53 protein-coding genes and 1 tRNA gene (1 of these 54 running past the window's edge) are annotated in these 57,671 nt (G+C 44.0%); 25 read left to right on the forward strand and 29 right to left on the reverse strand.

The features are described 5' to 3' along the window. Nucleotides 1-593: 593 nt before the first annotated feature. The 7 genes from R7Z41_RS15995 to R7Z41_RS16025 form a co-directional block, all read right to left on the reverse strand. Entirely contained in the window at nt 594-1,847 is a 1,254-nt protein-coding gene (locus R7Z41_RS15995; protein ID WP_005381029.1) for an HD-GYP domain-containing protein, read from the reverse strand. 130 nt (nt 1,848-1,977) lie between these two features. Continuing rightward, nucleotides 1,978-2,976 (reverse strand): LacI family DNA-binding transcriptional regulator, encoded by a 999-nt coding sequence (locus R7Z41_RS16000; protein WP_005381031.1) that lies wholly within the window; start codon nt 2,974-2,976, stop codon nt 1,978-1,980. A gap of 104 nt (nt 2,977-3,080) precedes the next feature. Continuing rightward, nucleotides 3,081-3,836: a chitin disaccharide deacetylase gene (gene chbG / locus R7Z41_RS16005; RefSeq protein ID WP_005385547.1), complete on the reverse strand. Its 756-nt coding sequence runs from the start codon at nt 3,834-3,836 to the stop codon at nt 3,081-3,083. Nucleotides 3,837-3,854: 18 nt separating this feature from the next. Then, entirely contained in the window at nt 3,855-5,177 is a 1,323-nt protein-coding gene (locus R7Z41_RS16010) for a 6-phospho-beta-glucosidase (RefSeq protein ID WP_151514325.1), read from the reverse strand. Between the two features lie 12 nt (nt 5,178-5,189). Further along, on the reverse strand, nt 5,190-5,501 hold the full coding sequence (locus tag R7Z41_RS16015) for a PTS lactose/cellobiose transporter subunit IIA (protein ID WP_031777269.1): 312 nt from the start codon (nt 5,499-5,501) through the stop codon (nt 5,190-5,192). Nucleotides 5,502-5,552: 51 nt separating this feature from the next. Further along, nucleotides 5,553-6,887 (reverse strand): PTS sugar transporter subunit IIC, encoded by a 1,335-nt coding sequence (locus R7Z41_RS16020; protein ID WP_206971005.1) that lies wholly within the window; start codon nt 6,885-6,887, stop codon nt 5,553-5,555. Between the two features lie 87 nt (nt 6,888-6,974). Beyond that, nucleotides 6,975-7,280 (reverse strand): PTS sugar transporter subunit IIB, encoded by a 306-nt coding sequence (locus tag R7Z41_RS16025; RefSeq protein ID WP_065274866.1) that lies wholly within the window; start codon nt 7,278-7,280, stop codon nt 6,975-6,977. 247 nt (nt 7,281-7,527) lie between these two features. On the opposite strand from R7Z41_RS16025, the gene R7Z41_RS16030 reads away from it, so the two are divergent. Further along, nucleotides 7,528-8,811 (forward strand): carbohydrate-binding protein, encoded by a 1,284-nt coding sequence (locus R7Z41_RS16030; RefSeq protein ID WP_005381066.1) that lies wholly within the window; start codon nt 7,528-7,530, stop codon nt 8,809-8,811. Nucleotides 8,812-9,057: 246 nt separating this feature from the next. On the opposite strand, the gene R7Z41_RS16035 is transcribed toward R7Z41_RS16030, so the two are convergent. After that, nucleotides 9,058-9,142: transfer RNA gene (locus tag R7Z41_RS16035), tRNA-Leu, on the reverse strand. Between the two features lie 190 nt (nt 9,143-9,332). Beyond that, nucleotides 9,333-9,998, reverse strand: a complete 666-nt coding sequence (locus tag R7Z41_RS16040) for an SDR family NAD(P)-dependent oxidoreductase (RefSeq protein ID WP_213973526.1) — start codon at nt 9,996-9,998, stop codon at nt 9,333-9,335. 227 nt (nt 9,999-10,225) lie between these two features. On the opposite strand from R7Z41_RS16040, the gene R7Z41_RS16045 reads away from it, so the two are divergent. Further along, complete coding sequence (locus R7Z41_RS16045) at nt 10,226-11,494, forward strand: DUF2254 domain-containing protein (RefSeq protein WP_017636178.1); 1,269 nt, start codon at nt 10,226-10,228, stop codon at nt 11,492-11,494. A gap of 184 nt (nt 11,495-11,678) precedes the next feature. Beyond that, on the forward strand, nt 11,679-12,158 hold the full coding sequence (locus R7Z41_RS16050) for an RDD family protein (protein WP_005381070.1): 480 nt from the start codon (nt 11,679-11,681) through the stop codon (nt 12,156-12,158). Nucleotides 12,159-12,245: 87 nt separating this feature from the next. Here R7Z41_RS16050 and lptG read toward each other — a convergent pair whose 3' ends face one another. Further along, nucleotides 12,246-13,316: an LPS export ABC transporter permease LptG gene (gene lptG / locus R7Z41_RS16055; RefSeq protein WP_005381071.1), complete on the reverse strand. Its 1,071-nt coding sequence runs from the start codon at nt 13,314-13,316 to the stop codon at nt 12,246-12,248. 3 nt (nt 13,317-13,319) lie between these two features. Then, nucleotides 13,320-14,420 carry an LPS export ABC transporter permease LptF gene (gene lptF / locus R7Z41_RS16060; protein WP_225478034.1) on the reverse strand — a complete coding sequence of 367 codons (1,101 nt, stop codon included), beginning with the start codon at nt 14,418-14,420 and terminating at the stop codon, nt 13,320-13,322. A 200-nt stretch (nt 14,421-14,620) separates the two neighbouring features. On the opposite strand from lptF, the gene pepA reads away from it, so the two are divergent. The 5 genes from pepA to R7Z41_RS16085 all read left to right on the forward strand — a co-directional run bounded on the left by pepA (nt 14,621) and on the right by R7Z41_RS16085 (nt 21,277). After that, nucleotides 14,621-16,129, forward strand: a complete 1,509-nt coding sequence (gene pepA / locus R7Z41_RS16065) for a leucyl aminopeptidase (protein WP_005381073.1) — start codon at nt 14,621-14,623, stop codon at nt 16,127-16,129. A gap of 115 nt (nt 16,130-16,244) precedes the next feature. Beyond that, entirely contained in the window at nt 16,245-16,694 is a 450-nt protein-coding gene (locus tag R7Z41_RS16070) for a DNA polymerase III subunit chi (RefSeq protein WP_031777270.1), read from the forward strand. 96 nt (nt 16,695-16,790) lie between these two features. Next, nucleotides 16,791-19,649, forward strand: a complete 2,859-nt coding sequence (locus tag R7Z41_RS16075; protein WP_167415468.1) for a valine--tRNA ligase — start codon at nt 16,791-16,793, stop codon at nt 19,647-19,649. A 202-nt stretch (nt 19,650-19,851) separates the two neighbouring features. Continuing rightward, nucleotides 19,852-20,256, forward strand: a complete 405-nt coding sequence (locus R7Z41_RS16080) for a DUF2061 domain-containing protein (protein ID WP_225478035.1) — start codon at nt 19,852-19,854, stop codon at nt 20,254-20,256. Nucleotides 20,257-20,371: 115 nt separating this feature from the next. Further along, nucleotides 20,372-21,277, forward strand: a complete 906-nt coding sequence (locus R7Z41_RS16085; RefSeq protein WP_017636182.1) for a bifunctional helix-turn-helix transcriptional regulator/GNAT family N-acetyltransferase — start codon at nt 20,372-20,374, stop codon at nt 21,275-21,277. 19 nt (nt 21,278-21,296) lie between these two features. Here R7Z41_RS16085 and R7Z41_RS16090 read toward each other — a convergent pair whose 3' ends face one another. From R7Z41_RS16090 to ltrA, 3 genes are all read right to left on the reverse strand, one after another. Beyond that, on the reverse strand, nt 21,297-22,097 hold the full coding sequence (locus R7Z41_RS16090) for a glycosyl hydrolase 2 galactose-binding domain-containing protein (protein WP_225478036.1): 801 nt from the start codon (nt 22,095-22,097) through the stop codon (nt 21,297-21,299). 474 nt (nt 22,098-22,571) lie between these two features. Further along, nucleotides 22,572-24,794 carry a hypothetical protein gene (locus R7Z41_RS16095; RefSeq protein WP_318136378.1) on the reverse strand — a complete coding sequence of 741 codons (2,223 nt, stop codon included), beginning with the start codon at nt 24,792-24,794 and terminating at the stop codon, nt 22,572-22,574. A gap of 317 nt (nt 24,795-25,111) precedes the next feature. Then, the gene (ltrA, locus tag R7Z41_RS16100) at nt 25,112-26,584 is read right to left on the reverse strand and encodes a group II intron reverse transcriptase/maturase (protein ID WP_110410654.1); all 1,473 of its coding nucleotides are present in this window, start codon (nt 26,582-26,584) and stop codon (nt 25,112-25,114) included. Between the two features lie 798 nt (nt 26,585-27,382). Between ltrA and R7Z41_RS16105 the strand changes: the two genes are divergently transcribed. Beyond that, a complete protein-coding gene (locus R7Z41_RS16105; RefSeq protein WP_012774820.1) occupies nt 27,383-28,231 on the forward strand; it encodes a GMA family class A beta-lactamase GMA-1 in 849 nt (282 codons plus the stop codon). A 189-nt stretch (nt 28,232-28,420) separates the two neighbouring features. On the opposite strand, the gene R7Z41_RS16110 is transcribed toward R7Z41_RS16105, so the two are convergent. From R7Z41_RS16110 to rraB, 6 genes are all read right to left on the reverse strand, one after another. Beyond that, entirely contained in the window at nt 28,421-30,202 is a 1,782-nt protein-coding gene (locus R7Z41_RS16110) for a DUF262 domain-containing protein (protein WP_014386725.1), read from the reverse strand. Between the two features lie 365 nt (nt 30,203-30,567). Then, nucleotides 30,568-31,053 carry a hypothetical protein gene (locus R7Z41_RS16115; RefSeq protein ID WP_014386726.1) on the reverse strand — a complete coding sequence of 162 codons (486 nt, stop codon included), beginning with the start codon at nt 31,051-31,053 and terminating at the stop codon, nt 30,568-30,570. 9 nt (nt 31,054-31,062) lie between these two features. Beyond that, nucleotides 31,063-33,078 (reverse strand): hypothetical protein, encoded by a 2,016-nt coding sequence (locus R7Z41_RS16120; RefSeq protein WP_014386727.1) that lies wholly within the window; start codon nt 33,076-33,078, stop codon nt 31,063-31,065. A 2-nt stretch (nt 33,079-33,080) separates the two neighbouring features. After that, entirely contained in the window at nt 33,081-34,925 is a 1,845-nt protein-coding gene (locus tag R7Z41_RS16125) for a hypothetical protein (RefSeq protein ID WP_014386728.1), read from the reverse strand. Next, complete coding sequence (locus R7Z41_RS16130) at nt 34,922-36,559, reverse strand: site-specific integrase (RefSeq protein WP_014386729.1); 1,638 nt, start codon at nt 36,557-36,559, stop codon at nt 34,922-34,924. Before R7Z41_RS16130 ends, R7Z41_RS16125 begins: the two co-directional genes overlap by 4 nt. A gap of 140 nt (nt 36,560-36,699) precedes the next feature. After that, entirely contained in the window at nt 36,700-37,122 is a 423-nt protein-coding gene (gene rraB, locus R7Z41_RS16135) for a ribonuclease E inhibitor RraB (protein WP_318079098.1), read from the reverse strand. A 583-nt stretch (nt 37,123-37,705) separates the two neighbouring features. Between rraB and arcA the strand changes: the two genes are divergently transcribed. The 5 genes from arcA (at nt 37,706) to R7Z41_RS16160 (ending at nt 42,295) form a co-directional block, all read left to right on the forward strand. Further along, a complete protein-coding gene (gene arcA / locus R7Z41_RS16140) occupies nt 37,706-38,926 on the forward strand; it encodes an arginine deiminase (RefSeq protein ID WP_005381082.1) in 1,221 nt (406 codons plus the stop codon). 156 nt (nt 38,927-39,082) lie between these two features. Beyond that, on the forward strand, nt 39,083-40,087 hold the full coding sequence (locus R7Z41_RS16145; protein WP_225478037.1) for an ornithine carbamoyltransferase: 1,005 nt from the start codon (nt 39,083-39,085) through the stop codon (nt 40,085-40,087). A gap of 281 nt (nt 40,088-40,368) precedes the next feature. Further along, the gene (gene pyrB, locus R7Z41_RS16150; protein WP_005381085.1) at nt 40,369-41,298 is read left to right on the forward strand and encodes an aspartate carbamoyltransferase; all 930 of its coding nucleotides are present in this window, start codon (nt 40,369-40,371) and stop codon (nt 41,296-41,298) included. Between the two features lie 15 nt (nt 41,299-41,313). Next, on the forward strand, nt 41,314-41,775 hold the full coding sequence (gene pyrI, locus R7Z41_RS16155) for an aspartate carbamoyltransferase regulatory subunit (RefSeq protein ID WP_005381086.1): 462 nt from the start codon (nt 41,314-41,316) through the stop codon (nt 41,773-41,775). A gap of 130 nt (nt 41,776-41,905) precedes the next feature. After that, nucleotides 41,906-42,295, forward strand: coding sequence for a RidA family protein (locus R7Z41_RS16160; RefSeq protein WP_005381087.1), 390 nt, complete (start codon nt 41,906-41,908; stop codon nt 42,293-42,295). An 84-nt stretch (nt 42,296-42,379) separates the two neighbouring features. On the opposite strand, the gene R7Z41_RS16165 is transcribed toward R7Z41_RS16160, so the two are convergent. The 8 genes from R7Z41_RS16165 to mlaF all read right to left on the reverse strand — a co-directional run bounded on the left by R7Z41_RS16165 (nt 42,380) and on the right by mlaF (nt 47,821). Continuing rightward, nucleotides 42,380-43,105 carry a 1-acylglycerol-3-phosphate O-acyltransferase gene (locus tag R7Z41_RS16165; RefSeq protein ID WP_005381088.1) on the reverse strand — a complete coding sequence of 242 codons (726 nt, stop codon included), beginning with the start codon at nt 43,103-43,105 and terminating at the stop codon, nt 42,380-42,382. 155 nt (nt 43,106-43,260) lie between these two features. After that, nucleotides 43,261-44,517 carry a UDP-N-acetylglucosamine 1-carboxyvinyltransferase gene (gene murA, locus R7Z41_RS16170; RefSeq protein WP_005388419.1) on the reverse strand — a complete coding sequence of 419 codons (1,257 nt, stop codon included), beginning with the start codon at nt 44,515-44,517 and terminating at the stop codon, nt 43,261-43,263. 9 nt (nt 44,518-44,526) lie between these two features. After that, on the reverse strand, nt 44,527-44,781 hold the full coding sequence (gene ibaG / locus R7Z41_RS16175) for a BolA family iron metabolism protein IbaG (RefSeq protein WP_005381092.1): 255 nt from the start codon (nt 44,779-44,781) through the stop codon (nt 44,527-44,529). Between the two features lie 3 nt (nt 44,782-44,784). Continuing rightward, on the reverse strand, nt 44,785-45,105 hold the full coding sequence (locus R7Z41_RS16180; protein WP_005381093.1) for a lipid asymmetry maintenance protein MlaB: 321 nt from the start codon (nt 45,103-45,105) through the stop codon (nt 44,785-44,787). Next, entirely contained in the window at nt 45,105-45,743 is a 639-nt protein-coding gene (mlaC, locus tag R7Z41_RS16185; protein WP_206970992.1) for a phospholipid-binding protein MlaC, read from the reverse strand. Before mlaC ends, R7Z41_RS16180 begins: the two co-directional genes overlap by 1 nt. 2 nt (nt 45,744-45,745) lie before the next feature. Continuing rightward, nucleotides 45,746-46,234: an outer membrane lipid asymmetry maintenance protein MlaD gene (gene mlaD / locus R7Z41_RS16190; RefSeq protein WP_005381099.1), complete on the reverse strand. Its 489-nt coding sequence runs from the start codon at nt 46,232-46,234 to the stop codon at nt 45,746-45,748. A 2-nt stretch (nt 46,235-46,236) separates the two neighbouring features. After that, nucleotides 46,237-47,028, reverse strand: a complete 792-nt coding sequence (gene mlaE, locus R7Z41_RS16195; RefSeq protein ID WP_025767616.1) for a lipid asymmetry maintenance ABC transporter permease subunit MlaE — start codon at nt 47,026-47,028, stop codon at nt 46,237-46,239. Continuing rightward, complete coding sequence (gene mlaF, locus R7Z41_RS16200) at nt 47,018-47,821, reverse strand: phospholipid ABC transporter ATP-binding protein MlaF (RefSeq protein ID WP_005388422.1); 804 nt, start codon at nt 47,819-47,821, stop codon at nt 47,018-47,020. Before mlaF ends, mlaE begins: the two co-directional genes overlap by 11 nt. A 374-nt stretch (nt 47,822-48,195) precedes the next feature. Between mlaF and R7Z41_RS16205 the strand changes: the two genes are divergently transcribed. From R7Z41_RS16205 to mgtE, 11 genes are all read left to right on the forward strand, one after another. Beyond that, a complete protein-coding gene (locus R7Z41_RS16205; protein ID WP_005381102.1) occupies nt 48,196-49,161 on the forward strand; it encodes a calcium/sodium antiporter in 966 nt (321 codons plus the stop codon). Nucleotides 49,162-49,190: 29 nt separating this feature from the next. After that, on the forward strand, nt 49,191-50,162 hold the full coding sequence (gene kdsD / locus R7Z41_RS16210) for an arabinose-5-phosphate isomerase KdsD (RefSeq protein ID WP_005381104.1): 972 nt from the start codon (nt 49,191-49,193) through the stop codon (nt 50,160-50,162). An 86-nt stretch (nt 50,163-50,248) separates the two neighbouring features. Continuing rightward, entirely contained in the window at nt 50,249-50,812 is a 564-nt protein-coding gene (gene lptC / locus R7Z41_RS16215) for an LPS export ABC transporter periplasmic protein LptC (RefSeq protein ID WP_005381106.1), read from the forward strand. Continuing rightward, nucleotides 50,793-51,287 carry a lipopolysaccharide transport periplasmic protein LptA gene (gene lptA, locus R7Z41_RS16220; RefSeq protein ID WP_005381109.1) on the forward strand — a complete coding sequence of 165 codons (495 nt, stop codon included), beginning with the start codon at nt 50,793-50,795 and terminating at the stop codon, nt 51,285-51,287. Before lptC ends, lptA begins: the two co-directional genes overlap by 20 nt. 1 nt (nt 51,288) lies before the next feature. After that, the gene (gene lptB, locus R7Z41_RS16225; protein WP_005381111.1) at nt 51,289-52,014 is read left to right on the forward strand and encodes an LPS export ABC transporter ATP-binding protein; all 726 of its coding nucleotides are present in this window, start codon (nt 51,289-51,291) and stop codon (nt 52,012-52,014) included. A gap of 50 nt (nt 52,015-52,064) precedes the next feature. Then, nucleotides 52,065-53,534, forward strand: coding sequence for an RNA polymerase factor sigma-54 (locus tag R7Z41_RS16230; RefSeq protein ID WP_005381112.1), 1,470 nt, complete (start codon nt 52,065-52,067; stop codon nt 53,532-53,534). Between the two features lie 24 nt (nt 53,535-53,558). Then, nucleotides 53,559-53,846: a ribosome hibernation promoting factor gene (hpf, locus tag R7Z41_RS16235; protein WP_005381114.1), complete on the forward strand. Its 288-nt coding sequence runs from the start codon at nt 53,559-53,561 to the stop codon at nt 53,844-53,846. A gap of 2 nt (nt 53,847-53,848) precedes the next feature. After that, the gene (gene ptsN / locus R7Z41_RS16240) at nt 53,849-54,295 is read left to right on the forward strand and encodes a PTS IIA-like nitrogen regulatory protein PtsN (protein ID WP_005381116.1); all 447 of its coding nucleotides are present in this window, start codon (nt 53,849-53,851) and stop codon (nt 54,293-54,295) included. Between the two features lie 14 nt (nt 54,296-54,309). After that, complete coding sequence (gene rapZ / locus R7Z41_RS16245) at nt 54,310-55,173, forward strand: RNase adapter RapZ (protein WP_005381118.1); 864 nt, start codon at nt 54,310-54,312, stop codon at nt 55,171-55,173. A gap of 2 nt (nt 55,174-55,175) precedes the next feature. Beyond that, complete coding sequence (locus R7Z41_RS16250) at nt 55,176-55,451, forward strand: HPr family phosphocarrier protein (RefSeq protein WP_005381120.1); 276 nt, start codon at nt 55,176-55,178, stop codon at nt 55,449-55,451. 148 nt (nt 55,452-55,599) lie between these two features. Further along, the gene (mgtE, locus tag R7Z41_RS16255; protein WP_005381121.1) at nt 55,600-56,958 is read left to right on the forward strand and encodes a magnesium transporter; all 1,359 of its coding nucleotides are present in this window, start codon (nt 55,600-55,602) and stop codon (nt 56,956-56,958) included. A gap of 64 nt (nt 56,959-57,022) precedes the next feature. Here the strand turns inward: mgtE and pmbA are convergent, their stop codons facing one another. Further along, a protein-coding gene (gene pmbA / locus R7Z41_RS16260) for a metalloprotease PmbA (RefSeq protein WP_206970991.1) crosses the window boundary here: on the reverse strand, nt 57,023-57,671 show its 3' portion. The gene runs 695 nt beyond the window's last position; the window shows 649 of its 1,344 coding nt (coding positions 696-1,344); its start codon lies off the right edge, out of view; it ends in the stop codon at nt 57,023-57,025.

Here is a 57,671-nt window from a genome sequence, read left to right on the forward strand (position 1 = left end):
GCCGCCAGCGTTCAATCTGAGCCATGATCAAACTCTTCAATTTAAGATTTTGTTCGGCTCAATGAATACTGAACATTCCTTTCGCTAATAAATAGCAGAAGTAATGTTTGAATTGACTGTGCTCTTATTGGTTTTTACTTTTGAAAAAGTAAAACAAAACAGCTCAAGGCTGCTTCCCAATTCGAATGGTCACTTCGTTTCATTGAAACCTAATTTGATACCGAAGTATCTAATTGGATTATCATCAACGAGTGCCCACACAGATTGATAGGTCTATATTGTTAAAGAGCTTGCTTTACGAGAAGTTTTTCTCTCAAAGCGGAGGTGCATTCTAGCGATTTAGTTGTTAGTGTCAAACACTTTTTTAAACTAATTTTTTGTAGAAGCTTTTTACCTCTTCGACCCTGCTAAAGCCTTGTGGCGTCTGCCGTGTCGATGGATGCGCATTATAGGGAGAAGATTTTCTTTGGCAATACTAAAAGTGCATTTTTTCTAAAAAAACATGCCAAATGGATACTTTCCATCCAACCCTAAAATTACCCAGAAATAACACTCAGGATTTATACAATTTACCCACAAAAAGCTGTGGATAACTACTCATCACTATCAAAGAAATAAGAAATACGCGAACGCGGATTTAGATACTCTTTTACTTTATCCGGTAATTTTGACGGATGAATCGCGTTAACTATCTTTATATCTTTTGAGGCAAGATCAATGATTGGCGCTTGCGTCCTTGGTACTGATGGATCGTAAACCAAGACATTCGGGAATAATAAATGCGATGCATTCACTGAGATAACCAGGCCGACCATATTATTAGAAAGCTGAACTACGGTACCCGGAGGAAACACGCCCATAAACTTAATTAGGATGTTCAGGTTCTCTTCTTTATATAGGTGTTTACAGTTCTTATATAAATGAGAGAGTGCGGTATAAGGAATCTTTTGATCTGAGACTATCGGTGTATGACACAAGTTATCAAACGCATTGGCTACAGCAATAATTTGAGCAAACTCGTTGATCTCATCTCCTTTCAGGCCTTTAGGATAACCAGACCCATCTCTTAGCTCATGGTGCTGCGCGATCACAATTCTCGCGACTTCGGGAAAAGCCTCGATTTGACTCGCAAGATCGACGCCATATTTAGTGTGCAACTTTAAGTAGTTGGTTTCTGGCTCTGTTAGAGGTAGTTGCTTTCTTAATATTGCAGTCGGGATTTTTATTTTCCCGATATCATGGAATAGTGCGGAGAAGGAAAGCTCTTTCAACTGTGCTGCTGAGTACCCTTTAGCACGGCCAATCATCATCGAGATAACAGCCACGTTCAATGAGTGGAAATAAATATCTTCAAACTCATTTTTTCCGTTCATCAGATGTAACGTAACATTATCATCGCACATTAACTTCTCGACGATATCTTCAATAAGAAGCTTTGCTTCATCAACTGCTGCTGTCGGACGGTTACGGATTTTAGTCATGACTGAACGCATACGTGCCAGAGAGCGCTCAAACTCTTTTTCACACTGAATCACGCGTCGACGGTATGCACTTAACTTTTCTATGCGGTTCTGTTTTTCTTGCCACATTTTTTGAGTTTCATGATCTAACGACGCTTCATTTGTTACTCTGTCAGCTTGTCTTTGATCAACAGGGAGTGGAACGGCATCGCTTTGCTCTGGATTAAAGTAAACGAACTTTACGCCGAGGTGGCGGATCATCTCGACTTGCTCTTGGTCTTTAATCTTAAAGCTATTGAGTAGAAAGGGGTGATCGTTCCACTTTAGCGGAAGACGGATATGTAATCCGGGTTGAATACGATCGACCGTTAGTTTAATGGCAGCCACTTATTCACTACTGATTTATATTTCTTAAGAGAGTTAGAATACTAGTAAATTTTGTGAATAAATTCATCAGTAACTATCAAAACATCAAACCGTTATTTCTAAGCGACTCACTTAATTAGATAGAAGTAAGCTACTTTAAGGAACGATCTGCTTTGCGTATTTTAAGCTTGGCCTCGAATACTGGCTTGTCTATTACTTCTTGATCTTTGACTAGCCCCATTAACGTTTGTACCGCTACACGGGCCATGTCACTGATAGGAAAGTGCACTGCTGATACTGTAGGGTAAAGACTTTCACAAAGATCAACACTGTCAAAGCTAGTTAATGAGATTTGCTCTGGTACAGAAATACTATGCTCGTGTAAGTACTGCATTGCGCCAACCGTCATTTCTTCACTGCACGAAAAGACAGCCGTCACATCAGGGTGTCGTTGTAAAATTGCAGCCATTGCATCATAACCACTTTGCCGGCCATAATTCCCTTCTTCACACCAGCTTTCATCAATATCTATACCAGCATCCTTCATTGCATCAATATACCCAAGCTTTCTCAATACACTGTTATGACGTTGGGATGGACCGGCAATACAAGCAATCTTTCGATGACCACCAGCTAAAAGGTGCTCAACGGCAATACGGCTTGCATGATGATGGTTAAAGGTAACACAACGCTCTTCTATTCCTTCCACGTAGCGATCCAGGAGAACGAAAGGTGTTGGCTGTTTAGCTAGTTCACGTAAGTCATCATCTGACAAATAACGACTATGAAGTACATAGCCGTCACAACGTAAATCATTAAAACGCTGAATTGCCTCTTTTTCACCTTGTGCAGAATGATGGCCTTGAGCTGTAATCAAAAACTTCTTATGAATATCCAGCTCGGTCTGAACCTGCTCCATCATCTCGCCAAAGAAGCCCCCCGTATAGTAAGTCACCAATAACCCAACCATATTACTGGATGAGGTTGCGAGTGAACGAGCAATTGCACTGGGACGATAATTCAATTGCGCCATAGCTTGCTCTACTTTTTTTCGAGTTTCCTCGCGAAATTTCCCCTCTCCATTAATAATTCGAGAAACGGTAGAGCGATTTACACCGGCGAGTTCGGCTACATCTTTAATCCTTGCCATAATGCTATTGGGTCCAACTGCAATTGTTATTAAATATTCGTTTGTGTAGAACGGCTGCCAGCAATTCGTAAGGTGCTATAGGGGGCGAAGCTGGCAGCCTTTAATCATACACCGACCATTTGATTGGTAGAAACAAGCTCAGAGTAATCCGTGACAGTTATACCATGATGAGCTAACTGTTCTTTTAAAATGGGAGAGGTAAGAACTTGTAACTCTAGCTCTCGCTGAAGCGCATAGCCACTCTTTAAGATAAGCGCCTGATCGGCCTCTGCCGGGTGGCACATCACCTCAACCAAGTCATAGTCAGCTTTTAAGCTCAATAGATGTGCCATTAAGCCATCCAAGCTCACTTTTTGATCATAAAACTCATCAGTAAAGATATACCTGATTGTCATCGATTCTTGACACAAGCCAGTGCCCCGCAGTGGCACTCGGTATTCATTCGCTACTTCTTTAATAACGGGCAAAATTTGAGGGTGAGTATGCGCGTGATGATGGCTATCTAAGTGGCTTAGCTCTAACCCAAGCGATAAAAAATGTTCCACCTGAGCTTTTGCTTCATCATAAACGACCTGAGTTTCGAAGTCCTGCTTACTCCAAAGTTCGTCATAGTTAATAAAGTGCGCTCGGCCGTTGGTCAAGTTAGGATGCTTCGTTATAGGCACACCTGCTGTAAACCTAAGATGAACGCCAATTTTCAAGTCTGGATTATGGCGAGCTAGTTCTAAGGCATGTTGCTCAGCATCCATACCCACCATCATGGTGGTTGAATGAACCACACCTTGCTGGTGAGCTTTAACGATGCCGCTATTTACACCTCTCGTTAAACCAAAATCATCAGCATTAAAAATGACTTTCATTGGCGTCCTTCCTTAGTACTACAACGTCGTTAGTTTAAATTGAGGTAAATACGGAGCGTTCACCGCTAGGATATCATCCAGGATTGACTTGGCGCGGCCAATGTCAGGCACCAATGGGTTATTGGTTAATGCCATAAGCGCCTTGTCATAATTACCTTCGACAGCAGCTTCTATTGTTAGCTGCTCATACGCTTTAACTTGATAGAGTAATCCTTTGATATTGTTTGACAACTCGCCAACCGCAAGAGGTTTCGCCCCCCAGCTACCAATCACCGCACTACATTCAATCACAGCATCGTCAGGTAGGCCGTTGATCGCTCCATTATTTAAAACGTTAACAACATGAATACTATTACGATTGTTATAAATTGAATCAACTAGGTTCAGTGATGCATCAGAATAATAAGCACCACCCCGCTCCTCTAACTCTTTCGGCTTATGATCGAGGGTAGGATCTTGATAGAGCTTAAATAGCGCATTTTCTGTTTCCATTACCTGCTCAGCACGAGTGCCTTTTTCATCGGCACTTTGTTTCTCTTCAGCAAGCATGGCATCAGTTTGGTAGAAGTAGCGATGATAAGGACATGGTATCGCCCCCAGTGCTTTTAGAAATGCAGGATCCCACGGCTCTTCCCAGATATTCTTCATACTGAAGTTGGCACCATCACCGACTTTCTCTAATACCGTTTGAGTAATATCTTCCCCATTGAGCCATGCTTTGTGTACCCACACGAGATGGTTTAACCCAGCAAACTCAAGTTGTAGCTCTTTTGGCTCGCACTCCATCATTTCTGCAATCATCATTTCCATTGAAACGGGCACATTGCATAAACCAATACTCTTTACTTTGGTGTACTTACTGACCGCTTCGGAAACTAAACCCGCTGGGTTGGTGAAATTGAGCATCCATGCGTTTGGAGCCAACTCTTCAATGTCTTTACAGATATCAAGAATGACCGGAATGGTTCGCAGTGCTTTAGCAAAACCACCAGGGCCCGTTGTTTCTTGGCCGATGACGTCGTACTTGATTGGGATTCGCTCATCGTTAGCGCGTGCAGCAAGGCCACCAACACGAAACTGCGTCATCACAAAATCCGCATCTTTTATCGCAGCACGGCGATCGAAACCGGCTTTTATCTCAATTTTTGCTCCGGCTTTATCGACCATTCGCTGAGCCAATCCTTTGATGATCTCAAGCTTCTCAGCTCCTGACTCAATGTCCACAAAATGGATTTTCTTAACGGGTAAATATTCTAAGCGCTTAATAACCCCTTCAACCAATTCCGGGGTATAGCTACTACCACCGCCAATAATGGCAAGTTTGATCGCCTCTCTAGACATTTTCATCCCCCTTTACTTGTTCGAGATTTTTTTGTTCAGTGCGACGATTTCTACAGCCATCTCTTGAGCCAAAATCGTAGTCATCAGGTGATCTTGAGCATGCACCATCACTAACGTCATCGGGACTTTCCCTTCTCCCTGATCTTCTTCAATAAGCTGAGTCTGTATTAAGTGGGCTTTATTAATGCACTCTCTTGCTTGAGAGAGCTTCTCGTCAGCCGCTTCAAAATCTTGTTCTCGAGATAAACGCAATGCCTCGTAGCTTAAACTTCTGGCTTCACCAGCATTGCAAATGATCTCCATCACAACCAATTCTTGTTCCATCATTTTCTCTCCGAAAATCGGGCCGCGGTAATTGCGGCCCATTAAGCACAGTTAAGCAGTAACGCCTTCGCCTGACGGCTGCGTGTCACCTTTAGTTTCCTTCGTCGTTGGTAGTTCTTGCTCCAACATTTGCTTCTCAAACATTTTGAAGAATGGGAAGTAGATGATTAGATCAAGAACCAATAAACCAATGACGAGCAATACTGGCGCAAAGGTCCAACCGCTCCCCCACGAAGCACCTATCAGTGCCGGTGTTGTCCAAGGTGTTGTAGCGACACCCATACCCACAAAGCCGACATGCACAGCAAAATACGCAATCGTAGCGTTGATGACTGGAGCGAAGACGAACGGGATAAACAAGGTCGGGTTCATCACAACTGGGCTACCGAAGATCACTGGTTCGTTGATTTGGAAAAAGCCAGGCACCGCACTCATTCGACCAATGCTCTTAAGGTGAACAGAACGGCTAAACGACATCAGCATAACAAGAGCAAGTGTTGCACCAGAGCCGCCAATAAAGATGTAAAAATCCCAGAACGGTTGAGTAAATACGTTTGGAATCGGTTCACCTGCAACAAAGGCTTCAATGTTGGCACCAATGTTGGTCAAAAAGATTGGAGAAAGCAGTCCAACAACAATTGCAGCACCATGAATACCCGCAAACCAAAGCAGCTGGCAAAGCAATAAAGCGCCAATAATGGCAGGCAATGAGTTAGACGCACTAATTAGAGGTTTAAAGATAGCCATAACAGCGTCTGGAATCAGCATGTCGTACTGGGTTTGTACGAAAAGGCTAAGTGGATATAAGGTAGTGAATATCGCTAAGACTGGTAGCAATACTTCAAATGATCGCGCAATCGCCGGTGGCACCTGCTCTGGCATGCGAATCGTAATATTGTGCTTTTTCATAAAACGGTAGAGCTCCACCGAGAAAAATGCACACATCACTGCGGTGAAGATCCCGGTTCCGCCCATGTGAGACATAGACAACGCGCCATCTTTAGCTGGGGCCGCAATGAGTAAAAAAGACATTAGTGACAATACAGCACTCGTGATCCCATCCATCTTGTAAGCCTTCGCTAAACTATAAGCAACGCCCAGCGAAACAAAAATGGTCATGATCCCCATCGACATGTTGTAGGGCATCATTATGGTATCAAAATGTGTAGTGGCGAAATCGAGCCAAATTCGACCAAAAGTAAAGGTTGTATCTTCGGCAAATGGGGGGAATGCAAAAATCAAAATGAAACTACCGACAATAATAAACGGCATTGCGACAATAAAACCGTCTCTCATTGCGCGAACATGGGGCTGATTCCCCACTTTAGCTGCTATAGGGGCTATATGCTTTTCGACTGCGCCTATAATTGCGTCATAAAGCTTCATAGAATCCATCCTTATTTTAGGCAAAAGAATCCCGCATCAAATATTTATATTTGATGTACAGTTATCTTTTTAATTTAAAACTATGGTTTAGTTAATTAATTCTAATGCTTGCTCTAGTACTTCCTCTCCCTTCATCATTCCATAATGCTGATGAGAAATCGCGTCAATGTTTTTACCATGCTCTTGCGCCGTTTTTCTTAGCTCTTCTAGCTGAAAACGTACTTGAGGCCCGAGAAGACAAACATCGTACTCTTTAATTGCATCTTCAAATGCATTCACTGACATCGCATCAATTTTGCATTCAATTCCTTTATTTTCAGCAGCTTGCTCCATTTTCTTAACAAGCATACTGGTTGACATCCCTGCGCTACAGCATAAAAGGATCTTTTTCATAGCCTTACTCCCGTTGTGTAAATTTCAACCTGCAAAAACTGTAGCAAAAATAACCAAGACAAAAAAGCGCAACCGGTTGCATTGTTCGTGAACACAATCCCAATTTAGAAAATACCACCTATTTTTTTGTAATTATTTAGGTCTAGGATAAAAGTTATAAAATAATTTAAAACATCACATTAATTTTCAAATTATCAATATTTTACTACTGACAACGTCGTTATTAATTTCTTAAAATGAATAGAGAATGAAATTTAATAAATTGGCTATTGCAACGCTTGTAAGTGCCGCACTATCACAACACTCATTTGCTCAAACCGACTCTAAAGGCACAATTTATCTAACGTTTGATGATGGACCAATCAATGCATCTATTGACGTTATTCAAGTACTTAACCAGGAAGATATCAAAGCGACGTTTTACTTTAATGCTTGGCATTTAGATGGAATTGGTGATGAGAATGAAGACCGTTCCCTAGAAGCCTTAAAGCTCGCATTAGACACTGGTCATATTGTTGCGAACCACAGTTACGATCACATGGTGCACAACTGCGTGGATGAATTTGGACCGAACAGTGCTGCGGAGTGTAATGCGACCGGGGACCACCAGCTTAACTCGTATCAAGACCCTGTTTACGATGCCTCAATGTTTACGGAAAACTTATCTGTGTTAGCAAAGTATTTGCCGAACATTACAAGCTACCCGAACTACAAGGCAACAGAGTTTGCTAGACTGCCCTACACCAACGGTTGGCGCGTGACGAAAGACTTCAAAGCAGATGGGTTATGTGCCACGTCTGATGACCTGAAACCTTGGGAACCAGGATATGTATGCGATACATCCAACCCATCCAACAGTGTAAAAGCAGCTATCGAGGTTCAAAATATCCTAGCGAATAACGGCTATCAAACTCACGGTTGGGATGTGGACTGGGCACCCGAAAATTGGGGCATTGAAATGCCAGCAAACAGCCTTACAGAAGCAGAAGCATTTCTTGGATATGTGGATTCCGCGTTAAACACTTGTGCACCAACAACGATTAACCCGATCAACTCCAAAGCTCAAGAGTTCCCATGTGGTACACCTTTACACGCCGATAAAGTTATCGTATTAACTCACGAGTTCCTATTTGAAGATGGTAAGCGTGGCATGGGTGCAACGCAAAACCTACCTAAGCTCGCTAAGTTTATACAGTTAGCAAAACAAGCGGGTTATGACTTCGACACAATGGATAACTACACACCGAACTGGCAAGTTGGTCATAACTACGACGCTGGCGATTACGTCTTACACCTAGGTACTGTATACCAGGCTGTAACAAACCATACTGCGCAACAAGATTGGGCACCGTCTCCAACCTCTAGCCTTTGGACAAATGCAGACCCAGCCACTAACTGGACTCAGAATGTTTCCTATAAACAAGGTGATGTGGTGACTTATCAAGGTTTGCGTTATCTAGTTGATGTACCGCACGTGTCCCAAGCAGACTGGACTCCGAACACTCAAAATACCTTGTTCACAGCTCTATAGGCTGTTCCTACTATCACCATGAGTAGTTTGCGCGAGGCATACCCCTCGCGCTTTTTTGTTTTGAAGATCCAGATACAACAAAGCCCCGACTTTCATCGAGGCTCTGTCTTAAAATATGGTACCGGTGGACGGAGTTGATTGGACTGGCATCCCTGCCGCCACCGCGAAGGCAACGCTAACTTCCTTTTGATATTTACGAGCACCTAAAACGACGAAAGGCCGCTATAAAAGCGACCTTTCTATGTATGGTACCGGTGGGCGGGCTTGAACCGCCACGCCCGAAGGCAACGGATTTTGAATCCGTCGTGTATACCAATTTCACCACACCGGCATCTTTGGGCTATTGCCCTTTGATGGTTGGCATTATACGTAAGCTTTTGACCTGCGCAAGCAGAAATACCTTAAATAACTATCGTTTGCTGATAATTTCGCCACAAAGTGTGACAAAGCTGTACTCATAAGAAACGTACGCTCCATTTTCTACTACTCTTCCAGATGAAAATGAGTATACGAAACTCTTTTTAAGTTCTATTCACTGTAATATCAGAAACATAACCATTCCCAATGCTCGACAACGCATTATGGAGCATCTCTGCGGCATCTTCTGCTTGCATGAAGTGACTCGTGTCCATCGTATTGCCGCTTGTTTTCCAGAATTCCGTATCCATTCCACCAGGATAAACCGCGATGATTTTCATAGGTTTTCCTTTTAGCTCCAAACGAACCGACTCAATTAATCCTTTGACGGCCCATTTCACTGCACAATACGTAGACTCTTGCGCTTTAGGTTTTTGCGCGGCTGTGGACATGATCATGACCACTTTTATTGGATGATCTTTGTAACGCTTTACTAACTCTCTTAACACATGAATCGCAGAATTCAGGTTGTTATCAATCAACTTTTGAATCTCTTCCGGCTCCTGCTCTTCCAGTAAGCCAAAATAACCACTTCCCGCACTATGAATGACCATTTCAGGGGACTGTTTCACCCCATCAAAGAGCTGTTTCACATTTTGGTGCGATGAGAGGTTGCAAGCTTGATAACCAACGTTATGAGAGAGTTGTTTTGCTAGTGCGGATAGTTTTTCTGTATTTCTTCCTATTACATACGTCTCTTTGCCTTCCGCATCATAACGCTTTGCTAGTTCAGCCCCTAAACCGCTACTTGCACCTGTAATTACAATCATGCGCTACCTCTTTTCAATCACATACTTTTAATTCATCTATCAATTAAGGTAACAGAATCGTGGTAATTCACACCTCAAGAGCACCATTCTTTGAAGCAAGCAGCTTTCTTACTTTCGTGATGCATGAAATATCAAGCAGAACGACGGGCATTTAACCTATGCTTAAGCAAGAATAACTTTCTGAATTTTCTATCGACTTTCTAGTGAGAACTGAATAGGAGCAAAGAATGACTGGGTCAAAATGGCAGTGGTTACTGAAACAGATGACACGAAAACTGTGGGTCCGGACGTCACTCTACGCATTACTAGCTGTTGCTACCGCCTTAATGTCGATTGTTTTAAACCAGTTCATTACTCTGCCCCCTGCCATCAACGTCAGCAAGGATTTGTTGAACAACATATTAAATATCCTCGCAACCTCCATGCTTGCAGTGACTACATTCTCTCTCAATATTATGGTCTCAGCGTACAGTGCCGCTAGTGCAGGGGTAACGCCGCGAGCGACAAAACTGTTGATGGAAGACAGCACAACACAAAATGCCTTAGCAACCTTTCTTGGCTCTTTTCTATTTAGTTTGGTAGGAATTATCGCGCTAGGTATTGGGGCCTATCATCAACAAGCACAAATTTATCTATTCATCGTGACTATCGCCGTAATCGTGATGATCATACTCACTCTGCTACGTTGGATTCAGCACCTTTCCGTACTAGGAAGGGTCAGTGAAACCACTTCATACGTAGAGCAAGCCTTGTTAGATGCGATAAGAAAACGGGGCAAAGAGCGTTGGCTAGGCGCTCACCCATGGAGCCACCCAGAACATAAACCCAGAGGAAGTAAACCTATTTTGAGCCAAGAAATTGGTTACTTACAGCATGTTGATATGCATCATCTCGATAGTATTGCTGAAGCAAACCAATGCACCATCTACCTTGAGCGACAACCGGGAAGTTTTGTGTACGTAGGTCAACCATTGGCTTGGGTTTGTGGAGAGTTGCCAGACGAAAGCGAAGTAACGGCAGCCTTCACGATTCGAACGGAGCGTTCATATGATCAGGACCCTCGCTTTGGTTTAGTCGTTATGGCGGAAATCGCCTCACGAGCACTATCTCCGGCTGTAAATGATAATGGCACCGCAATTGACGTTCTTGGGCGTTCTGTACGAGCACTTTCATTATGGGGAGACCTACTCAGTGAGCCTCCTACCAAAACTCGATATCCTAGACTATTTGTGCCCGCATTGAGCTGCCAGGATTTGTTCGATGATGTCTTTTTGCCGATAGCACACGATGGTGCAGCGCAACTCCAAATACAGATTCGCCTACAAAAGGCCTTGCTAGCTCTCTCTAGTATGCACCCTAAGTTATTTTTGTCACCAGCAATCAAGCTGTCAGAAAAAGCTTTAGAGCTTTCATTAAGCCAACATTATACCGAAGATGAGAAACACCAACTCTCTCAGCTATCTAATCTGGTCACAGACCAAAGAGCCAATGGTTAAGAGAGTCGAATTCAGTTGAAACATATTGCTGCACGGCCTCGTGTATCATGACATGTGCTGATAACGTAGGGCAGAAAAGTCTCTTCGTTTATACACAATTAAAGACTCTGTGCGTTAGGTCTCTTTTCTCTTGGTGAGGGAATCTATATTCTGACGCACAATTTTTAAGGTAAGTGATGGAATAATGACAACGTCTACAACTCTTCCACCTGCTGGTCTCTTTCGTCGACTTGCAGCGTTGATTTACGACACATTGATTATTATCGCAATTGAAATGATGGCCGCAGGTATTGTTATGGCCGTTGTGTTTGCACTAAATGCAGCAGGATTGTTGAGCTATGGCGAGTACGCTGATGCCGCAGATATGCTCGGAAAGCACCCTGTATTGAGCCCTCTATTTACACTTTATCTTGCGGGTGTGTGGATATATTTCTTTGTGTTCTTCTGGACGCGAGCAGGACAAACTCTTGGGATGCGCGCTTGGAAGCTTCGAGTTCGCAATGCCAAAGACGGAGCACCAATTACGGTAACTCAAGCTCTGATTCGTATTTCGACATCTGGCTTTGGCTTGGCAAATTTGACTGTACCGATTGATCCGAAGAAACGTGGTTTCCACGACATTTGGGCCAAAACAGAGGTTGTTGTATTACCTAAGGCAAATTAACTTGTCTAGGAACACAAAAAAGGAAGGCGTAATGCCTTCCTTTTACATTTGGTTCGGTAAAACTTGGTTTATTCGATGATGCTTCAGTTATAGCTTTCTTCGTAGCAGTGCAATCGCAATAGCTAAGAACACCAAACTCGGGGCCAAAGCACCAAACACTGGGGATATGCCATACACCAAGCTTAATGGACCAAAGAACTCACTGGATATGTAAAAAGTAAACCCGGCAACCACGCCCGACAATACCCTTGCCCCCATGGTCACGCTTCTGAGTGGACCGAAAACAAAAGATAGCGCCATTAACATCATCACAGCAATTGAAAGCGGCTGAGTCAACTTACGCCAAAACGCCAACTCATAGCGAGATGCATCTTGTTCCGATGCTTTCAGGTAAGTCACATAATCATACAAACCGCTCAGTGACAGTTCTTCTGGCTTCACGGTCACCACTGCTAGCTTATCTGGTGCCAAAGAGGTGTGCCACTCCATCTGTTCGATGTCTTGCTTTGAAATTACGTTTTCATTTTCCATGTCCGTAATTTGTACGTAGCGCATCAGCCAGTTGTTATCTTGTTGGTAGTCGACTTCTTCGGCGAAAATAACTTTTTGTAGATTCTTATCATCATCAAAACGCCACATATTTAAAGCATAAAGCTTGTCGTCTTCGACTTTACCTATAAAGATAAAGTCGTTCGCGTCACGAGCCCACACACCTGAGCGCACAGACACAATGCTACCACCTGATATCGCAAACGCACGTAAGTCACGGGCCATCTTCTGGGCCTCAGGAGCGCCCCATTGACCTAACGCCATAACAACAATCATGAGCGGGACGGCCGTTTTGAGTACCGATAACCCGATATCCAGCTTAGAGAAACCAGCAGCTTGCATCACCACCAGCTCAGAGCTTGAAGCCAACATACCTAAGCCGATCAGGGCACCGAGTAATGCCGCCATTGGAAAGAACATTTCGATATCACGCGGCACACTGAGTAACACAAAGTACAACGCATGAGTGAGGTCGTACACACCTCGCCCTACTTTACGTAGCTGTTCTACATATTTGATGATGCCCGATAAGCCAACAAACGTCGCTAAAACCAAGGCAGTGGTAGAGATGATGGTTCTACCGATGTAAAGGTCTAAGATTTTGAACACAGCTTACGCGAGCCTCTTCTTGCGGAATTTGTCTTTTATTCGTCTAGCAGCAACGCTGTCCATCATATTCGCCATGATAGCAACAATCAGCAACATCGCATTGATTGGCCACATACCAATAGCAGCCGGGATGTCACCATCTTCTAATGCAGATTTGGTTGCACTGATCGCCAAGAAATACGCTAGATAGATCAGAATCGCAGGCCCCATTTTGGCAAACCGTCCCTGACGCGGATTCACCGCAGACAAAGGAATAACGAGCATTGTTAAGAGTGGAATACACACAAATAACGAAATTCGCCATTGTAGCTCCGCTTGCGCCTCTGGATCTGGGTGACCTATCAAGTCAACCGTTGGGTATGCTTCCCAGTCTCGCCCTTTCTTTTTGACCTCACGTTGGCCGATAACACCTTCGTATTCATCGAATTTCGTGATCATATATTCAACGCGAGTAGGCACACCTTCATAACGCGTACCTTCTTTCATAGTGATGATCTGACGACCGTCCGAAAGCTCTTTTACTTCACCAGAAGATGAGAACATCACACTCGGTAACACCGAATCTCGAGGGCGCATCTGCGCAACAAAAACGTTGCTCAAGGTATTGTCTTTAATGTCATCGATGAACACAACCGATGAACCGTCTGGTGTACCTTGGAACTGACCTTTTTTAAGTAGGTCAACGCTGTTTTCTGACGCTACCTGCTCATAAAGCTGCTCAACGCGCTCTTGAGACCACGGCGATAGCCACAACGCATTGAAAGCCGCCACCGCTGAAGTAATCAACGCTAGGTATAAGGCCGCTTGAACCAAGAATTTATTACCAATACCTGTCGCGTTCATTACGACAATTTCGCTCTCTGCATACAGACGACCAAATGTGATCAATATGCCGATATACAGACTTAAAGGCAGCATTAACAGACCCATTGCTGGCATGTTCAAACCAACAATAGAGAAAATCAATCCAGCAGGAATATCCCCATCAGAAGCATCAGCAAGAACACTTATGAATTTCTGGCTTACAAACACCAAAAAAAGTACGAAAAAAATCGCAAATTGGCTCTTGAGTGTTTCGCGGATCAAATATCTAACAATAATCACGCTGAAATTACCTATACAAAACTTGTTTTTTTGGTCGAATCACTATAGTTTCCCGTTGAACCATTTATTTTTTTAAAAATTATAAACTAGATGTTAGTCGCTTAATCAGCTCTGCATGTAAGCCTGGAGCTAAAATTCAACAAGTAAGCGATCATTATCTAACATTTAGAGCAATTTGTCTTCAGGATGTAGGAGTACGCATGGAGTTCAGTGTAAAAAGTGGCAGTCCAGAGAAACAACGTAGCGCATGTATCGTTGTTGGTGTGTTTGAACCACGTCGCCTTTCTCCAGTAGCCGAACAACTTGATAAAATCAGTGACGGTTACATCAGTTCACTACTTCGCCGTGGTGATCTAGAGGGTAAACCTGGTCAGATGCTGCTACTGCATCAAGTACCAGGTGTTTTGTCAGAGCGCGTTTTACTTGTCGGTTGCGGCAAAGAGCGTGAACTTGGCGAGCGCCAGTACAAGGAAATCATTCAAAAGACGATCAGCACACTTAACGAGACAGGCTCAATGGAAGCGGTATGTTTCCTAACTGAACTGCATGTTAAGGGTCGTGATACATACTGGAAAGTGCGCCAGGCTGTAGAAGCGACTAAAGATGGTCTATACACATTTAATCAATTCAAGAGCGTGAAACCTGAGACTCGCCGCCCACTGCGCAAGCTTGTTTTCAACGTACCAACGCGTCGTGAATTGAACTTGGGTGAAAAAGCAATCACTCACGGTCTTGCTATCGCATCAGGTGTCAAAGCCTCAAAAGACCTTGGCAACATGCCGCCAAACGTAGCTAATCCAGCTTACCTTGCTTCTCAAGCTCGTCGTCTAGCGGACGATTACGAAACCGTAACCACCAAAATTATTGGTGAGCAAGAGATGGAAAAACTGGGTATGACCTCTTACCTAGCAGTAGGCCGTGGTTCTAAAAACGAATCTATGATGTCTATCATCGAGTACAAAGGTAACCCTGACTCAGATGCAAAACCGATTGTGCTCGTAGGTAAAGGTCTAACCTTCGACTCAGGCGGTATCTCATTGAAACCGGGCGAAGGCATGGATGAGATGAAGTACGACATGTGTGGTGCGGCATCGGTATTCGGTACAATGAAAGCGCTAGCAAAGCTAAACCTACCAATCAACGTTATTGGTGTTCTAGCGGGCTGTGAAAACATGCCAGGCAGCAACGCTTACCGTCCAGGTGACATCCTAACGACCATGTCTGGTCAAACTGTAGAAGTTCTGAACACGGATGCGGAAGGTCGTCTTGTTCTTTGTGACGCACTGACTTACGTAGAGCGTTTCGAACCAGACTGCGTGGTTGACGTTGCAACGCTAACTGGTGCTTGTGTTATCGCACTAGGCCACCATATCAGCGGCGTAATCTCTAACCACAACCCTCTTTCTCATGAGCTAGTAAACGCTTCTGAGCAAGCGAGTGACCGTGCATGGCGTCTACCAATGGCAGACGAGTACCACGAACAGTTGAAGAGCCCGTTTGCGGATATGGCAAACATTGGTGGTCGCCCTGGTGGCACAATTACTGCGGGTTGCTTCTTATCTAAGTTCGCGAAGAAGTACAACTGGGCACACGTCGATATCGCAGGTACCGCGTGGAAATCAGGCGCAGCGAAAGGCTCAACGGGCCGTCCTGTCTCAATGCTTGTCCAATTCCTTTTGAACCGCAGCGGCCAAGAGACAGAAGAGTAATTTCTGAACAGAATCTAAAAGGGCCGCAAGGCCCTTTTTTATTACCTCGATTTTCTTGATTGAAAATCGGATTTAATATGGTTTCAGGAAGAGACCATCGGCAAGTGAGAGAATGATGCAAACAGCAACCTTCTACATCATTAACGAAGAGAGCCCGCAAGCAACGGTGGCTGGCTTTGAAGAATACATCGTGTTTTTGGCTCAGCACTTTGCTCGCCAAGGCGCTAAAGTGTATTTAAACTGCCAAGACAAACCACACGCCGAGCAGCTCGCTGAAGCCTTTTGGCAAGTTGATGCAGACAAGTTCATGGCACATAACCTCGTAGGCGAGGGACCGAAATACGCCACCAATATTGAAATCGGCCATGAAGGTGTAAAACCTAATTGGAACCGTCAGCTGGTAATTAATTTGGCGGAAAATGAGACAACCTTTGCGAACAAGTTTGCTCAAGTGGTAGACTTCGTGCCCTGCGAAGAAAAAGCTAAACAACTCGCAAGAGAAAGATATAAAATTTACCGTCAAGCAGGTTACCAGCTGCAAACGATCGAAATTCAATATCCTTAACGGTCAATCCTTATAGTTAAGGCGATCTTGTTAAGATCCCTCACTTATAAAGATTGACTAAGATTCAACCATCAACGTATCCATTAAAAGAGCGCTATGGAAAAGACATACAACCCAACTTCAATCGAACAAGCTCTGTATCAGACTTGGGAAGAGAAAGGCTACTTTAAGCCACACGGTGACACTACTAAAGAATCATACAGCATCATGATCCCGCCACCGAACGTCACTGGTAGCCTACACATGGGCCACGCGTTCCAAGATACGATCATGGATACGCTTATCCGTTGTGAACGTATGAAGGGTAAAAACACCCTTTGGCAAGTAGGTACTGACCACGCTGGTATCGCAACTCAGATGGTTGTTGAGCGTAAGATCGCTGCAGAAGAAGGCAAAACAAAACACGATTACGGTCGTGAAGCTTTCATCGACAAAATCTGGGAATGGAAAGGCGAATCTGGCGGCACTATCACTAAGCAGCTTCGTCGTCTTGGCGCATCTGTAGACTGGGATCGTGAACGCTTTACGATGGACGATGGTCTATCTAACGCCGTTCAAGAAGTCTTCGTACGTCTATACGAAGACGATCTAATCTACCGCGGTAAGCGTCTAGTTAACTGGGATCCAAAGCTACACACAGCGATTTCAGATCTAGAAGTAGAGAACAAAGACACTAAAGGCCACATGTGGCACTTCCGCTACCCACTAGCAGATGGCGCTAAAACAGCGGATGGCAAAGACTACATCGTTGTTGCAACGACTCGTCCAGAGACCGTGCTAGGCGATACGGGTGTTGCAGTTAACCCAGAAGATCCACGTTACAAAGATCTTATCGGTAAAGAAATCATCCTTCCTATCGTTGATCGTCGCATCCCAATCGTGGGCGATGAGCACGCAGATATGGAAAAAGGTACTGGCTGTGTGAAAATCACACCTGCGCACGACTTCAACGACTACGAAGTAGGTAAGCGCCACCAGCTACCAATGATCAACATTCTGACTTTCGACGCGAACATCCGCGACTCAGCAGAAGTATTCAACACTAACGGCGAAGCAAGCGACGCTTACAGCACTGAGCTACCAGCTAAATACCACGGTATGGAGCGTTTTGCCGCTCGTAAAGCTATCGTTGCTGAATTCGACGAGCTAGGTCTACTTGAAGAAGTGAAAGATCACGATCTACAAGTTCCTTACGGCGACCGTGGTGGCGTTGTTATCGAACCAATGCTAACTGACCAATGGTACGTACGTACTGCGCCTCTAGCGAAAACCGCAGTTGAAGCAGTAGAAAACGGCGACATCCAATTCGTTCCTAAGCAATACGAAAACATGTACTTCTCTTGGATGCGTGACGTTCAAGACTGGTGTATCTCTCGTCAGCTATGGTGGGGTCACCGCATCCCAGCTTGGTACGACAACCAAGGTAATGTTTACGTAGGTCGCACTGAAGAAGAAGTTCGCAAGAACAACAACCTAGAGTCAGTCATTGAACTTCACCAAGACGAAGACGTACTGGATACGTGGTTCTCTTCTGCACTATGGACGTTCGGTACTCAAGGTTGGCCAGAGCAAACTGACGATCTGAAAGTATTCCACCCTTCAGACGTACTAGTAACTGGTTTCGACATCATCTTCTTCTGGGTTGCGCGCATGATCATGATGACCATGCACTTCGTGAAAGACGAAAACGGCAAACCACAAGTACCATTTAAGACGGTTTACGTTACTGGTCTAATCCGTGACGAAAACGGCGACAAGATGTCCAAGTCGAAAGGTAACGTACTTGACCCAATCGACATGATCGATGGTATCGACCTAGAGTCTCTCGTAGAGAAGCGTTGTGGCAACATGATGCAGCCTCAACTAGCGAAGAAGATCGAGAAGAACACTCGTAAGACGTTTGAAAACGGTATCGAAGCATACGGTACAGACGCACTGCGTTTCACTCTTGCAGCAATGGCATCAACAGGTCGTGATATCAACTGGGATATGAAACGTCTTGAGGGTTACCGTAACTTCTGTAACAAACTATGGAACGCAAGCCGTTACGTAATGATGAACACAGAAGAGCAAGATTGTGGCTTCAACGGTGGTGAGATTGAATACTCATTAGCAGACAAGTGGATCGAGTCTCAGTTTGAACTCGCAGCGAAAGCGTTTAACAACCATATCGACAACTTCCGTCTAGATATGGCTGCGAACACACTTTACGAATTCATCTGGAACCAATTCTGTGACTGGTACCTAGAGCTAACTAAACCCGTTCTATGGAAAGGTACTGAAGCGCAACAGCGTGGTACTCGCCGTACATTAATCACGGTTCTTGAGAAGACGCTACGTCTAGCTCACCCAGTCATTCCTTACATCACTGAAACTATCTGGCAAAGCATCAAGCCATTAGTTGAAGGTGTAGAAGGCGAGACAATCATGCTACAAACGCTGCCTCAATTCGACGAAGCAAACTTCAACCAAGAAGCGCTAGACGACATTGAATGGGTGAAAGCGTTCATTACCAGCATCCGTAACCTACGTGCTGAATACGACATCAACCCTGGTAAGCCGCTTGACGTTATGTTGAAAGCAGCAAATGCAGAAGATGCCTCTCGTTTAGAAGCAAGCAAACAAGTATTGATGTCGCTAGCGAAGCTAGAAGCAGTACGCGTGCTTGAAACTGGCGAACAAACTCCAGCATGTGCGACAGCACTGGTTGGTAAGTCTGAGCTGATGATCCCAATGGCAGGTCTGATCGACAAAGATGCAGAGCTTGCTCGTCTAGATGGCGAAATCAAGAAGACTCACGGCGAAATCAAGCGTATCGAAGGTAAACTAGGTAACGAAGGCTTCGTAGCGAAAGCACCTGAAGCAGTTGTTGCTAAAGAGCGTGAGAAGCTTGAAGGCTACAAAGAGACACTAGCTAAGCTAGAAGAGCAGAAGACAACGATCGCTGCACTTTAAGCCTCAGTGAAAGAGAAGAATTAACACTTCTCACTTTTGGTTCAAAAGGTTGGTCATCATGACCAACCTTTTTTGTATACATTTCACCAAAACCATCATCAATAGCTTCCCCCTATCACAACAATACTCATTACCCATTAGCATTAATGAGAATTATTATCGATAATGAACTCATCGAAACAAACACGATTGAGTAATTATCATGAAAAAGACACTAACTTTCGCAGCACTGCATTTTACTATCGCATTTAGTGTCGCTTACGTACTCACAGGCGACATTCTAATTGGTAGTTTAATTGCCATGATTGAGCCTTCAGTGAACACCGTAGCCTTCTACTTTCATGAAAAGGCATGGGCAAGAGTCCCAGCACTTAAAGCTCGTCAGTGGATGACCAAATTAAAAACCGCAAGCTTTGCGACCGTGCACTTCAGCGTCGCTTTTACCGTGGTTTACTTACTAACAGGTGATGCATTTGTCGGCGGCGTAATGGCGATGCTAGAGCCAAGTTTGAACACGGTGGCTTACTACTTCCACGAGAAAGTATGGATGCGTAAATCATCAGAAAAAGCTCCAGCACCGCAGTTTTGTTTACATCACCACGCTTAAACATGGAGGCTCACTACGTCTCCTAACGAGAAAAATGACATTTACCATTGACAAGGTTGCGTACCGCAATTAATTTAATTGCGGTACGCAACTTTATTTTTAGAGGTAAGTGATAATGAACGCTCGTCAACTTCGACACTACTCCCGTCAAGCCGTCCGATTGCTTGGTATGCTTGATAAACAATGCGGCGATGTCGCTCTCACTCCAGTGCAAGCGCACGCATTGGGTGAAATCCAATTGCAGCCATTGACCATCAATCAGCTGGCACAGCAGCTTAATGTCGACAAGTCCAACGCGAGCCGAACCGTTACTGGTCTGATTAAATTAGGTTTGGTCGAGAGCATCGAAAACCCAAAAGACAAACGTAGTCAACTCGTCGCGATTACAGAGCAAGGCCAACAGGCGTTATCGCAACTGGACCAACAGCAAAACCACTTCTTTGAACAACTGCTTACCCAACTCGATGACAGCGAGCAAGAGCAACTCAAACTTGGTCTAGAGACTTACCTAAAAGGGCTAACAAAAGTGTGTCAGGCGGAGGAATACGTTCTTCGACCTCTTACTAAAGCAGACAACCCGCAAGTCGCAGATGTGATTCGTAAAGTCTCTGCAGAATACGGCTTAACCGCAGACAAAGGTTATGGTGTGGCCGATCCAACGCTTGATGATATGTATTCGGTGTACAATCAAAACAGGGCCGCCTATTGGGTCATTGAACATCGCGGAGAGATCGTTGGTGGCGGTGGCTTTGCCCCTTTAGCTGGCGAGCCAAATGTGTGTGAACTACAAAAGATGTACTTCTTACCTCAAACACGAGGACACGGTTTAGCCAAACGCATCGTCGCATTGAGCTTACAATTGGCGAAACAATTTGGGTATCAGCAGTGCTATTTAGAGACAACTGAATGTCTGAGAGAAGCGGTAAGCTTGTATGAAAAGCTAGGCTTTGAGCATCTCGATGCCCCGCTTGGACAAACAGGGCATGATGCATGTGAAGTCGTAATGCTTAAGATGCTGTAATAGATAATATTATTAGACGTTAAAGCACAACATGGGTAACACAAAGCTCCTGGCTCAAGGCAACTGTGAAGTTTTGGTGCTGCCCATCCAACTCAACAGACAACTGGTAGAGATCACTTGGATCAGGATCAGTAAGATCGGCATACTTTGGCGCTTCGATCTGGAATAAAGCGCTCGCATGCTCCGCTCGGACATCAATAGGAATATGGTAAGTCATGCCATTGAACTTAACCGATGCCGATACTAAACCCGGCGCAAAAGTTTGGTAGTACAAATCCACCTTAAACTCACAACCACCACCGTGGTGCCAAATCTGTTCGGTAGCCACGCGGTCTAAACGTACATTGCGAATGAACTGCAGATACGGTTCTTGCCATACCCCTAAGCGCTCGTCACTCTTTTGGTATTCATGATCCGCAAGTGAGCACAACTCAGGTTTATCCTCATCCAACAGAAGATCTTCTTCTTCCTCAAGGAACAGGATCTCAAAACGGTTACGCCCCATCTGCATGAACGGACGAATGTCTTTCTTGTACACGCTTTGTGAGCCGTCACAGTCAAACAATGCTACCCCGTTCAAACGCACTTCTGCATGGTAATCCACACCACCCAACACCATTTCTACCGCAGGGAATGCCATCATGGATTCGTCCACTTCAATGTCGTGCATCAGGTGCCACTCTTGCTGACGAATCGCTTCTTCAGTCAGTTCAGCAGGCAATACCTGACTCAAAGGAGCAGGGAAAGTAATGTCATCCTGTGGGATAGAAAGGTCCGTCAGTGGAGAGACTTGCCATAAACCGGCGAGTGAGAGTTGCATATACACCTTGAGCTAGATCAATTTTCACGCATTATAGGGAGAAATCCCCTATAAACTCAATGTGAATTATTTATCGCCTCCACATTCGTCAGTTTTTCAAGGTATAAAAAAACCAGCGTTAAACGCTGGTTTTTCCAAAAGTAGTGAGCTTTGATTACTCGTCGTCTTCATCTTCTTCAGGGTAAAGCGCATCTTCGCCGGCATCCACCCTTACGATTTAATTCTTCAAATTAGTATGAGAGAGCCAACTTAACAATGCTTTTCTCACTATTTTCACATTTTTGGGTAATTTGGCGAAAAAACCATAGAAAGGTGAAAATTTCCGCTTCTAAGATTCACACCTTTCAGTGTGTTCAAATCAACTGAGCGAAACTCATTTTTGGACAGAAACGAGTCAGATGATTTACCTCTTGATAGGTTGGTTTACATTAGAAAAAGTATCTCCGTTTATTCAGTTACGCTATTTTTTCCGAACTATTTATCATTAATATTTAGCTTAATTGCTTCAATTGAATACTTAATCTCCTCTCGAAGCTCATTTGTTAAGTGGTTGTTGCAAAATGTTTCAATAGCACAATGAGAGTAACTGTTAATTCTTCTTTCTTTTTCGAAGCGACCCAACATTCCTAAATACTCCAATCTGGTCAAAGCGTTAGTGAAAACCTTATGATTTCCAGAAAATTCATTTATTTTTTTGTCAATTAAGCCTCTATATTGAGAGCTTTCATTATTAACTGAAATTATTGCAGATGCACAAATGGATTTTGCCAGTAATCCATGATCACAGTTTATTGACGCAGCATTAAAGCCTACTTTCAAAATATTATCGACCAAAAATGATATAGTATCTGAAGAGTCTATCAAGTGATGTAGATTAAAAAGTGAACTCATGAAACCATAGGTATCGATCCTACGTAAAACCTCTTTATCCTCTCTTATTTCGCATAAGGCTATAATCTCTCTGTTAACTACCTCATAGACATCATACCTTAACTGACAGTCAGTCTTTTCATCGGTGAGTTCCAACAAGATTTTTAGCATAGTCTCAGACAAACTATATAAATAATGAAATAGGACTAAATTCTTTTTTTGATCCAGTTTGTAAAGCTCCCCTCGGTCATTAAAAGTCAATTTAAGCCACAAACAAATGCCTTTAATTAGCGATGTTACCAGACTCCGATATTTATCTGGTTCACTGGAAAGTATGCTTGCTTGTTTAGCTAGCCTGTCGGATAAAGAATTTTCTCCAAATCCATAAAAACCGTTTACAATTCCTAGGTCAAATGAAGTCATCTTCTCTTGATTCAAATAGAGCCGACCCAGAGAGTGAATACTTTTTGATATACTCTGAATTGCTGTTTCAACCTTAGAATCTTCATTTAATATCAATAAAAATACTATGTCACCGTATCTTCGCATAACATCGTTTATTACAGTGATATCCCCATTCGCTATACTCAAACTACCTAGCAACCTCAGCGATTCATCAAGCGGTTGTATGTTGTCATGCGAAGCTGTTTCTAATAGCCCAGTAGCTAACCTACCAACAGCGCTGGAAGCATTTATCATCACATCATTATTTTTTAAGTGAATTGAATCCTTGACCGAAGAGGTGAAATAATGGATCGCATAATCAATTTGTTGCCCCAAACGATACCCATGTTGCACATTGTAAAAGTTGAGAACCTGAGCTAACTGTGAATAAACGTCAAAGCATATATCAACCCATTCTTTATCATTCGCTTTAATAGCTTCAGATGCACTGTAGGCTATCTTCGATAATACATGGTCAAAAACTGGCTCTGACTCGATGCTCGTCCTCATATAAGGTGAGCCTTCAATAAACGTGTTCTGCCTAAACTGAATATACTTGTCAATAATATACACTACTTTTTTCAGTGTATTTCGAGCTACTATGTAATCATTCAACTCAGTGTAAACCTTCGTCATTGCACACAAACTGTCAATAGAGTTAATAACGGACTGCTGATGCATCGGATTACTTTTACATAGTTCCCACCTTTGAGAATTAAAGTTTTTATTCGTAAGGCTTTCAATGGTTGGGGGATCTTCAGTTCGTATTTTCCTTTCAATAGCCTTTCCCCATCGTCCAAGGTTTGAGCTGACCTCAGATGCTATAAGCTCTACTTGCTCTATAGGGTTAATTAGTTGTATTGACCGTTTATAAGAAAAAAACAAAAGAAAAATAAATAGCACCACAGCCCAGAGCATGAGCGTTGCGTATTGACCAGAATAACCATCAACAATAAATAGCGAAGTTACTATAATTGAAAGTGATATTATAAGGCAGAATAAAAGGTATCCGAGTATCTGCTTATCAGCACTAAATCTATAAAAGTCTAAATACCTCAATCTCTGAAGATTAGCCTGAAGAGAGAACAATAGTAAAGAAAAGACTATTGCAGTAAATCCAAGTAGTCCCCCACCGATAGTAAGTGATATAGCTTTTAATTGTTCAACTGAAATCTCACCATTTAGCAAAGACGATGCTTCTACTGAAACCTTAAAAGCAATTAAGGACATTAAAACTAAAAGCACTCCCTTTTGCTTAAGGGTATAGTTTCTTAATGAGTAAAAAAAACTTATAGCGCGTGCCTTTTCTAGTCTGGCTAACCGAACGACTCCCTTCTTTTTGCTATCAAAAAAGTCTTTGCATCTTAATATTAATAAAGTCACTGTTATATCCACTCCGTTGCATTACAATAACTTACAGCAAAAAGCATAGCTTTTCATCCATACTCAACAGTTCTTCACTCTGAGGTAGGAGGTTGGTATTGCAAAAAGTAAGTAAAATGATGGCTTGACAAAGTAGGTTGAACAATCGGGTCACAACTCACAATGGGGCAGTTTCGTGCCAGCGAAGTGCTCTCTAGCACGTTGATGTCGGATAAGCGACACTTGTTACCAAGTGCCGCTCTCCTAAGAACCGTACGTGCAACTTTCACTGCATACGGCTCAAGCCTCCGCTAAGGCGTATTACGTTACCCAGCAACCTAGATAGCAGTTAAAGCAGGGTCAAACCAAGAGTGACGGCCTTCCTTTTTCGGCTTCCTCTTTGCCAAGTAATCTTGGTAAAGCGGATCGAATGGGGTTGCTGCACTTCTGATTTTTACATGCCTTTTAATCGGCGTTTTCGCTATTTGAATTAGGTTGTAGTGACAGTCCATATTGGCGATTTTCTGCCAACCGTGAAATTGCCACCCACCACTTCTATTCATGTAGTATTTTCGCCTTACCCAGTCTTTTGGTTTAGTGGGATGGCGTCTAACCGCCCATCGCCACAGTAACCAGAAGATTTGATGACCGAGGTAACCGAAAGTGCGCTTTGCAACGCAGTGGCGATAATAGTTCGCCCAACCTTTCAGCTTAGGGTTCAGTAATCTAATGAGATCATTGACTGGCATTGTTGCGTGCTTCTTGATGAGTTCACGCAAGTTACCCAAGAAAGAGAGAACGTTGCTCTTACTCGGTTTGATGAGCAATTTGCCTTTGTACTTCCTGAGGTTAAAACCTAGAAAATCAAAGCCGTCATCTATATGAGTAATGTGTGTTTTCTCTTCAGAGAGTGCCAACCCTCTTTCTTTTAGAAAATCAATCACCCGTGGTTTGACTTCGTTAACAAGAACATCTTTTGACGAACCTGTTATCACAAAATCATCCGCATAACCGATAAAGTTAACTCGTTCTCCCGATTTCTTAGCGACCTCTTTCACGAGCTTTTCTAGGCCCGCAAGCGTCAGTAACATAAGCGTTGGAGAGATAATTCCTCCTTGCGGAGTTCCCTCCGACGTTCGGTAGAACAAGCCCTTATCGATATAGCCAGAGCCTAACCACTGCTTCAGCATCCTTTTGTCTATTTGAACATGTTCAAGTAGCCATTCATGCCCAATCTTGTCAAAGCAAGCTTTAATATCCCCCTCCAAGATCCAGCGACCTGAGCGCTTAAGACACAAGCATTTGAAGCATTGTGCTATTGCGTCAGCCGTGCTGCGATTAGGGCGAAAACCGTAGCTATTTGGATCTGCTATCGTTTCCGATATCGGTTCAAGAGCAAGCAGATAAAGCGCTTGTTGCGCTCGGTCTATCATGCATGGAATACCGAGGGGTCTAAGTTTGCCGTTCTTTTTCGGGATGTAGATACGTCTGAGAGGTTTGGCTCGATAGCATTTACGGTTCAATTGATTAACTGCGGTCATTCGACGAGCATCCGTATTCCAGATGACACCGTCGACTCCAGGTGTGTTACTGCCTTTGTTTTGGGACACTCGCTTCACGGCCAGTAATTTGGCCGATCTCGAGTGCGTTAAGACCCACTGCAGAGCTTTCGCTTTACTGTGTTTTTCCTCTCGGGTTGCTTTTGCAATGCGCATTTGAAGCTTTAACACGTGCGACTCTACTGCCTTCCAATCGATGGATTGCCATTGAGTGCCATTAGGAGAGGCACTAACTTCTGATGAAGTCACCATTTGCGTTTCTCCTTGAATAAAGTTCTTCAAATCATCTTGCAACGGGAGACCAGTTAGAAGTCAGCTCGCTTTCGCGCCAGATATAAACCTGTATCCACTTCATTACAAAGCGGCCTTTGCTTTCTCTAACCTCCTTTACCTGCACACCTATCGGCAATCTTCGCAGACTGCTTTCCCAATGGGAGATATACAGGCTTACCCTGTTCCGTATGTCGCGCAAAATATCAGGTTAGATGCCCACTATAGTGCGGAGAGTACATCGATCACGAAAGGGTACTGTCCAATCCCTTCCCGACTCTCATTGCCATTTTGGCCACAGCGTATTAACCACTTCCGCTGCTTCATCATATAACGCGCCTTACGTGGATTCACTTACGTTCATCATACTGACACCCTAGCACTTACCCAATTCGTGGTTATCAGGAGGAACATCCTCTCACGATTCAGTTCCCACACAGCCTAACGACCGTGTTTCGTTACATTGTCGGATCCGCTGCTTTATTCAGGATCCTAGGGTCATCTGGTGATACAGATGGTTCACTCTTATCGTGGTGAACAACGCTTCATACGACTTCAGGTCGCACGGACAGAAATGAGTTATTCACAACTTATAGTTGACTTATGCGTATGAGATTCAGATAGCGCTTCCTTCATCCTAAGTCGAGCAGAAAATAACGCTCCATAAACACACTCATCTTTTCATACAAACTTAATATGACCCGCTGTTGATTTATATCTTTCGAGCTGTATTATTACGCTCCGTAAATTCAGTCTTATTACATAAATAGTCGAGTTATCATGAAAAAATCAATCTTACTTTCGAGCTGTTTGTTCATTTCTTTTTTATCGACCGCTTCAACATTGAACGACTCGCTCTATTCTATAGAACAACGCACCTTGGGACGCATAGGTGTATCAGTTTTAGATTCAACGGATCAACAATGGCACTATAAAGGGAATGAAAGGTTCCCTATGATGAGTACATTCAAGACATTAGCATGTGCAAAAATGCTACAGGACTCTGATAGAGACATTTTAGATATAAGTACAATGGCGCCAGTAAAATCCGATGAACTAATCGCTTGGTCACCAATAACAAAAAACATGGTTGGCAGTTCAATTACCATTGAAAATGCTTGTGAAGCTACGATGAAGACTAGTGATAATACTGCTGCAAACATAGTCTTAAAGCACATCGGAGGCCCACAGGGTGTCACTGCTTTTCTACGTTTGATCGGAGATAAAGTAACTCAATTAGATCGTTTTGAACCTGAACTAAACCAAGCCAAAGCTGATGACCTACGTGATACAACGACGCCAAATGCGATGAATAAGACCCTATATCATATTTTATTCGAAGATGTATTAGCTCAAAATTCAAAAAAACAACTTAAGGAATGGATGCAAGGGAACACTGTTTCCGATTCTTTACTCCGTTCTGTTTTACCAAAAGGGTGGTCTATTGCAGATCGTTCTGGTGCGGGAGCTAACGGTTCGCGCGGTATTACAGCAGCAATTTGGACTGACGAGCGCGAGCCATTAATCATTAGCATCTACCTGACACAAACCAACCTTTCTATGCCAGAACGTAATCAAGTTATTAATGAAATTGGTAAGGCTATTTTCGAAGAGTATGCTGTCAAATAACTAGATGAGATTGTCATACTGTTGACAATAGATATGCCGTAGAGAACAAAATGGGGTTGTACGGCATATTGACCACCTTCGTTGCTTGGTTATAACTCATTTTGGGGCATTTTTGAGTCATGAATAGCGGTAAATAGATGCATTCACCGCCATCTTGGTATGAGAGCTACTCTCTTACCATTTGGAGCATTAGGCTGGGTTGGTGATCTCTCCAGTTTCAGAGACAGGCTCCGCCATGTTTGGCTGTTCCACGTCAAAAAGTTTGCATAGCTTAGTTTTCATCAGTGCTCGCCGACAGTCAAAATATGTCTCAAAATCATCAAACTGAAGAGATAGCTCTGTAGGGATGTAATTTTGGTCACGATATAACGATTCATTTGTTACCTCCTCAGCAACCCATTGATTCAACGCTTTCGCTTGCTTTTCGACATTCTCCTGACCTTCCAGCAGTTGCAGGTTTGGCAATAGGTCGCGTTTGCTCTGCCAGTCGCGAATAGCTTCTTCTTCCAGTCCCATGCTTTCCAGTTTTGTCCACTTAAAGCCGGATGCAGGATGCATGTGATCTTGGTGAAAGTTCACCTTATCCAATTTAAGATCGGGATAGAGGAGTGACAGCACCATGAAGGTAAATGCCCCTTTTGAGCGTTCCAGTAATTCGTCAATATCGTCGTGATCAATGGTCAGTTTCTTACCACCGGCAAGTCGGGTGTACTTGAATTTGCCAAAATCAAACATGTTTGATTTTAACAGGTAACCCTCATCCCCTTTTTGGCGCAAACCTTCACGCAGGCCATTTAAGGCCGTGTCTGCTTGACCACTATAAACCTGCTTGAGTAAGCTGTGTATCACCAGTTTATGTAGTTGACCTTTAATCTCTTGATTAACAACACCGCCTTTTAGTAGATAGTAGGCAATGGGGGTCGCTGCATAGTGTGAGGACAATCGTTTCTTATTAAAACCAAAGTCACGGAGCATGACTGCTGTTCGCTTCAGCGCCTGACTGATGTCCGTCCAGCGATGCTTAATGACCTCGATGGTCTCTTTGTTAAACGACCGGACTTTAAAGCTCATTGGTGCGTCGACAAGGAACAAGCAGGTACGCATCAAAAAGTCAGTGTTGAAGCTAAACAATCCGTCTTCCCCATTCAGTTCATCCAGCAACTCTTCGATTTGCTCACGTCCGTTTTCCCAGTGTGCAACAAGGGTTGAAAACAGCAGATCTGATTTCGACAATATGTTGCCACCACTGTTTACCCTGACAAAAATATCCAGAATTTCATCTAGATCTTTGCCGGTTACTTTGAAATAACTTATCAAATCGGGTTGATACATCTTTCGCTTCAACAGGTCGAGTTTTCGTCTTGCTACACTGCGCTTAGCGTTAAGGTGAGCAGCCCCATCGTCATTTTGATCAAGAAGTGGGTCTAAAATATCATATGGGTCGTCATCCGCCGTATATTCGAGGATGTCCCTTACTCGGAAGTAATATCGATCAGTTGAGCTTTCACCAGCTTGTTGTTCCGTCAGGAAACAAAATTCGTATTCATCAGCATCGCCCAGCAAATTCAGGTAAAACTCCCGTTTGGGGTACGAGGAATCCTTGGCTCTTTTGGCATACTTAGGGCGACTTTGATAAATACCTTGCAACGCTATGTACATCGAGCTGATGCGCTGCTGCCCATCAAGAACACCTGTTATATCGTGCGGAAAACTATAATTCACCAATGCATTCTTTGAATCACGTTCATGATAATTTTTTAGAAATTCGTAGAACGTATAGTCATTCGCATTGCCTTGGTCTAGCTCCCAAAACAAGAAAGTGCCGATGGGATAATCACGCATGATAGAGTCAAAAAGAGTGCAGATTTTCTCTTCCCGCCACACAAATTTACGTTGAATTGCTGGCAGGTAATATTTGTTCTTATTGATTTCATCAATCAAATCTGAGATTGACAGACTTGCATAAGCCATGTGATTTACTACCTTGTCTTGTTTCAAAATTCAGTTCAGCAACGCGCTGATGGCTGTTCAGCCATTTTTGGAGTCAAACGTAGATGTTGTGTGAACAGTGCAGACCATAGTTGTTGCTCTACACCAATTAGACGTAAGCAATAGAATAACGATAATAACCTAAATAAATTTTACTTTACAATCACTTAAGCATGAGAGATTGTAACTCGTTGTGGCTTATACCAGAAAGCCGCATGGGCGTGTGATGTTCTCTCGATCATCTAGACACTTTACATACATGAGTAAAATTAGGTCAAATGATGACTTGTTGAAGTAAAAGATGACAATGCTCCAAGTAAGAATGGGGCAAAAATGTTTTAGAGCAATTATTTTTTATAGCCTTCATACTCAGCAACACTATCAGTAAGCTCCTGCTGAAGTTCATACACTCGAAACATTAGCGACTTATTCAATACCTCAAGTTCATCATTGGTGGCTAAAGCCTCATCCCTCTCCGTGCGATAAGCTTCTTTAAGTTCGATTTGCTTCCTTAACTCATCTTTGAGCCTATCGATTTCGCTCATATCTTCTGTGGAAGCCTTATCTATTTCAGATGGTTTAGGGGTATCCAGAGTTTCGTTATATGCCTCGATAGCAGGGTTGGCGACATTATCAACGAACTCTTTGAATTTATGAATGTAACTGCGCCCTAAGCCCGCCTCGTTGTTGATTTTATTGAGAGTAAGACGGCCTTTGGCTTTGGTTCGTAAAGGCTTACCATTTTGGAGTCGAGCGAGTGCCTTATGAAGCTTTTCTTCAGCCGCCAATGTTTTCTCTTCCTGTACCAACGCCCTTAAAGTTTCTTGATTCATTTAGGTTACTTACTCCTTGGGAAGACTAATCACTTCATCAGTGAATGGTGTATAAGGGATTTCATGGGCTTTTAGTGTCAGTTCTTCCACCAAGATTTTCTGCTTTAAGCCAGTCAAGATTGAGCTCTTTAATACATCACCCGTGTTAAGATTCGTAAACTTGGCAATCAATCGCTCTCGTTGCTTAGCAATCTTTTTCGCTCCCTTATCGGTCACCACTTTATGATCGCACTCTTTGATTTCCGCTCGAAAGAGTGATGTACCACATACTCGATCACACGAAGCATTAGTACAATAGGCACCACTCGGCAGTTGCATGATGTGAAAATTGCCACGACGAAGATTCTCTTCAATTTCTGAACGAGTCATGAAGATGCGTTTTCCCGCTTTCAATTGCTCCAATCGCTCCTGCATAATGGCCTCGCCTTTGACCCCACTCAAATGCTCACTTTCGTTGTAGATCTCATCGAAGATATCCACCCCCAAATCAATCCCCGCCTCTTTCAAGTCGTTTAAAATATCCTCATCCATCAGCAGGTCATTCATCTGTGCCAATACCGCATTATTTGCGTAGTAACCTGACATATTGATGTTTTGGTGTTTGAATTGAAATTTAATCCCTGAAGCCGTACCGAAGCCATACCGCACAAAGAACACGGCAAATGACCGTCTAAAGTCATGAGAGCTTAACCCCGTGCATGTCCCGCCAACCGTTAATTGCCCCTCTCTTGAAGGGTTTAGCGTATTAAACTCCTCTACATCCTCTGGAGTGGCCTTATAGCCCAGATGGTTTATAACCCTTTTCAGTGCTTTGTAAGGATCGAATATATAGTTGTCGCTGATTTGTCGTGCAGCTTGAGGCAGCAAAAATGCGGAACATAATTGCTTTCTCATGTGCGCAATATTTTCTGCTGTTTCACCTTCCGCTTCTTTCCGATCAACGCCATTGTGATAAAACTTACGAGTTGATGCCATCATGTCATAAGCCAGCTCTAACGCTGTTTCGGCAACAGAATGTGACTGCCAAGTGGCGATAGTCGGCATTCCATCATGCCCCTTGGTTGTTTCGCCTGTGAGTATGGTCACTGGTTGACCGTTAACCATTACCGTATCTGCGCTGTCTTTGTTGAAAGATACCGCCTCGCCAATTCGTACGCCTGAGAACCCCTGAACCACTACCAAACAACTGGCCAAGATGCCAGCCAAGTCCGTAGCGCGCAAGTTTACCTTGAAATCAGGAATGCAATGGTCAATCCTCTTTATCGCCTTTGTCACCCTTTGGTCAAGTGCATTGGCGGTCATTGATAGCTCTGTTCTGCCATTGCCACTTCCTCTTTCTGCAAGCCTTTCACCATTATGGATTCGCTTTCTAATGTCATAGGCTTCCCCCATCACTTGTGAAATCTCATGACGATACGGATGGTATTTTTCAACGGTTTCTAAGGCATGGTTCATGATGCATTGATACAACTTATGTGGAATAGCTACATGCTGTTTACGTTCTTTTTTCTTTGCGCACTTTTTTAGCGCCTTTGCGTCAACATATGAACTGAGCAAGCCAACATCCGTCAGTTTATTTAATGCTGAAAGAATATGACCAATCCTTGCATCGCCAAACTGTCTCTGTTTCAGGCTACGGGTAAATGATTTCCACTGCCTGGCGTTACCTAATTGGCTCCAATCTGTCCCCTCCAAGCGGTCTGCAATGTGCTGTAGTGAGGTCTTCATGACATCCATTTGGGCGACCGATAAGGGCAAGGTACTCACTTTTTTTGAGTGGTGATAGAACTGGTATAAAGCGTCCTGTATTCCATTCACATACTCAGGACTGGCGCTCTTAAAGCTTACGCTTAATGAATACCTCACACCAACGACATGCGACGTTGAAAAGTCCCACCTCTCAACGTGGTACGGTTTATCGGCTACGTCGAGCCTGTCTAACCCCTCGATTAAGAACCCCGTTTCGGACTTCTGAACGGGGACGGACGGAACAGCGTTATCGTGCTTATTGAGTTTGTCATTCATTGTTAAAACGTCTCCAGTAAGTCCATTAGGCTATACCCATCGCTATAAAGTGGGTGAGGGGCTTCACTGTGCATTTCTTGCGCTCGGGTGTAATTATCAGGCGCAACCTCTTTAAAATCCTTTAAAATCGATTCGATGGTGTTACACAACTTATAAAACTTGTCCGTTGGCAGACTGTTAATAGCTGGATAAGCCTTCATTTCTTGTAGCGTGTCGTTGAAGGACAGCATTAGCCAAATATCCTCGACCTCAGACACTAATCGATGATAATGACATTCGAAGCAGCCTAGGAAATCGGTACAACGCTGCTCCTTTTCTGGCTGTTTGACCCCCATGTTTTCAAGGTTTTTCTTAATTCTTACGGCAACACCTTGTGAGGAGTCCTTACAGCGAACGCCAAGGGGGGTTTGAGTGTCGTTTTCGGTTTCTTCCTTACGTAGCCGTTTGTAATCGTAGCCGTTCAATACATTGGCATGGTTAAACTTCGATTTATTCGCCGCCTCGTGAGGATCGGTGCCATTTTTCGAAAAGTCGTACAGCGCCTCATTGTTTGCCGCCAAACTCGTTCTATGATCGCTTTCGTTACCGTCAGAATAATTAATAGCAACAACTTCAATTGAGTTGTTCGCAGACATCGACACTAACCAAATGTCTTCCGTGACTTTCATTAAAGTATCAATCTTTGTTTGGCGCAGTTTTGAGGGTGTGACGTGGGCAAGCCCCAATATCTTTGTGCACTTATTGATGCTCTTTTGAGGGGTGGTTTGGCCTGCGTCAACACACCCTTGAATCTCGCCTGATTTTCGAAAATAGGGAAACACCCATTCTGTACCAGCGTTTTTCTGGAGCACCATCGAGACTTCCAACCATTGATGGAAGAACGCTTGGGTCTTTTTATGAAACCCAAGCGACGTATCAAAACCTAAGTAATTTGCACGCGCTTTGGTCATGTCAAAGTAGACCTTGCCATCTGATTTAGCGGTAAATCGAATGTCGCTAAAACGCAGGTTTAACAGAGGCGTTGTATTTTGCCCTGTAAAGCAAAAGGCGATCATCGCAGCCAGTCTAGAAAAATGATTACGTGCTGCATTCTCACCTACTACAGTCCGCTTAAACGTCCCTTTCACCTGATTTCTTTTTTTTACACTCCACCCGTTTTTCTCGGCTTGTTGATTGAACAACTCCTCACTCCAAAGTGGATGAAGGCTTGGTTTGGTGCCCTCTAAAAAATGCCGCCTAAACCCCGCGAACGCAGCAATGAACCGCCGAACAAGCGGCTTGAGTTCCCCAACCACATCGATGCCTTTATGTGAATTGGCCTGTTTCTTGGTGCCTTTTATTAATATTAATTGCTTTGCCTCGATGGGACGGTTATACGCTTTAAGGAAAAAACTCACTATCCTTTTAGCGTTACTCCAGGTTGATAGACTTTGCTCACCTCGATTACATTTATCTTGATGATAATCCATGAAAGCGTTGTATAAGTCTGGTGCAAAGTAATCGCCATTAATAGGCTTTCGATGCTCACGGTCCATCCAACGAATATATAGTCTCAGTTGTTCAAAATGGTTTTGCTTTGTGCGGTTGAAGTCCGTTCTTAGAAGACGATAGGCATCTCGGACAAACGCCTCTCTACCCGCAACAGGTATATAATCCACCCCCTTTATTTTTTTGCCTTGCTGAGAATAGTTAGGAGCGCCTTGATATAACAACTGAATAAAATGAGATGTCGCTCCGCCACATTTCAGTTTCAACTCATCCAAGTGAAGCGGCTCAACTGTTGCGGCAGGTGCCTCATAAAATGCGTCATCAAGGACAACGGGCTTTGAGTTATCTTTGCGGCTCATTTTTTCTTTGCCTCCTCAAGCTTTCTAGACGCTTCTTCGAACTCAGGTAAATCATCCAAGTCGCTCTCTTCATCAAACACACCAACGTAGTCCAACACATCTTCCCAGATTTCATCCCCCGTAGGCTTATCTTGGGCAATTTGCAGATAAAGTAGCGTGGTGGATAAATCTTCATGGCCAAGAAATGCTGATACTATTTTTAGAGCCTCGTCTGCGTCCATTTTCTTTAACAATGTCCGAAAAGCCGACACCGCAAAGGTCGAGCGTAAGTTGTGAACCACCGAATCAATGTCATTCAGCAAATTGACTGCGGCGGTTTTTCTGACCTCATTCCATCGAGTATTGATTTCTTCCAGTTTCTTAAACAACGGTATGCCAGAGTTGCTAATGAAAAGGTATTGTTTGCTTTCATCAACCCCATCAGTCCCGTCAAAGTAGGCATCGTTACCCGCCTCTCTCTCAGCCCTGCACCGTTCTTTAAATTTCGCCAAGCGTTTTTTGTATCTTGGTGAGTGGCTGTAGTTATAAAGTTCGAGCATCAGTGAACTAGGAATGATAGTGCGTCGAGACTTATTGTTGTAACCACCACTAGGGTCTTTAGTGAGTGAGCCATATTGGTCGCCCACACCCAGCCTCAAAACGGCAGTTTTCATATCAGGGCGAACCACTTGCCCTAGGTGCAAACTTACGCCTTCCTCCTTACGCAGCCCCGTGTAGCGGTAGACACGCAACAATAAGCAATACTCTTCAGGTAGGCTAACCAACTTTTCTTCGCGATTAACACTCTTAATGACTCGCTGGGTGTTAACCAGGACATTCTTAACCTCTTCCCATTCACTGTTTGACAGTGGCTTTAGGTCGCGCCTTGCATTAGGTAACTTACCCCCATCGTTTCGCTTTGACTTTGGGAAACTCAGTTTTAAATCGGTGGTTTGTATCACCTTACGACCGTAAGCGCTCATGTGAGTGCCACTGTTTTCGATGCCAATTAGCAAAGTTTCAAATTCAAACGGTGGGTTATTAAACCTCATACCCTGTCTGAGATGATGCTTGTAAAACTCTACAACTGAACGCACATACGATACGGCGGTCGTTCGAGCTAACCCTGTCCCGTTTAGCGTTGTCTTTTTGACCGCTGCTCTGTACATGAAAGTGACGCGGAGGTTTTTCCTAACCGCAAACTTATCCCAAGCAGGGCGAGGGGGGGCGATAAAGGGATCGTAATCTTCATTGTCATATTTACTATCCCACTTCGCTTGAGCATCCAGGATAAATCTGAAGTAATGAGTGAGAGCTTTTGAGGCTTGCTGGGACTCTTCTACATCCTTCTCAACGTGTTTTGCAAGAATAAACTCATTAACGCAATCCAGAGGTTCAAATGAAAGCAACCTTCCCTTGATGAAGATCGGGTTACCATACTCATCCTTCATCGGCTTACCCTTCTCATCTAGCCGTTTCAGTTTCTCGTAGCCAACTAAGTTCAAGAAGATCACCTTCTTAATATGAACGTGGCTTTCTTTGTTGCGAGAGTATTCATATTGAAGCTCACCATTATCATCAACGAACACCAACGGCTTTCTATAAGTGAAGGGTTTTAATGTTTTTGTTTTGATGTCGTAAATGATTTCAGTCACTTGAATACCTCAAATCTACTTTCTGTTCATTAATCAACCTATCACACATTCTCACCTATAAATAATGTATGGTTATCAGTATTAAAATTAGAGTCAAAAAAAACCTCACCATGTGGCGAGGTTCTCAATAATTCTCACTTTTACTCTTCATCAGAGTCGTAGGGTTCGTCACCCTCTTCAGAATCGTAGGGGTGTTCGTAGTACGTACCCCAACCGTCATAGATGATGTCGTATTTTTCTGCCAAGTGAATCAATTTTTCAACTTGCGCATCAATCGCTTCTGCGTCTAGTGCGGACTCCATAGTCGCATCACAGCAAAGCAACTTGTTACCATCTTCATCTTCAGTTTCTTCTGCTTCAAGAACTTCAAAGCCCATCTTGAATGCTTCAACTACCGCTTTTTCTAGCGTGTCAAAATCTTCGGCAAACAGGTGGTGCTCAATTTCGTATAGCGAATCTGGATCGCTGCCATCTTCTAGCAATGCTGCAATGATATCGCGAGTCTCTTCCTTTTGAATCTCAATTAATTCTTCTACTGATAGATATTCATCTTCGTGAGACATGTTTTGGCTCCAGATTAGTTACTTGATGGAAACACAATACCCGATACTGAGTATGCTGATCCGGTGAAATATGGCATGGATTGCGATGAAAAGCCACAAACAAACATCATACCACTGCGATTCTTATCGGTTATTTGAATCTAAATATTAAACCGACCACACAAAGAAACAAAAAATTAACAAAGAATGGCATTTTTTAATATTCAGAACATCCTAATTGACACTTAATGTTGTTATTTTCTCTTTCTATGCGTGTTTATGATGCTTTCTTGAATACACTCACGTGTAAAACGAAGAAGCATAACGAATAAATTCACTTTAATAATGCATAATTTAGAATAAAAATGCACGTTTTATGCACTGTGCGTGTATTCTTTCTCAACGGGAAAATTAGAATAAAAACGCACGCACTCTAATTTTAGCAAAATAGCATTTATATCTAATAATAAATTTAATAAGAACAAAAATAAAAACAAAAAACTCACAAAGTCAAAAATATCAGAATATAAACAAAGCTTGATAACTTGCATCTTTCTAGGAAGCTTGTCATAACTAATGGCTGGAAAATTTGTAAGGATACAAAATGAGCAAGCTGTACGTTGGATCAGAAGTTGGTCAACTTCGACGAGTTCTATTAAATCGCCCTGAACGCGCCCTAACCCACTTAACTCCGTCAAACTGTCATGAGTTGCTATTTGATGACGTTCTTGCTGTAGAAGCGGCAGGTGAAGAGCACGATGCATTCGCACGTACGCTGCGCGAGCAAGACGTTGAAGTGCTTCTCCTCCACGATTTACTGGTCGAAACCCTCGCCGTTCCAGAAGCAAAACAATGGCTGCTGAACACTCAGATTTCTGACTTTCGTTACGGGCCAACCTTTGCGCGAGACCTACGCCAATACTTTTCAGAAATGGATGATGAACACCTTGCCTGCATCTTTTTAGGTGGCTTAGCTTACTCAGAGCTACCGATCTCCTCATCTTCTATGCTGCCAAAAATGAAGCGTCCTCTCGACTTTGTTATTGAGCCACTGCCTAATCACCTCTTTACTCGTGATACCTCATGCTGGGTTTATGGCGGCGTTTCTCTTAACCCGATGATGATGCCTGCACGCCAACGTGAAACAAACCACTTACGTGCGATTTATCGTTGGCACCCAATTTTTGCTGGCCAAGATTTTATCAAATACTTCGGTGACGATGATCTGCATTATGATAATGCGAATGTCGAAGGCGGTGATGTGTTGGTTATTGGTAAAGGTGCAGTTCTTATCGGTATGTCTGAGCGTACGACTGCACAAGGTGTAGAGAACCTTGCAGCAAGCCTATTTAAAGCAGGCCAAGCGACCGAAGTGATTGCAATTGATCTGCCTAAACACCGCTCATGTATGCATTTAGACACCGTGATGACCCATATGGATGTAGATACTTTCTCTGTCTACCCTGAGATCATGCGCAAAGATCTCGACACATGGCGCTTAACACCAAAAGGCAACGGTGAAATGCATGTTGAAGCCTCACATAACTATCTGCACGCGATTGAGTCCGCTCTTGGCTTAGATCAGCTGAAAATCATCACCACTGGTGGCGACAGCTATGAAGCGGAACGCGAACAATGGAATGACGCCAATAACGTTCTAACTGTAAAACCGGGCGTAGTAATTGGTTACGAACGTAACGTATACACCAACGAAAAATACGATAAAGCTGGCATCAAAGTACTGACAGTACCTGGTAACGAGCTTGGTCGTGGTCGCGGTGGCGCTCGCTGTATGAGCTGTCCAATAGAACGAGACGATATATAACTTACTCGTCCCTTTACATTAGGTGAATCAAAACTAAGGTTGATGTGAATACATCAACCTTTTTTAGCTTTAATTAAAAATAATTATTCACAATAAAAGCATTTATATGTTTTAATGAATTCTATTAATCTAATCACATGTACTAAGGGACGAGCTATGGCTTTCAATTTACGTAACCGCAACTTTTTGAAGCTATTGGACTTCTCAACCAAAGAAATCCAGTTTTTGCTCGAACTGTCTACAGAGCTGAAAAAAGCTAAATATGCAGGAACAGAGCAGAAGACACTTCAAGGTAAAAACATCGCACTAATCTTTGAGAAATCTTCGACTCGTACCCGATGTGCGTTTGAAGTCGCTGCCTTTGACCAAGGTGCTCAAGTCTCTTACATCGGCCCTTCTGGCTCGCAGATCGGTCATAAGGAATCGATGAAAGACACCGCTCGTGTTCTTGGTCGTATGTACGACGGGATTGAATACCGAGGCTTTGGCCAATCCATTGTTGAAGAGCTTGGTACTTATGCTGGTGTTCCAGTGTGGAATGGTTTAACGGATGAGTTCCACCCAACCCAGATCCTTGCTGACTTCCTGACCATGCAAGAGCACGGCCGTGGTAAACAGCTACATGAAATAACCTTCGCTTACCTAGGTGATGCACGCAACAACATGGGTAACTCACTTATGGTGGGCGCAGCGAAAATGGGCATGGATATTCGCCTTGTCGCGCCAAAAGCGTTCTGGCCTGAAGAAGAGCTCGTGGCAACTTGTCAAACTATCGCGCAACAAACCGGAGCAAAAATCACGTTAACAGAAAGCGTTGAGGAAGGTGTGAAAGGTTGTGACTTCCTATACACCGACGTTTGGGTGTCTATGGGTGAGTCTGCCGAGGCATGGGATGAACGTGTAGCGTTAATGACACCTTATCAAATCAATATGGACGTGATTAAGCAAACGGGTAATCCACATGTGAAATTCATGCACTGCCTTCCAGCTTTCCACAATGATGAAACCACCGTCGGCAAAGAAGTCGCTGAAAAATACGGTATGAAAGGCCTTGAAGTAACAGAAGAGGTATTTGAATCGGAATACTCCATCGTATTCGACGAAGCTGAAAACCGTATGCATACCATCAAAGCCGTGATGGTTGCGACGCTAGGAAGCTAAACCAGTGCGCAAAAACAGCCGATAAAAACCATGATGTAATCGCTTGCGCTCACGAAAGTTAAGCGTATAATGCTCGGCAATTTGTCTGAGGATTAAGAAATGACCACGCTGATTGCTGACGTAAAAACGCGATTTGCTCTCGCTAAGCGACTACGCTTACGTGGTGTTATTTTCGTTAATTCTATTGAATTTTAAAACCTCCCCATTGGGGAGGTTTTTTTATGTCCAAAATTCCTTTCGGTTATTTGGATGTAGTCATCAATGTTATAGGGAAGAAGATCATGGCGAACTCGCTTTACCAGAAGCACATCATCTCTATTCCAGAGCTTTCACGCGAAGAACTGGAACTTATCGTAGAAACAGCAGGTAGCCTTAAAAAAGCACCTCGACCAGAACTGATTAAAAACAAAGTCGTTGCAAGTTGTTTCTTTGAACCATCAACACGTACACGTTTATCGTTTGAAACAGCGATTCAGCGCATTGGTGGTGACGTGATTGGCTTTGATAATGATGGTAATACCTCTCTGGCGAAAAAAGGCGAAACACTCGCAGATTCAGTACAAGTCATCTCTTCTTACGTCGATGCCTTTGTGATGCGTCATCCACAAGAAGGCGCCGCTCGCTTGGCCTCTGAATTTTCAAATGGCGTGCCAGTGATCAACGCGGGCGACGGTGCAAACCAACACCCAACTCAAACGCTACTCGACCTATACACCATCGCGGAAACACAAGGGCGTCTAGACAACCTGAACGTCGCATTCGTAGGTGACCTAAAATATGGCCGCACAGTGCACTCACTGACTCAAGCCTTAGCAAAGTTTAACAACATCCGCTTCTTCTTTGTTGCACCAGATGCGCTGGCAATGCCAGATTACATCTGCGAAGAACTAGACGAAGCTGGCATTCAATATAGCCTACACACAGACATGGAAAGTGTGATTCCTGAACTGGATATTCTGTACATGACACGCGTACAGAAAGAACGTTTTGACGAATCGGAGTACGCACATATTAAGTCGGCTTACATCCTAACGGCAGCACTACTAGAAGGCGCGCGCGAGAACTTGAAAGTACTGCACCCACTACCACGTGTGGATGAAATCACAACTGATGTTGATAAAACGCCTCATGCCTACTTCTTCCAGCAAGCTCAAAATGGCGTGTATGCTCGCCAGGCACTGCTGGCGCTTGTTCTAAACGAAACACTGTAATCGAGGGGAAAAATCATGGCTAAAGAAACTCAATTGCAGGTAGAAGCAATCAAAAATGGTACGGTCATCGACCACATCCCTGCGCAAATCGGCATCAAAGTATTAAGACTGTTCGATATGCACAATTCATCACAACGCGTAACGATTGGACTGAACTTGCCATCATCAGCACTCGGTCATAAAGATCTACTCAAAATCGAAAACGTGTTTATCAATGAAGAGCAAGCGAGCAAGTTAGCGTTGTATGCTCCTCACGCGACCGTGAATCAAATCGAGAATTATGAAGTGGTGAAAAAGCTCGCGTTAGAGCTTCCTGAGCGCATCAATGATGTATTTGAATGCCCGAATTCAAACTGTATTTCTCATAATGAACCAGTAGAAAGCAGCTTTAGCGTGTTCGAGAAGAAACAAGAAATCCGCCTAAAGTGTAAATACTGCGAGAAAGTGTTCTCACGCGAGATCGTAACCGAGCGATAAACACGCCGCACGACTAGGCTGTGATACGTTTAAAATACCCTGCAATGTCAGGGTATTTTGCTCTTTACCTACCGAGGGTTTAGAGGCAAACTGAGAATCTTTATTCCCTACAACTGATGGAAAAAATCAAATGACGAAAGTACTTCACACTGAGTCTGCACCAGCAGCAATCGGTCCTTACGTTCAAGGCGTAGATCTAGGTAACATGGTTCTTACTTCAGGCCAAATCCCAGTAAACCCAGCGACAGGTGAAGTGTCTGCTGATATCGCAGAACAAGCTCGTCAGTCTCTAGAAAACGTAAAGGCTGTAGTTGAATCTTCAGGTCTTAAAGTATCTGATATTGTAAAGCTAACGGTTTTTGTTAAAGACCTAAATGACTTTGGCACGGTGAACGAAGTTTACGGCAAGTTCTTTGATGAGCACGGCGTAGCAAACTACCCTGCACGCTCTTGTGTAGAAGTGGCTCGCCTACCAAAAGATGTTGGCATCGAGATTGAAGCAATTGCAGTTCGCAAATAATTGTACTTGCTGACAAACATAAAAAACGGGTAGCTCAGGCTACCCGTTTTTTATTGTCTTTTCGTGATGATATCGCAGTAAAACTTAAGCAGCATTACGCTGTTTGACTTCTTCATCTAACGATTCAAGCTTCTCTTTCATCTGTTCACGACAGATATTCGCTAACTCGCGAATGCCCTCTTTACCATAGCCTTCAGTGCTGATTGGAGGTAGCATTTCAACAATCACATGACCATTGTTCCAACGGTTCAGCTTAATTTTATTCGTCGAGCTACATACGATAGGAATGATTGGCACACCTGCTCCAATTGCCGCATGAAAAGCACCTGTTTTGAATGGCAGCAAACCACGCCCACGAGAACGCGTGCCTTCTGGGAACATCCACACCGAAACATCACTTTCTTTCATGCTGCTCACGACCTGATCGATAGTACCTTTTGCTTTAGAGCGATTCGCTCGGTCAATCAGAATGTTACCCGTAAGCCAGTAAAGCTGACCAAACAATGGCATCCAAGCCAAGCTCTTTTTACCTACTGTCACAACTTTCGGAGTCACAGCCGCAGAAACAGTAAACATGTCCCAGTTGTTCTGGTGGTTAGCAATGTAAACATGTTGGCCGCGTGAATACGCATCTTCAGGGATACGCAACTCTAATTTAATCCCAAACACACGAGACATCTTGGCAAACAAACGGCCAAAAGTGAAAACGTGCTTAGGGTTTCTAGGGCTTAATAGGCAGTAACCACAACCACCAATAAACATAACAATCGCAAAGATAGCGACAGCAAATACACGTAACAGTGCAATCATTCTTGTTCTCCAGGAACCGGCTTTTGCCAGATACAGCTATTAATATCTCTCTTTCCATAAAGGGAAAATATGGTCATGAGAGTGATATAAAAAAGCCGAAACTCAGGTTTCGGCTCTCTTGATATCCAAGTTACCTGCGGTGCAGTTTAACTTGCCTAGCTCACTCGCTCAATATTTGCGCCAAGTGCAGCCAGTTTATTTTCGATTTTGTCGTAACCACGGTCGATATGGTAAATACGATCAACGACGGTTTCGCCTTTAGCAATGCAACCTGCAATTACCAAACTAGCCGAAGCTCGTAGATCGGTTGCCATCACTTGCGCACCGCTGAGTGACTCAACATCACCACAGATAACCGTATTGCCTTCGATCTCAGCTTTAGCGCCCATACGCATGAGTTCTGGTACGTGCATAAAGCGGTTTTCAAAGATAGTCTCTGTGATCACGCCGCCACCTTTCGCCATCATGTTCAGAAGCGTAAATTGAGCTTGCATATCCGTCGGGAAACCAGGATGTGGCGCAGTACGTACACTTACCGCTTTTAGCTCGCGGTCGGTCATATCAACGGAGATCCAATCTTCACCCGTTTCGACAAGCGCGCCAGCTTCTTCCAGCTTGGCGAGAACCGCTTCAAGCAAATGAGCATTAGTGTTGCGACATACCACTTTACCGCCAGATACTGCTGCTGCGACAAGGAATGTTCCCGTCTCAATACGGTCAGCAACCACGTTGTGTTTACAACCGCCTAGGCGCTCAACACCTTCAATCGTAATGGTATCTGTGCCAGCGCCAGAGATTTTTGCGCCAAGCTTATTTAGGAAATCAGCGGTATCGACGATTTCAGGCTCACGCGCAGCGTTATCTAGTGTTGTTGTGCCTTCCGCCAGCGCTGCCGCACACATGATGGTGATCGTCGCGCCTACGCTGACTTTATCCATCACGATGTGCGCGCCTTTTAGACGACCATCCACTTCTGCTTTCACATAACCATCTTCTAATGTAATGGTTGCGCCAAGCTGCTCTAAACCAGAAATATGCAGATCCACAGGACGGGCACCGATGGCACAACCGCCTGGTAAAGAAACCTGACCTTGACCAAAGCGCGCCACCAAAGGACCTAAAGCCCAAATAGAAGCACGCATGGTTTTCACCAAATCATAAGGCGCGCAGTATTCTGTAATACTGCTTGGGTCAACATGAACAGAGCCATTGCGGCTTACTTTCGCGCCTAAACGCTTAAGCAGTTCCATGGTTGTATCGATATCACGAAGGTGTGGTACGTTTGCCACTTCTACTGGCTCTTCCGCCAAGATAGACGCAAATAAAATCGGCAGTGCTGCGTTTTTTGCACCTGAAATGGTCACTTCACCAACTAGTGGTTTATCTGACCCAATAACTCGAAACTTTTCCATCAATAAACCTTAAAGCGACATCAATTTCTTATCACGAGCCCACTCTTCTGGTGTGAACGCTTTGATTGATAATGCGTGAATGTCGTTACGCTGGATGTATTCCATCAGAGGAGCATAAATTAGCTGCTGCTTCTTAACGCGGCTCATTCCATCGAAACAAGCATCAACAGCAACCACTTCATAGTGGCTACCTTCACCTTTCACATGCACTTCTTGAAGGTTTAGTGCTTCTTCTAATAACTGTTGTACTTTTGCGCTATCCACAATTTACCCCTGATAATTCTGTATGTGTTTGGCCACTAAAGATTCAACATTGCTCAGTTGAAACAAAGTGCGCAGTTGCGCCGGCACGAAACTGAGCATTATATGACAGTTTTGCTTTTTTGCATGCTCTAATAAGTGGATTAACATCACCATTCCTGCAGAGTCGACGCGCTCTATCTCTTTTAGCGAGCATTCCAGCTCCGATTGAGCAGGTTGCCATTGCTGTGCATACGCCCACAATGAAGGCACTGTATCTCTATCAAGTGCCCCTGTTAGCTTAAGAATGTTTTGATCCAATTGCCACTGAGCGGGAGTCTGGGCCATTATTTCTTCGCCTCGAAGCGGATCGGTTCTGCGGCCAATTTTTCTAGGTCTTTAGCAACAGATAGAATACCTTCTTGACGAATTTTACTGTTCCATTCGGATTGTTTACTAGAAAGCAAACTAATGCCCTCTGCAATCATATCGAATGCTTCCCACTCACCAGACTGGTTGTCTTTACGCAGTTTAAACTCAAGTTTGATGTTTGGACGCGGAGTATCGATGATATCAACTTTAATGCTTGTAATACGCTTAGAGTCATCAATGCTAGGCTCAGGACCAAACTCAATTTTTTGGTCAGAGTATTGCGTCAACACTTGTGCATAAGACGCAATCAGGTACGCACGAAATGCATCGATAAACTTAAGTACATCTTCACGCTTAGCACCTTTTAAGTTTGGACCAAGAAGTTTTAACCCTGCATAGCGGTAGTTGACGTAAGGCATTAGCTCTTCTTCAACGATCACTTTAAGTAAATTTGGATCTTGTTTGATTTTCGGCTGTTCGGCTTTCAATCTTTCGAACGTGACTTCAGCTACCTGCTTCATCATCTTATAGGGTTCAGTTTTATCCACCTCTGCTGCTGTTGCTCCAAAGACGCTAAACACAGCACAAACTGAAAGTAGTAATCTCGCTAACATAGTTATTCCTTACTTGAGTCGTCTGAACCACCTACGCTGTATAGTACTTGACCAATTAAGTCTTCAAGCACAAGCGCCGATTTGGTGTCTTCGATGGTATCACCATCCACCAGCATGACTTCATCATCAAAAACGAAGCCAGGTACTAAACCAATGTATTGCTCACCAATCAGGCCAGATGTCAGAATTTGTACGCTCGACGTTTCTGGGAACTGATTGTATTTGCTATTGATAGATAGTGTTACAACTGGCAATAAGTTGTCTGGGTTAAGCGAAATACTACTTACTCGACCAATCACAACGCCCCCCACTTTTACGGGCGAACGAACTTTTAAACTGCCAATATTATCGAACTCGGCTTTGAGGGTATAAGTATCACCAGAGCCAATGCTTTTTACGTCAGCAACTTGAAAAATCATCACAAGAATCGCGCAAATTCCCGCTAATACAAAGCTGCCAACCCATAATTCAGTTTTACGTGTTTGTTGCATGATTAATTCCCAAACATCAATGCGGTCAGTACAAAGTCTAATCCTAGTACTGCTAAAGAAGAATGCACAACAGTGCGCGTAGTTGCTCGGCTGATCCCTTCCGATGTTGGAATAGCATCATAACCGTTAAATAGAGCGACCCAAGTAACCGTAATTGCAAACGCAAAACATTTGATCATACTGTTACCAATGTCTTGCCCTAGCTCAACAGAGGACTGCATCGCTGACCAAAAACTGCCGTGATCAACGCCTTTCCAGTCAACACCAACAAGCTGAGCGCCCCAAATTCCCACAGCCATGAAAATCATAGCCAGTAAAGGCATTGAGATAACCCCAGCCCAAAACCGTGGTGCAATCACTCGTTTCAATGGGTCTACCGCCATCATTTCAAGGCTAGACAGTTGTTCCGTTGCTTTCATTAGACCTATCTCTGCGGTTAACGCAGAACCGGCACGACCAGCAAACAAAAGTGCAGTAACAACAGGTCCTAATTCACGGAGTAAAGAAAGCGCCACCATTTGCCCCAAACTGCCTTCTGCGCCGTAATCCACCAACACAACATAGCCTTGTAGACTCAAAACCATTCCAATGAACAGACCAGATACGACGATGATCGCTAGCGACTGAACACCAACAGAATAAAGTTGCTTAACAAGCAGAGGAAAGCTTTTGATCGGTTGTGGCTTAGAAAATAGCGCCCCAATCAACATGAAAGTCGCACGACCAAATGCTCCGCAAATAGAAAGCGTGCGTCGACCCAGCGAGGCGACAAAGTGAATGAAGTTATCGACCATCAAATAAGTCCTTTTCGATACTTTGAGAAGGGAAACGAAACGGTACAGGACCGTCGGCATCACCTTGTAAGAACTGCTGGACACGAGGATCAGAGTTTTGAGTCAGCTCTTCTGGCGTACCATAGGCGATGATTTTTCCATCGGCCATCAGGTATACCCAGTCAGCAATACTCATGACTTCAGGTACGTCGTGAGAAACCACAATAGAGGTCAAACCTAACGCTTGGTTTAGATTGCTAATTAGCTCAACCAAAACGCCCATAGTGATTGGGTCTTGCCCCACAAACGGCTCATCGTACATGATCAAGTCAGGGTCAAGAGCGATTGCACGAGCCAAAGCAGCGCGTCTTGCCATACCACCTGAAAGCTCACTCGGCATTAATTGCGCCGCGCCGCGCAGACCGACAGCTTCGAGCTTGAGTAACACCATGGTGCGAATCAAGTCTTCCGATAAATCGGTATGCTCTCTTAATGGAAAGGCGACATTATCAAAAACATTCAAATCAGTGAATAAAGCCCCTGACTGGAACAACATGCTCATTTTCTTTCGAGCATGGTAGAGTTTTTTACGCGAGAGAGAGGGAATATTGTCGCCATCAAACCAGATCTCTCCTTGCTCGGGATACAACTGACCACCAATCAAACGCAGCAGTGTTGTTTTACCAATTCCCGATGGTCCCATAATGGCCGTCACTTTGCCCTCAGGAACATGCAGATCAATATCATCAAAGATCATGCGTTCTCCCCGTGAAAAAGTGAGGTTGTTCACGGTGACTAAATCGTTGTTCGACATATCATCTCTTCTACTGTAGGAGCGTTGCAACTCACGGAATCATCAAGCAGATACTCATCGGAGTTGAATTCTACGTTTAATAAAGTAACGTCGGTACATTTATTAGGCTGCAATCATAAGCACATTGGCGTTGAATTTAAAGCACTGTTCAATTAAATAAAGTCGAGTATATCCCTGCAATTTCTCATGGTTTATGACCGAATTAGCACGAAGTGTTTAAATCCTAGACCAGAATTGCTCATTTAAATGAGTGAGATTTACATACATTTTCGTTACTAACCTTTAATTTATTCTTCGTTTATCTTCCATTTTAGGCCGCAAAAGGTCAAAATTAGCGGTTATTCATTTTACTTATTTAATACTTAGGAATTCTCATGCTCGAAGCCGTTGCGTTGCTTATAGTCGGTCTTGTTTTGCTTGTTTGGAGTGCAGATAAACTTGTTTTTGGCTCTGCAGCGATAGCCCGCAACGTCGGTATTTCCCCGCTTGTCATCGGCATGACAATCCTCGCGATGGGCTCATCCGCCCCTGAGATGATGGTATCTGCAACCGCTGCTTGGGATGGCAAAACAGATACAGCGGTGGGTAACGTATTAGGCTCAAACATAGCGAACATTGCGTTAATCCTAGGTATTACAGCGCTGATCAAGCCTTTGTCGATTAGCTCCGCCGTCATCCGCCGAGAACTTCCACTCATGATAGCCGTAACCGTACTCGCTGGTATTCTGCTTTGGAATAGCCATCTCGGTTTTTATGAGGGTGTCTTATTGTTTGTACTCTTTGGGGCATTTTTATTTGCTATGTTGCAAATCAGCCGCAAAGAGCAAAAATCAGGTGATGTTTTTCTTGATGACCAAGAGTCAGAGATCCCAGAAGGCGTCAGTAACCCTAAAGCAATCATGTGGGTGGTTATTGGCTTGATACTGCTTCCTTTGGCAGCCAGCATGCTGGTTGATAACGCGGTAATTATTGCTAAACACTTTGGTATGAGCGACCTTGTTATCGGTCTAACTATTATCGCCATTGGCACTAGCCTGCCAGAACTAGCCGCATCACTTGCGGGAGTTTTAAAGGGTGAAGACGACATGGCTGTCGGTAACATTATCGGTTCGAATGTGTTTAACATTCTGGCGGTAATGGGGATTCCTGGCATCATTAATCCATCGGTGCTCAGTGAGTACGCGATGGGACGTGACTTCTGGGTCATGTTAGGCGTTTCATTGTTACTTGTCGCTATGTGTTTGGGTAAATCACGCAGTATTAACCGTATTGAAGGTGCCATCTTGTTTGTGTGCTTCTTAGGTTACCAAGTGTACTTATTCGCAAACATGACCGCTTAATTACCACGATCAATAAGTAGAGATCTGATATGTCCAATCAATTTGATTTTCGCGCTGCTGCTAAACAAGTTCTTGATATCGAAGTTGCTGCTCTGCAAGAGCTAGATACCTACTTTGATGATCAATTTGAAAAAGCGTGTGAACTTATCCTTTCCAACAACGGCAAAGTTGTCGTTATGGGTATTGGCAAGTCAGGCCATATTGGTAACAAGATTGCCGCCACTCTGGCAAGCACTGGGACTTCGGCGTTTTTCGTTCATCCAGGCGAAGCCGCACATGGTGACTTGGGTATGATTAGCCCTGGTGACATTGTGCTGGCAATTTCTAACTCTGGTGAATCAAACGAAATTCTGTCTCTATTTCCAGTATTAAAGCGCCTGAATATTAAGATCATCAGCATGACAGGTAAGCCAGAATCAAATATGGCCAAGCTGTCTGACTTACACCTGCAAATTACGGTACCTCAAGAAGCTTGTCCGTTAGGCCTGGCGCCAACTAGCAGTACGACTGCCACATTAGTGATGGGAGATGCATTAGCCGTAGCTCTGCTTCAAGCTCGTGGTTTTTCTGCCGAAGATTTTGCCCTATCTCACCCAGGTGGTGCACTGGGGAGAAAACTGCTACTTAAGTTGTCTGATATTATGCACTTTGGAGAAGCGTTACCTAAAGTTTCTCCTGACGCATTAATTCGCGATGCCCTGCTTGAAATTTCAGAAAAGGGGTTAGGCATGACAGCCATCGTCGATGAGCACGATGCTATGCTTGGTATATTCACCGATGGTGATTTACGTCGTACCTTAGACAAGCGTATCGATATTCATACGACGGCAATTGGCGAGGTCATGACGACAAACCCAACCACAGCACACCCTGATATGCTGGCGGTTGAAGGTTTGAACTTGATGCAGAATAAAAACATTAACGCTCTGATTTTATGTAAAGACGAAAAAATTGTGGGTGCACTGAACATGCACGATTTACTAAAAGCTGGCGTGATGTAATATCAGCACAAACATTTAAATCATTTATTAGACGAATAAAGGCAATGGTCAGGGAAGTACTGAGCTAAACGATAGGCCTTCATTATATGAGTTTTACTCGCCTTATTTATTTGCTCTTGATCTTCGTTGTAGCGTGGTGCGGTTATTACCTACTAACCCCTAAAGGCAACGACGCAATTCAAGTAGCACCAGATTCTGAACTGCCCATGTTCAGTGGTTCTGGATTAGAAAACATCACCTACGGTGAAGATGGTGTCCGCAGTTACATCATTCGCTCCACTAACTTAGACCATTATGCTAAGAGTGGAGATACTATTTTTAATAACCCGACTTTGATGGTTTACCGTGAAGGTAGCGTCATTGAATGGAAGGTGACTGCCACAAGAGCAGTGTTAGATGAAGACCAAGTTTTGACTTTATATGACAAAGTCTTAATGCAAAATCTTCTGCCTGGTGCGAGTTTTGATACCATGGCAACAGACAAATTGGTCATTAATCTAACCAATCGTGATTTTAAAGCTGACCAACAAGTGATGTTGGTTGGACCACAATTTGAAACTACTGGAGGCGCAATGCAAGGCAACTTAAAACAGCATACTGCGACTCTGACAGATGAAGTTCAAGGTCGATATGAAACCGTTACACCTTAGCCTACTGGCACTGGTATTGGCGGCGCCTCAAGCGCTGGCACTCAAGTCGGATACTCAACAGCCGGTTTACATAAACTCTGACACCCAACAGGTGGACATGAAGAGTAACCAGGTTGTTTTTGAAGGCGATGTATCTCTTAAGCAAGGGAGCATCAATATCGATGCTGATAGAATCGTGGTAACTCGCGATCCTAAAACCGAAGCAATTAAACAGATTCAAGCATTTGGTAAACCTGCGAAGTTTTCTCAGCTGATGGACGATGGTAAAACACTTAGTGGTCAAGCTACGGAGTTGGATTACCGTATTTCTACAGACGAACTGACCATGAAAGGTCAAGCGCAGCTGGCACAAGACAACAACACCATCAAAGGTTCTTCGATTCGTTACCAAATTGGTAAACAAAAGCTAGTCGCAGATAGCTCTAAGGAAGAGCGCGTTACGACCATTTTGCAACCCAATCAGATAGAGAACTAATATGGCAGTACTGAGTGCGAAAAACTTGGCGAAAAGCTACAAAAAACGCAAAGTCGTCACTGATGTTAGCTTAGAAGTTGAATCTGGTCAGATTGTTGGGCTACTCGGTCCAAACGGTGCGGGTAAAACCACCTCGTTTTACATGATTGTCGGCTTAGTACCTCGCGATGAAGGCACCATTACCATTGACGACAATGACATCAGTATTTTGCCGATGCATAGCCGTTCACGACTTGGCATTGGCTATCTTCCGCAAGAAGCGTCGATTTTCCGTAAGCTTTCAGTAGAAGATAACATCATGGCCGTACTTGAAACTCGTCAAGAAATGACGAGGGAAGAGCGCCAAGATAAACTGGAAGATTTGTTGGAAGAATTCCACATCCAGCACATCAGAACCAGTGCTGGTATGGCACTATCAGGGGGTGAGCGACGCAGGGTGGAAATCGCTCGAGCTTTAGCGGCCAACCCTCAGTTCATTTTATTGGATGAACCTTTCGCTGGTGTTGACCCAATTTCGGTTAATGACATCAAGAAAATCATTGAGCATCTGCGCGATCGTGGTCTCGGAGTGTTAATCACTGACCATAATGTACGTGAAACACTGGACGTATGTGAAAAAGCCTATATCGTGAGCCAAGGGCACCTAATTGCATCGGGAACTCCGGCAGAAGTTCTCAATAATGAACAGGTGAAACAAGTTTATCTCGGCGAACAATTCCGTCTATGATTATATTAGGAACGGTAAGATTCTGAGCATTACAAGGTAAGTAACACTGAATGAAACCTTCATTACAACTCAAGCTAGGTCAGCAGTTAGCCATGACGCCACAGTTGCAGCAAGCGATTCGCTTATTGCAATTGTCGACACTCGATCTTCAACAAGAAATCCAAGAAGCGTTGGACTCAAACCCATTATTGGAAGTTGAAGAAGGCCAAGACGAGCCTCTAGCAAACGGTGAAGATAAGTCAGCGGTCGAGGCTGCTGATAGCAACAGTGCTAGCGAACCAACAGAAATTGACGTTCCAGATAGCTCCGATGTGATAGAGAAATCAGAAATTAGCTCTGAACTTGAAATCGACACGACTTGGGATGACGTCTACAGCGCGAATACTGGTAGCACTGGCTTAGCTCTTGATGATGATATGCCCGTCTACCAAGGCGAAACCACTGAATCATTACATGATTACCTCATGTGGCAGCTTGACCTAACACCATTCAGTGAAACCGACCGCACGATTGCATTAGCGATTATTGACGCTGTTGACGACTACGGCTATTTAACTTTGTCGCCTGAAGAGATTCATGAGAGCTTCGATAATGAAGAGATAGAGTTAGACGAAGTAGAAGCCGTTCGTAAACGCATTCAACAATTCGATCCTCTTGGCGTTGCATCGCGTAACTTACAAGAATGTTTGTTACTGCAACTGACGACCTTCCCAGAAGACACGCCATGGCTTGCTGAAGCCAAAATGATACTTGCGGATCATATTGATCACCTAGGCAACCGTGACTACAAGCTCGTCATCAAAGAGACTAAGCTGAAAGAAGCCGATCTGCGTGAAGTCTTAAAGCTTATCCAACAGTTAGATCCTCGTCCAGGTAGTCGCATCACTCCTGATGATACCGAGTACGTAATTCCAGACGTATCCGTTTTTAAAGACAATGGCAAATGGACCGTTTCTATAAACCCGGATAGCGTGCCAAAATTAAAAGTAAATCAACAATATGCTCAGTTAGGCAAAGGTAATAGCGCGGATAGCCAGTACATCCGCAGCAATTTGCAAGAGGCAAAATGGTTAATTAAGAGCTTAGAGAGTAGAAACGAGACGCTACTCAAAGTTGCAAGATGTATTGTTGAACATCAACAAGATTTCTTCGAGTATGGTGAGGAAGCCATGAAGCCAATGGTACTCAATGATGTCGCTTTGGCTGTGGACATGCATGAATCCACGATTTCTCGTGTAACAACGCAAAAATTTATGCATACACCACGTGGTATTTTTGAATTGAAGTACTTCTTCTCTAGCCATGTTAGTACTGACAACGGCGGAGAATGTTCGTCAACAGCAATTCGTGCACTCATTAAAAAACTGGTCGCAGCAGAGAATACTGCCAAACCACTGAGTGATAGCAAGATTGCTGCTCTTCTGGCTGACCAAGGGATTCAGGTCGCAAGACGTACGATAGCCAAATATCGCGAATCCTTGGGAATTGCCCCTTCAAGTCAGCGTAAACGCCTATTATAAGGCACTAACTGAAAAGGAAAGTCTATGCAAATCAATATTCAAGGCCATCACGTTGATCTTACCGATTCAATGCAAGACTATGTAAATTCTAAGTTTCAGAAGCTCGAAAGGTTCTTCGACCATATCAATCAAGTGCATGTTGTACTAAAAGTTGAAAAAATTACTCAAATCGCGGAAGCTACGCTTCACATAAATCAAGGCGAAATCCACGCATCAGCCGATGACGAAAATATGTATGCCGCGATCGATTCGCTGGTAGATAAATTGGTTCGCCAACTTAATAAGCACAAAGAAAAACTAAACAGTCATTAATCATGCAACTGAGCGAAATACTGTCATTGGACTGCACCAAAAGTGCGGTCCACTGCACGAGTAAAAAACGCGCCCTTGAAATGATCAGCCGTATCGTGGCTGATCAAACGGGCCAAGATTCTACCGAGCTGTTCGAATGCATGCTCAATAGAGAAAAAATGGGCAGTACCGGTATCGGAAACGGTATTGCGATCCCTCACGCGAGAATGCAATCAAGCGACAAGGCCATTGCTGTCTTACTGCAATGTGATGAAGCAATCGAATTTGATGCGATTGACAATCGACCTGTCGATCTTCTTTTTGCGCTCCTTGTACCAGAAGAACAGTGCAAAGAGCACCTCAAGACTCTATCCTCTATGGCAGAACGTCTGAGCGATAAGCAAGTATTAAAACTACTGCGTAATGCTCAGAGTGATGAAGAACTTTACGACATCATGATTCACCAATAAGCAGGACTAACTCCATGCGACTAATCGTTGTTAGCGGGCACTCAGGTGCCGGTAAAAGTATTGCGCTTCGTGTACTGGAAGACTTAGGTTACTACTGTGTTGATAACCTGCCAGTTAACTTGCTGGACGCATTTGTTCATTCTGTTGCTGACAGCAAACAGAATGTTGCAGTCAGCATTGATATTCGTAATATTCCTAAAAAGCTAAAAGAACTGACGAGTACACTAGAACAGTTAAAAACTGAGCTTGATGTGACCGTGCTTTTCTTGGACGCTAATAAAGAAACGCTACTCAAACGCTACAGCGAAACACGCCGAATTCACCCGTTATCTTTAGGTGGCACCTCCCTCTCGCTCGATCAAGCCATCGAGCGTGAGAAGCAAATTTTGACGCCACTCAAAGCGCATGCAGATCTGGTCCTAAATAGTAGTGGGCAGTCTTTGCATGAATTGAGTGAAACCGTGCGTATGCGCGTTGAAGGCAGAGATCGCAAAGGGCTCGTTATGGTATTTGAGTCTTTTGGTTTTAAATACGGCCTGCCTTCCGATGCCGATTACGTATTCGACGTTCGCTTCTTACCTAACCCACATTGGGAACCAGCACTACGCCCGCTTACAGGTCTGGATGCTCCTATCGCCGCATTTTTAGAGCAACACCAATCGGTGTTAAGTTTGAAATATCAAATTGAAAGCTTTATAGAGAATTGGTTACCTCTGCTTGAGAAAAACAACCGCAGCTACCTGACCGTTGCAATAGGTTGTACTGGTGGTAAGCACCGCTCGGTGTACTTAACTCAGCAAATCGGTGAATACTTCGCCAACAAAGGACACCAAGTACAAATTCGCCATACCTCACTAGAGAAAAACGCTAAGGAGTAGCCGTGGAGTTAAGTCGTAAAGTATTGATTCAAAACCGCCTTGGCTTACATGCTCGTGCAGCAGTCAAACTGGTCGAACTGGCACAGAGCTTTGAAGCGGTCATCACCATCGACAATGAAGAAGACAAAACCGCCACAGCAGACAGCGTAATGGGCCTGTTAATGCTAGAGTCCGCTCAAGGACAATACGTCACGATCCACGCAACGGGTGGGCAAGCGGAAGAAGCACTGGATGCCGTTTGCCACTTGATCGAAGATAAATTTGATGAAGGCGAGTAGTTTACTCGCTTTTTTCTTACCTCCCATTATCTTTCTCTTCCCTGACCTAATAAATAAATTTGCTTAGTATCATAAGTTGTTATTAAAAGGCGCCTAGAATTAAGTTATTATTCAACGCATTGTAAATATCAGGAATTGGGAGGAATGAATGGCAGAGCAAATTGAATTCGACCAAGCTCACCAAGCCCTCCAAGAAGTCACAGAAGCGCTAGAAAATGGTCGCTTCGTCCATGTTCGTCGTCAATTACAGGACATGGAACCTGAGGATATCGCTCACCTTTTAGAAGCCTCCCCACGGAAGAGCCGTGAAGTTCTTTGGCAACTCACCGACCCTGAAGATTATGGTGAAATCCTTGACGAGCTGAACGAAGACGTCAAAGACAGCCTCGTATCCAAAATGGCACCAGAAGCGCTTGCAGAAGCGACAGAAGGCATGGATACCGATGACGTGGCTTACGTACTGCGTAGCTTGCCTGACAACCTGTCACGCGAAGTCCTGTCGCAAATGGACTCATCTGACCGCCTACGGGTCGAAACCGCCCTATCCTACCCAGAAGACACCGCGGGTGGACTGATGAACACCGACGTCATCACAATTCGTGGTGACGTAGATGTGGACGTAGTTTTGCGTTATCTACGTATGAAAGGCGAGCTTCCAGAAGCTACGGATGCCCTGTATGTGATCGATGAAGAGAGTAAGCTCATCGGTGAACTGCCGATCACGACGCTTATTACCACTCAGCCAGACGTAAAAATCATTGATGTAATGGAAGACGCGGACGAGGCCATCACCGTCGATACTAGCGACTCAGATGTTGCGAGTCTGTTCGAACGCCGTAATTGGGTATCTGCACCTGTTGTTGATGAAAACTTGCATTTGGTCGGTCGTATCACCATCGATGACGTGGTTGACGTTATTCGTGAAGACGCGGAACACTCGATGATGAGTATGGCGGGTATGGACGATGACGAAGATACTTTCGCGCCTGTTGTAAAATCAGCTCGCAAACGCAGTATCTGGCTTGGTGCTAATGTATTAGCCGCTCTTGCTGCTGCTTCCGTTTCTAATATGTTTGAGGCCACATTAGACCAAATGGCCGCCATTGCGGTATTGATGACGATTGTTCCGTCCATGGGTGGTGTCGCTGGTAACCAAACTGTCGCACTAGTGATTCGTGGTCTTGCTCTTGGTCATATCGGTGACTCAAACAAACGTGAACTGTTAATGAAAGAAGCCTCGATCGGCTTACTCAACGGTATCATGTGGGCGCTGATTATTGGTGGTATTGTTGTTGCTTGGAAAGGTAACTGGATGCTCGGAGGAATCATTTCCGCCGCCATGCTGACCAACTTATTGGTCGCAGGTATTGCCGGAGTAACGATTCCAATCCTATTGAAAAAAATGAACATCGATCCTGCTTTAGCTGGTGGTATGGCATTAACAACGGTGACGGATGTGATTGGTTTATCTGTCTTCTTAGGGCTTGCCACAATACTGATTACCTAACAGAAAAAACGAAAAAGCCTGATGAACACATCAGGCTTTTTTGATTCTGAATTGCTAGAAAAGCTTATTCACCCGCCACTTTCATGCTATCCAGTAGGATAGAGCCCGTTTGGATTTGTGAGCGCGTTTCAATATCACTACCAACCGCCACAATCTTGGTGAACATGTCTTTTAGATTACCTGCGATGGTAATTTCTGATACTGGGTATTGGATTTCGCCATTCTCAACCCAGAAGCCTGCGGCACCGCGAGAGTAATCACCCGTTACCACGTTCACACCTTGTCCCATGACTTCTGTCACTAGAAGACCAGTACCGAGCTCTTTAAGCATTTGCTCGAAGTTTTGGCCTGTCGACTTCACGTACCAGTTATGAATCCCACCAGCGTGACCTGTCGGCGTCATCTTCATTTTACGTGCGGCATAACTGGTTAACAGATAAGTTGCTAGCACACCGTCGGTAATGATCTCACGGTCTTGAGTGTACACACCTTCACTATCGAATGGACTTGATGCCAAACCACGCAATACATGCGGACGTTCTGAGATATTGAACCATTCAGGAAGCACTTGTTTGCCTAGATGGTCAAGTAAGAAAGAAGATTTTCGGTACAGGTTACCACCGCTGATCGCCATAACGAGATGGCCAATCAAGCCTGTCGCAACATCAGCCGCAAACATGATTGGGTATTGACCTGTTTTTAGACGCTGCGCA

Source organism: Vibrio sp. 1457, assembly GCF_033340195.1.
Taxonomy (GTDB): domain Bacteria; phylum Pseudomonadota; class Gammaproteobacteria; order Enterobacterales; family Vibrionaceae; genus Vibrio; species Vibrio alginolyticus.

Excerpts from the sequence above, each read along its gene's own strand:
- R7Z41_RS16085 (WP_017636182.1), top strand. The coding sequence starts at position 20,372 with ATGAACGCTCGTCAACTTCGACACTACTCCCGTCAAGCCGTCCGATTG.
- hpf (WP_005381114.1), top strand. The coding sequence starts at position 53,559 with ATGCAAATCAATATTCAAGGCCATCACGTTGATCTTACCGATTCAATG.
- R7Z41_RS16165 (WP_005381088.1), bottom strand. The coding sequence starts at position 43,105 with ATGATTGCACTGTTACGTGTATTTGCTGTCGCTATCTTTGCGATTGTT.
- murA (WP_005388419.1), bottom strand. The coding sequence starts at position 44,517 with ATGGAAAAGTTTCGAGTTATTGGGTCAGATAAACCACTAGTTGGTGAA.
- R7Z41_RS16125 (WP_014386728.1), bottom strand. The coding sequence starts at position 34,925 with ATGAGCCGCAAAGATAACTCAAAGCCCGTTGTCCTTGATGACGCATTT.
- R7Z41_RS16045 (WP_017636178.1), top strand. The coding sequence starts at position 10,226 with ATGACTGGGTCAAAATGGCAGTGGTTACTGAAACAGATGACACGAAAA.
- mlaE (WP_025767616.1), bottom strand. The coding sequence starts at position 47,028 with ATGGTCGATAACTTCATTCACTTTGTCGCCTCGCTGGGTCGACGCACG.
- mlaF (WP_005388422.1), bottom strand. The coding sequence starts at position 47,821 with ATGTCGAACAACGATTTAGTCACCGTGAACAACCTCACTTTTTCACGG.
- R7Z41_RS16115 (WP_014386726.1), bottom strand. The coding sequence starts at position 31,053 with ATGAATCAAGAAACTTTAAGGGCGTTGGTACAGGAAGAGAAAACATTG.
- R7Z41_RS16015 (WP_031777269.1), bottom strand. The coding sequence starts at position 5,501 with ATGGAACAAGAATTGGTTGTGATGGAGATCATTTGCAATGCTGGTGAA.
- mlaD (WP_005381099.1), bottom strand. The coding sequence starts at position 46,234 with ATGCAACAAACACGTAAAACTGAATTATGGGTTGGCAGCTTTGTATTA.
- mlaC (WP_206970992.1), bottom strand. The coding sequence starts at position 45,743 with ATGTTAGCGAGATTACTACTTTCAGTTTGTGCTGTGTTTAGCGTCTTT.
- R7Z41_RS16160 (WP_005381087.1), top strand. The coding sequence starts at position 41,906 with ATGACGAAAGTACTTCACACTGAGTCTGCACCAGCAGCAATCGGTCCT.
- R7Z41_RS16020 (WP_206971005.1), bottom strand. The coding sequence starts at position 6,887 with ATGAAGCTTTATGACGCAATTATAGGCGCAGTCGAAAAGCATATAGCC.
- kdsD (WP_005381104.1), top strand. The coding sequence starts at position 49,191 with ATGTCCAATCAATTTGATTTTCGCGCTGCTGCTAAACAAGTTCTTGAT.
- ptsN (WP_005381116.1), top strand. The coding sequence starts at position 53,849 with ATGCAACTGAGCGAAATACTGTCATTGGACTGCACCAAAAGTGCGGTC.
- lptC (WP_005381106.1), top strand. The coding sequence starts at position 50,249 with ATGAGTTTTACTCGCCTTATTTATTTGCTCTTGATCTTCGTTGTAGCG.
- R7Z41_RS16050 (WP_005381070.1), top strand. The coding sequence starts at position 11,679 with ATGACAACGTCTACAACTCTTCCACCTGCTGGTCTCTTTCGTCGACTT.
- R7Z41_RS16105 (WP_012774820.1), top strand. The coding sequence starts at position 27,383 with ATGAAAAAATCAATCTTACTTTCGAGCTGTTTGTTCATTTCTTTTTTA.
- rapZ (WP_005381118.1), top strand. The coding sequence starts at position 54,310 with ATGCGACTAATCGTTGTTAGCGGGCACTCAGGTGCCGGTAAAAGTATT.
- R7Z41_RS16180 (WP_005381093.1), bottom strand. The coding sequence starts at position 45,105 with ATGGCCCAGACTCCCGCTCAGTGGCAATTGGATCAAAACATTCTTAAG.
- R7Z41_RS16205 (WP_005381102.1), top strand. The coding sequence starts at position 48,196 with ATGCTCGAAGCCGTTGCGTTGCTTATAGTCGGTCTTGTTTTGCTTGTT.
- R7Z41_RS16025 (WP_065274866.1), bottom strand. The coding sequence starts at position 7,280 with ATGAAAAAGATCCTTTTATGCTGTAGCGCAGGGATGTCAACCAGTATG.
- R7Z41_RS16230 (WP_005381112.1), top strand. The coding sequence starts at position 52,065 with ATGAAACCTTCATTACAACTCAAGCTAGGTCAGCAGTTAGCCATGACG.
- arcA (WP_005381082.1), top strand. The coding sequence starts at position 37,706 with ATGAGCAAGCTGTACGTTGGATCAGAAGTTGGTCAACTTCGACGAGTT.
- R7Z41_RS16000 (WP_005381031.1), bottom strand. The coding sequence starts at position 2,976 with ATGGCAAGGATTAAAGATGTAGCCGAACTCGCCGGTGTAAATCGCTCT.
- R7Z41_RS16075 (WP_167415468.1), top strand. The coding sequence starts at position 16,791 with ATGGAAAAGACATACAACCCAACTTCAATCGAACAAGCTCTGTATCAG.
- lptB (WP_005381111.1), top strand. The coding sequence starts at position 51,289 with ATGGCAGTACTGAGTGCGAAAAACTTGGCGAAAAGCTACAAAAAACGC.
- R7Z41_RS16090 (WP_225478036.1), bottom strand. The coding sequence starts at position 22,097 with ATGCAACTCTCACTCGCCGGTTTATGGCAAGTCTCTCCACTGACGGAC.
- R7Z41_RS16110 (WP_014386725.1), bottom strand. The coding sequence starts at position 30,202 with ATGGCTTATGCAAGTCTGTCAATCTCAGATTTGATTGATGAAATCAAT.
- lptA (WP_005381109.1), top strand. The coding sequence starts at position 50,793 with ATGAAACCGTTACACCTTAGCCTACTGGCACTGGTATTGGCGGCGCCT.
- ltrA (WP_110410654.1), bottom strand. The coding sequence starts at position 26,584 with ATGGTGACTTCATCAGAAGTTAGTGCCTCTCCTAATGGCACTCAATGG.
- pyrI (WP_005381086.1), top strand. The coding sequence starts at position 41,314 with ATGGCTAAAGAAACTCAATTGCAGGTAGAAGCAATCAAAAATGGTACG.
- R7Z41_RS16120 (WP_014386727.1), bottom strand. The coding sequence starts at position 33,078 with ATGAATGACAAACTCAATAAGCACGATAACGCTGTTCCGTCCGTCCCC.
- R7Z41_RS16080 (WP_225478035.1), top strand. The coding sequence starts at position 19,852 with ATGAAAAAGACACTAACTTTCGCAGCACTGCATTTTACTATCGCATTT.
- chbG (WP_005385547.1), bottom strand. The coding sequence starts at position 3,836 with ATGAAAGTCATTTTTAATGCTGATGATTTTGGTTTAACGAGAGGTGTA.
- R7Z41_RS16145 (WP_225478037.1), top strand. The coding sequence starts at position 39,083 with ATGGCTTTCAATTTACGTAACCGCAACTTTTTGAAGCTATTGGACTTC.
- R7Z41_RS16040 (WP_213973526.1), bottom strand. The coding sequence starts at position 9,998 with ATGATTGTAATTACAGGTGCAAGTAGCGGTTTAGGGGCTGAACTAGCA.
- pepA (WP_005381073.1), top strand. The coding sequence starts at position 14,621 with ATGGAGTTCAGTGTAAAAAGTGGCAGTCCAGAGAAACAACGTAGCGCA.
- mgtE (WP_005381121.1), top strand. The coding sequence starts at position 55,600 with ATGGCAGAGCAAATTGAATTCGACCAAGCTCACCAAGCCCTCCAAGAA.
- rraB (WP_318079098.1), bottom strand. The coding sequence starts at position 37,122 with ATGTCTCACGAAGATGAATATCTATCAGTAGAAGAATTAATTGAGATT.
- R7Z41_RS16070 (WP_031777270.1), top strand. The coding sequence starts at position 16,245 with ATGCAAACAGCAACCTTCTACATCATTAACGAAGAGAGCCCGCAAGCA.
- R7Z41_RS16030 (WP_005381066.1), top strand. The coding sequence starts at position 7,528 with ATGAAATTTAATAAATTGGCTATTGCAACGCTTGTAAGTGCCGCACTA.
- R7Z41_RS16010 (WP_151514325.1), bottom strand. The coding sequence starts at position 5,177 with ATGTCTAGAGAGGCGATCAAACTTGCCATTATTGGCGGTGGTAGTAGC.
- pyrB (WP_005381085.1), top strand. The coding sequence starts at position 40,369 with ATGGCGAACTCGCTTTACCAGAAGCACATCATCTCTATTCCAGAGCTT.